This is a genomic window from Stenotrophomonas sp. CASM110 (genome assembly GCF_049384345.1).
Lineage (GTDB): Bacteria > Pseudomonadota > Gammaproteobacteria > Xanthomonadales > Xanthomonadaceae > Stenotrophomonas > Stenotrophomonas muris.
Map to the genome: position 1 here is coordinate 169438 of NZ_JBMRGI010000009.1, position 45297 is coordinate 214734.

Sequence of the window (45297 nt, forward strand, 5' to 3'; positions counted from 1 at the left end):
GCCGACGGCATGCCCCTGCTGCGCCGCATCTGCTGCCTGCGCGGGGATCTGCTCATCCTCGTGCTGGTCCAACAGCCCTTGCGCGTACTGCAGGATCGCGCCCTGCCGGCACAGATCGGTCATGTCTATGCCAAAACGGTGAATCCATCGTGGCTGTGCCATGTCGTAAGCCAGGCACTGCGCGGGGGATCCTCCGGCGTTACGCCACCGGCGCAGGACGCAAACCGGTAACCGGCCCGGAGGCGGTCGCCATCGCCTCGAAATGCACGGCATCCACGCTACTGCCCAGCGCCTCCACGCGCACCGTGCTGCCCTGGCCGGTCCGGCGATGGTGGGCGCTGGCCAGGCCAACCGCGGCATCGAACGCTGCGGCCCCGGAGTTGAATGCTTCGGCGACGCCTGCGGCCGGATCCAACAGGGACCACTGCGCGGCACTGCACTTGACGGTAATGACCATGGGACGCTCCTTCTGGGATAGGCGCAGGGGGCACCAGAGCCTCTGCTGATGCCGTCACCCTAGCCATGCCATCAGGGTGGTCCCATCAGAAAAGTACGAAAAGTCCGCGCCAATGCGTCAGAACCCCACCCTCATCACATCCCTGAGTCCGTTTAGCTCGTTCATTCCGTGATCCTTGTCACGGAGTCAGCTGGGCTTCACACTACCATCATCAACAGGGGCCCCTTCCACATGCGCACCTTCTTCTCGCACCAGCGTTCGACGTTGCTGAAGTTCTATTTCGTGGCCAGCTATCTGATTCTGATCGAAGAGTTGGTCCGCGCCGCCGTGCATTGAGCGCTTGCTGACGGGCTATTTGCGACAGAAAATGTTGCTTTACGCACGGAGCTCGCGCATGAAGGTGCTTCTTCTGATTCCAGCGCTGCTGGTTCTGGTCGCATGCGCGAGCCCGGACAATGCAGCCCCGCGTGCCGACGGCAAGCCTTCGACCACCATGCCCAAGGTAGGCGGCGATCGCGACGCGCACGGCTGCATCGGCTCGGCCGGCTACCAGTGGTGCGAGCACAGCCAGCGCTGCGAGCGGCCTTGGGAGCTGGCACAGGCACACGGCCTGGCCAACAGCGCCGAGGCCATCGACGCGTACTGCGCCACGCCCGCCAGCCCGGCGCGCAAGTGAGCACGACCCGTCATGGCTGAGCTGAGTCCCCTGCCCGACCTCGCCCGTGGCCGGTATCGCCACTTCAAGGGCGGCGAGTACGAAGTGATCGACATCGTCCGCAGCAGCGAGACGCTGGAACCATTGGTGCTGTACCGCGCACTCTACGGCGAAGGTGGCCTGTGGGTACGCCCCTACCCGATGTTCGTCGAGCAGGTCCCAGGCAAACACGGCCCGCAGGCGCGTTTCGCACGCATCGACGATTGATCCGGCTCCCACCGGGCGGTGGCCGATGGTCGCGCCGGTGACGCGATCCGGCTGCGCTACAATCATACCGTCCAGTCGGTTTCTTCCCATCATGTCCTCGCCCCCTCCCCGCTCGCGGCGCAAAGCGCCCGACAGCGTGCGCCAGTCATTGCTGCACGCCACCATTGCCGTGATTGGCCAGCACGGGCTGGCGGCACTGACCGTGCAGGATGTCGCGCGCGTGGCCGGGGTCAGCAAGGGCGCGTTGTTCCACCATTTCAGCAGCAAGCAGGCACTGGTCGATGAAGCCATCGGCGCACTCATCGGCGAATTCGAGGCGCGTGTGCGCGCGCTCCTGCAGGACGGCACGCCCGGCCACGGCTGCTTCAGCCGCGCCTATGTGCGGGCCAACTTCGAGCACCTGCTGCAGCAGGAACAGGACAACGACATCGGCCTGACCCTGGGCAACCTGATGGAGCCGGCCCTGCTGGCGCACTGGCGCGACTGGAAGCGCGCGATGCTGGCCGAGTTCCCCGGCGAAGCCGGCGATCCGCGCCTGTACGCGGCACGCTGCGCGGCCGATGGCTATTGGGCCACCGCCTATGGTCGGCCGCTGGACGAAGCAGAGCGCCTCAATGCGCTGGCGATGGCCGAGCAGGCCCTCAAGCTGTGCGACCCGCAGTGACCCGGAGCCCGCGATGAACCCCTATATCTACCTGGCCGCCGCCATCGTGCTGGAAGTGATTGCCACGTCGCTGCTGAAGGCCTCGGACGGCATGAGCCGGCTGTGGCCGACACTGGGCGCGCTGGTCGGCTACGGGCTGTGCTTCTACCTGCTGTCGGTCACCATGAAGTCGGTGCCGACCGGCATCGCCTATGCGATCTGGTCCGGCGTCGGCATCGTGCTGATCTCGCTGATCGGCCTGGTGGTGTTCAAGCAGCGGCTGGATGCAGCTGCGCTGGCCGGCATCGCGCTGATCTGCGCCGGCGTGCTGGTGATCAACCTGTTCTCGCGCAGCAGCGCGCACTGAACACGCTGCTGCGCGACAGGTGCTAGCTGACCTTCTTCGCCACGCTCATGCCGATCAGGAACAGCACCACGGCAATGATGATGCCGGCCCAGAACAGGAACTTGGCGATGCCCACAGCGGCACCGGCGATGCCGCCGAAGCCCAGCACGCCGGCGATGATGCCGATGATGGCGAAAATGATGGCCCACTTGATCATGTCAGTCCTTACCCCGCAGGGAACGCAAACGGTGTGATCAGGCTAGGCCGCAGCCGATGCGGCAATCGTGAAAAGGCCGCGTGTGCGGCGTGAATCAGCGCGGCCGGAAGCGCAGCAGCGCCACCGCGAAGGCCAGGAACACGCTTCCCACCAGCCGCTCGAACCAGCGCCGTGCGAACGGCTTTGCAAGCCAACGGCGCAGACCGTGGCCACCGGCGGCGTACATCACGTACCAGAACAGTTCGCAGGCCGCGAAGGTCGCCACCAGCACGCTGTACTGCACGGCCTGGCTACGCGACGGATCAACGAACTGCGGCAGGAACGCCGCGGCGAACAACAACAGCTTGGGGTTGCTCAGGCCAACCCACAGGCCGCCACGGAATACCGTCGCTGCGCCATGTACCGGCGCCAGTGTGACCTCGGCAGCATCGGCCACCGCGTGTGCCGGGCGGCAACTGTCACGCCACGCCTTGATGCCAAGCCAGGCCAGGTAGGCCACACCGAGATAGCGCAGCACTTCGAACAGCATCGGCGAGGAGTGCAGCAACGCGCTCAGGCCCGCAGCGGATGCGGCCAGCACCAGCAGCATCGCCAGCAGGCAGCCGGCCATGGCCGGCACGCTGCCACGGAACCCCAGCCCGACGCTGCGCCCGAGGATGTGCAGCATGTTCGGCCCGGGCGTCCCGCACAGCACGAAGACCGTGGCCAGGAACCACCACCAGGTATGCAGGGCCATTGCCGGTTTCCACTTCAGAAGACGGCACCAGCATAGGGCACCCATGCAGGACGCGGCACATACAGCGGGCGGTGGATGCGACGGTTACAGATGCCGGCGCCCGTGCACGGCAGCGCCACTGCCATCTGTGCTGCAATGGCCGTCTCTGGCTTGGAGCAGTGCATGAAGACCCTTGGCCTGATCGGCGGCATGAGCTGGGAAAGCTCGGCGCAGTACTACCGGCTCATCAACGAGGCTGTGCGGCATCGCCTCGGTGGCGCGCATTCGGCGCAACTGCTGCTGTGGTCGGTGGATTTCGCCGGCATCAAGCAGCTGCAGCACGACGGCCAATGGGATCTGCTGGGCAACCACATGCTCGATGCTGCACGGCGGCTGCAGGCCGGTGGCGCCGAGCTGCTGGTGATCTGCACCAACACCATGCACACGCTGGCCGGCCGGATCGAAGCCGGATGCCCGCTGCCCCTGCTGCATATCGCCGACCCGACCGCCGCGGCGATCCTGCAGGCCGGCATCCGCAAGGTGGGACTGCTCGGCACCGCCTTCACCATGGAGCAGGCGTTCTACCGCGACCGGCTGCAGGACCGCTTCGGGCTGGAGGTACTGGTTCCGGAGGCCGATGATCGCCGCAGCGTGCACGACATCATCTACCAGGAGCTGATCTGCGGCGTGGTCAGCGAGCATTCGCGGCAGGCGTACGCCGGCGTGATCGCGCGCCTGGTTGCACGCGGCGCCGAAGCGATCATCCTCGGCTGTACCGAAATCATGTTGCTGGTCCGCGCCGAGGACAGCCCGGTGCCGCTGTTCGACACCACCACCCTGCACGCCCTGGCGGCGGTGGATGCGGCACTGGCCTGACCCTGCGCGCTGTCAGTCTTCGCCCTGCACTTCCAGTGCGGTGATCAACCAGTCGACCACGGCCTGCGAATCACACAGGAAGAAGATGGCATCGCCCGAACGCGCCTCGGTCAGCAGCCGATAGACGGTAATCGCCACTGCCGACTGGTTGGCGATGAACACCTCCGGGCTGCGCGGTCCCTCGCTGTGGCCGGCCACGGCATGCAGCGCCTTGCGCGCAGCCACGGTGGCGGGCGGGTCCGCGCTGCGGGCCAGTTCCGGCCCGCGCAGGCCCCACGCAATGAACACATGCTTGCCCTTGAACGTGGTGTCCAGGACACGCACCTGCCCGGCCTCTGCGCCAGCCGAGCGATGAATGACGGTACTGCTGATCAACGCAACCCCCTGTGGTCGTCGTGGTCCGCGCATCCTCCTCCACACGCCGGCTGCACGCCAGTGACGGCAGCCACAGGCTGGGCCGGCAAGCGTGGGAGAGATGTAAGAAGGTGTAAGCCGATGCGATCGGATGTGCCGCGATGATAAGGGATGTAAGGCTCTGCATGGGCCGGTGCACACTACTAAATCCCCACTGAGCCAACGCCGGAACGATCCGTTCCGATGGCCCCGGGCTGGTCCATTCTTGCGGCCCGTTCCCCTGCCGAGGCCCCCCATGACCCATCGCCTGCTGCTGCCGATTGCCCTCCCCACCCTGGCCCTGCTGCTGGCCGCCACCACGGTGGCCGCCCAGGATTACGGCGGCGATCCCATTGCGCCGCTGCGCTGCGAATCGCAGTTCAACAAGACCCAGCAGTGCCCGATCGAAGGCCGCATGCGCCTGGCCAGGCAGCTGTCGGTCACCCGCTGCGTAGAGGACCAGAACTGGGGCCAGAGCCGCCGCATGCTCTGGGTCACCGACGGCTGTCGCGCCGAGTTCGTGGCCGACGGACAGGGACGCGGCCGCTGGCCGGGGCGCGGCCGGGACCGTGACCGCGATGACGATGGCGAGCGCCTGGTCTGCGAGTCCTACGAGCAGAAGGACAAGGAATGCCGCATCCGTGTGCGCCACGAGGTACGCCTGGTCAAGCAGAAGTCGGTGACACCGTGCGTCGAGGATCGCAACTGGGGCTGGGACCGCCGCGGCGTGTGGGTCAGCGACGGCTGCCGTGCCGAGTTCCGTGTGTATTGACTGCCGACCACACGCTGGCTGTGGCGGATGCGCAGACGCGGCCGACGCGATCGATAGACTGGGCGCACCCAGCCCAGGAGCCTTCGATGGTGCCGCCCGATCCCTCCTCGACGATGTTGCACATCCGCGAGGCAATGCCCGCCGACGTTTCCGCGTTGATCGCGCTCGACAGCGTTGCGGTCCACGATCCGCAACGCGCACGGCAGATCAGCGACTGGCAGGCCCGTGGTGGCATGCACGTGGCCGAATGGGCCGGCCAGCTGGCCGGTTACCTGGTCATCCACCATCACTTCTTCGGCGAAGCCTTCGTCGAGATGCTGATGGTGGCGCGCGAACAACGCAGCCAGGGCGTCGGCGCCGCCCTGCTGCGCCATGCCATCGCGCTGCACGGCCACGGCAGGCTGTTCACTTCGACCAATGCTTCCAATACCGGCATGCAACGCCTGCTCGCCGCTTCGGGTTTCATCGACAGCGGCATCGTGCACGGATTGGACGAAGGCGATCCGGAGCTGCTCTACCGCTTTGCCGGCAGCTGATCGAGATACGTGGTCACCTTTGCATCCAGCAGGTCCATCAACAGCGGATCCATGCAGCGATAGTCGTCGGGGATATCCAGGCAATGCAGGCGCTTGTATTCCAGCAGGCGCGCATAGGCGGCCTGCAGGCGATGCTGGTGCTTGGCCTCCATCACGAAGATGACATCGGCCCAGCGGATATCCGCCGGGCCGATGGGGCGTCGTGCATGCGGACTGGTGCCGGCCGACAGCGCAGCGAAGCCGGGTCGCCGTCGCCACATGGCTTCGGCGGTCGGGCTGCGCAGCTGGTTGCGGCTGCAGACGAACAGCAGGTTGATCATTCCTGTTCTTGCAGTTGGCGGGCGCTGAGGACCGGATAGGTGAAGCCCAGCTGGCGTGCGCGCGCGAGCTTGGCGTCGCGCGTATACAGCAGCTTCCAGTTCTTCTCGGGCTTGTAGCTGTAGGCGGTCGTGGCGCGGTCGCCACCACGGTTGCGAGCCTGGCTGCGACGCCAGGCACGGCTTCTTGCAGAATCCATGATGTGTTCTCGTGAGTACCGGGTTCAGCAGCCGCGGTAGTACGAGTGGCGCGCAGCATACACCGCACGCACAAAAAAGCCCACGCATCGCTGCGCGGGCTTCTTGATTCATCACAGTGGTCGGGACGGCCGGATTCGAACCGACGACCCTCTGCCCCCCAGGCAGATGCGCTACCAGGCTGCGCTACGCCCCGACTGATGCTGCGATGTGCCCGCCACTGCGGCGGGCCGTGAAGTATAGCGGATTACGATGGAAATGGGATCAGCGGCGCAGCAACTGCAGCACTTCTTCCAGCTCCATGCGCACCTGCTTGATGATCTGGTTGCTCAGCGCCGATTCCTCGCGGGCATCGGGGCCGTCCAGACGCAGGCGTGCACCACCGATCGTGTAGCCCTGTTCGTACAGCAGGCTGCGGATCTGCCGCACCATCAGCACGTCGTGGCGCTGGTAGTAGCGGCGGTTGCCTCGGCGCTTGGCCGGCTCAAGGCTGGGAAACTCGGTTTCCCAGTAGCGCAGGACATGCGGCTTGACGTCGCACAGCTCGCTGACTTCACCGATGGTGAAGTAGCGCTTGGCCGGGATCGGCGGTAGTTCGCGGTTACTGCCCGGATCCAGCATAAGCTTCCACCCTCTCCTTGAGCTTCTGGCCCGGACGGAAGGTGACCACCGTACGGGCGGAAATCGGAATTTCCTCGCCGGTCTTGGGGTTGCGACCCGGGCGCTGGTTCTTGCGCCGCAGATCGAAATTGCCGAAGCCCGACAGCTTCACCTGACGTCCCTGTTCCAATGCTTCACGCAGCACATCGAAAAACGCGTCGACGAATTCCTTGGCTTCCCGCTTGTTCAGACCGACTTCGTCGAACAGCTTTTCCGCCATCTCCGCCTTGGTCAATGCCATTGCCTGCTACCCCCGAGTGCTGCCCGCTCAGCCGCGGATCCGGGCGTGGTGTTCACGCTCGATGGCAGTGACCGCCTCGGCCACCACCGCATCCACGTCGCGGTCCGTCAGAGTGCGCGACTTGTCCTGCAAAATCAAGCCCATAGCGAGACTCTTGAATCCCGGCTCGACGCCCTGGCCGACGTAACGGTCGAACAGGTTCAGGTCGCGCAGCAGCGGGCCGGCGGCCTGGCGGACGGTGGCCGCCAGATCGGCCCAGGCCACCTGTTCAGGCACCAGGAACGCCAGGTCGCGACGCACCGCCGGGAAGCGCGACAGCTCGCCGGCGCGCGGCAGTCGGCGGGCGGTCAGCGGCTCCAGGTCCAGCTCGAAGGCGTAGACGTCGGCTTCGATATCCATCGCCCGGGTCAGTCGCGGGTGGATCTGGCCGATCCAGCCGATCGCCACGCCATCGCGGAACACCTCGGCCGAACGCGCCGGGTGGCCGTAGGCGCGGACGGACGGGCGGAACTCCAGTTGCGCGCCACTGGCGGCCGCCAGCGATTCCAGGTCGCCCTTCAGGTCATGGAAGTCGACCTTGCGGGTCGGCAGGCCCCACTGCACCGCCTGCGCCTCACCGCAGACCGCAGCGGCCACGCGCGGGGTTTCCAGCGGTGCCGGCTGGCCGTCTCCGGCCTGCTGGGCGAACACGCGGCCGAGCTCGAACAGACGCACGCGGCCCAACTGGCGGGCGGCGTTGCGGCCCAACGTGGCGACCAGGCCCGGCAGCAGCGACGGGCGCATCACCGCCAGTTCGGCCGACAGCGGGTTGGCCAGCGGCACCAGGCCGTCGCGCAGCTGCCACTGGGTCAGCAGCGCGTCGTCGACGAAGGCGAAATTGACGGTTTCCTGCTGGTCACGGGCGATCAGCTGGCGGCGCACGCTCAGCGCGTCCAGCTGGGTCTCGCTCGGCATCGCCACGCGCGAGGCACCGCCCGGCAGCGTGGTCGGGATCTGCTCGTAACCGTGGATGCGGGCCAGCTCTTCGATCAGGTCTTCTTCGATGGCGATGTCGAAGCGGCGGCTCGGCGCGACCACCTGCCAGCCGTCGGCGGCGGCGACCACGTCCATGCCCAGCGCGCGCAGGATGCGCTCGACTTCCGCATCGTCGATGGTGATGCCGAGCACGCGGGTGATGCGGGCGCGGCGCAGCACGATGGTCGCTGGCTGCGGCAGATCGGCTTCACGCACGGCCTCGGTGACCGGTGCCGGGGTACCGCCGGCCAGGTCCAGCACCAGGCGGGTGGCGTACTCGATCGCGGTGCGCGGCAGCGCCGGATCGACGCCGCGCTCGAAGCGATGGCCGGCATCGGTGTGCAGGCCCAGCTTGCGGCCACGGCCCATGATGGCGGCCGGCGCGAAGTGCGCGGCTTCCAGGAACACGGCGGTGGTCGCGTCGGTGACGCGGGTGTCGAAGCCGCCCATCAGGCCGGCCAGGCCGACCGCGCGGTCAGCGTCGGTGACCACCAGGAAGCTGTCGTCCAGCGCAGCATCGCGGCCGTCCAGCAGCTTCAGCGTCTCGCCCGCGCGCGAACGGCGCACGGCGATGCTGCCCTGCAGGGTGCCCAGGTCGTAGGCGTGCATCGGCTGGCCCAGCTCCAGCATCACATACTGGGTGATGTCGACCAGCAGCGAGACCGGACGCACGCCACTGCGGCGCAGGCGCTCGGCCATCCACAACGGGGTCTTGGCGGCAGCATTGACGCCTTCGATGACACGGCCCAGGTAACGCGGCGCTTCGGCGCCGGCGTCGAGCTGGATGCCCAGCTCACGGCTGCCGACTGCCGGAATGGCGTCGGCAGCGAAGTCCAGCACTTCACTGCGGGTGGCGGCGGCGACGTCGTAGGCGATGCCGCGCAGGCCGAAGCAGTCGGCGCGGTTCGGGGTCAGCTTGATCTCGATGCTGGCATCCGGCAGGCCCAGGTACTCGACCAGGGTCTGGCCGACCGGTGCGTCGTCGGGCAGTTCCAGCAGGCCGGAAGCATCGTTGTCCAGGCCCAGTTCCTTGGCCGAGCACAGCATGCCGTTGGACTCGACGCCACGCAGCTTGGCCGGCTTGATCTTCAGCTCGCCGATCTGCGCACCGACCATCGCCAGCGGCGCGACCAGGCCCGGGCGCGCGTTCGGGGCGCCGCACACGATCTGCAGCAGTTCGCCCTGCCCGGCATCAACCCTGCACACCTGCAGGCGATCCGCTTCCGGATGGCGCACCGCATCGACGATGCGTGCCACGACCACGTGGTCGAGGCCTTCGCCCAGCGCGGTCACGTCTTCCACTTCCAGGCCGATGGCGGTCAGCACTGCACTCAGTTCATCGCGCGAAGCGCCGGTCGGGACGTGGCTGCGCAGCCAGTTTTCGGAGAATTTCATGGTGTCATCCTGGTGGGCCCGGCGCATGCGCCTGGGCCTGCGAATTTGGGAGCAGCCGAGCATGGCTCGGCCCTACACGGTTGCGGCTTACGCGAACTGTTTCAGGAACCGCACGTCGTTCTCGAAGAACGCACGCAGGTCGTTGACGCCGTAGCGCAGCATTGCAAAGCGCTCCACGCCCATGCCGAAGGCGAAGCCGGTGTAGCGCTCCGGATCGATGCCGACGTTGCGCAGCACGTTCGGATGGACCATGCCGCAGCCCAGCACTTCCAGCCAGCGGGTGCTGCCATCGGGCTGCTGCCAGGCGATGTCCACTTCCGCGCCCGGCTCAACGAACGGGAAATAGCTGGGGCGGAAGCGCATTTCGAAATCGCGCTCGAAGAAGGCGCGCACGAACTCGGCCAGCGTGCCCTTCAGGTCGGCGAAGGTCGAATGCTCGTCCACCAGCAGGCCTTCCACCTGATGGAACATCGGCGAATGGGTCTGGTCGCTGTCGCTGCGGTACACCTTGCCGGCGGCGATCATGCGCAGCGGCGGTGCGTGGTCACCCATGTAGCGCACCTGCACGCCGGAGGTGTGCGTGCGCAGCAGGCGGCCGTCGCCGAAGTAGAAGGTGTCGTGCATGGCGCGCGCCGGATGGTGCGGCGGGAAGTTCAGCGCCTCGAAGTTGTGCCAGTCGTCCTCGATCTCCGGCCCTTCCGACAGCTCGTAGCCCAGCCGGCCGAAGATGCCGGTGATGCGCTCCAGGGTGCGGGTGATCGGATGCAGGCCGGCGCGGTCGCCGTTGCGACCCGGCAGGGTGATGTCGATGGCTTCGGCGGCCAGGCGTGCATCCAGTGCCGCGTCCTCCAGCAGCGCCTTGCGCTCGCCGAGCGCGCGGGTCAGCGCGTCGCGGGCCTGGTTGATCGCTTCACCGGCGGCCTTGCGCTCGTCGGCCGGCAGGGCGCCGAGCTGCTTGAGCTGCGAGGTGATGCTGCCACTCTTGCCAAGCAGGGCCACGCGCAGCTGTTCCAGCACGTCGGGGCTCTGTGCGGCGGCCACATCGGCCAGCGCCTGGGTGGTGAGGGATTGGATGTCGCTCATGGGGGGCCGGAACTCCAGTCGATCTGCCATCGCGATGCGCGAAGGGCCGACCCCTGTCGCCACCGCCGTCCCCGCGCTGCCGCCATGGCCTCGCCGGGACCCAAAAAAGAATGGGGAAGGACTTGCGCCCTTCCCCATGCATTGCCTTGACCTGACACCGTTCCGGATGAACGGTTACGGCATCGGGAAGGACTTATGCCGCCAGCGCGCCCTTGGCCTTTTCGGCCAGCGCAGCAAAACCGGCTGCGTCGTGCACGGCGATGTCAGCCAGGACCTTGCGGTCCAGGGTGATGCCGGCCTTCAGCAGACCGTTCATGAAGCGGCTGTAGCTCAGGCCGTTGATGCGGGCAGCCGCATTGATACGGGTGATCCAAAGCGAACGGAAGTTGCGCTTCTTCTGCTTACGGCCGATGTAGGCGTACTGCTGTGCCTTGATGACCGCCTGCTTGGCGACGCGGAAGACCTTGCGGCGGGCGTTGTAATAGCCCTTGGCGAGATCCAGAATCTTCTTGTGGCGGCGACGCGCCTGTACGCCACGCTTAACTCGTGCCATTTTTCAGTTCCTCAGAGGTAAGGGAGCATGCGGTCCAGACGGCCTGCGTCTTCTGCACGGACATGGCCCGTCTGACGCAGATTACGCTTACGCTTGGTCGCTTTCTTCGTGAGGATGTGGCTACGGTTGGCGTGGCCGCACTTGTACTTGCCCGAGGCGGTCTTGCGGAAACGCTTGGCCGCTGCCCGGTTGGTCTTGATCTTGGGCATTGCAATGTCCTTGATGGGATTTGACCCTGGTTTCTGACTGATCTGGCGGCGGCCTGGGCCGCTCTTTCCGTCCTGCCATGATCGGCGTACGACCCGTCCTGGGTGGGTCGAGCCGGGCATGATACAGGCAAAACCGCCCTGCCACCAGCCCCAGCACCCCTTGCGCCGGCATTTCACCGGCGTCCTGCAAAAGCAAAGGGACGCCAGTGGCGTCCCCTTACCCTGAACCATTCAGCCAGGCGCCCCGGAAGGCGGCCCGTCAGGCCTCAGGTCTTCTTCTTCGGCGCGATCATCATGACCATCTGACGCCCTTCCAGGCGCGGACGGGATTCAATGACGATGTCCTCGCCCAGATCGGTCTCGATCCGGTTGGCCATTTCGCGACCCAGTTCCTGGTGGCTCATTTCACGGCCACGGAAACGGATGTTGACCTTGATCTTGTCGCCTTCTTCAAGGAACCCGCGCATCTTGCGCAGCTTGATCTGGTAGTCGCCCTCGTCCGTGACCGGACGGAACTTCACTTCCTTGATCTCGACCTGCTTGGTCTTCTTCTTGGCCTCGCTGGCCTTCTTCTGCGCTTCGAACTTGAACTTGCCGAAGTCCATGATCTTGCAGACCGGCGGATCGGCCTGCGGCTGGATTTCGACCAGGTCCAGGCCTTCATCTTCGGCCATGGACAGCGCTTCGTCGCGCGACAACACGCCGATCATTTCTCCGTCACTGCCGATCACGCGGACGCGCGGCACACGGATTTCCTGATTCTTGCGGTTCTGTTTGTTGTCAGGGGTGCTGATATTACGTTCTCCCAAGGGTATCGAACCGGTCCGGGTGCCTGTGCCCCCGGACCGGACCTTTGCTTACGCGCCCTCGGCCTGGAGCCGCTCGATGAAGGCCTGCAGGCTCATGCTGCCCAGGTCTTCGCCAGAACGCGTACGCACCGCCACAGCCCCATTTTCCTTCTCGCGGTCACCAATGACCAGCAGGTAGGGCACGCGCTGCAACGTATGCTCGCGGATTTTATAGCCGATCTTCTCGTTACGCAAATCCGAGCTGACGCGGAAGCCTTGCTCCGCAAGGGTTTTGGTCACGCCCGAGACGTAGTCGGCCTGGGCGTCGGTGATGTTGGCCACCACCACCTGGGTCGGCGCCAGCCAGGCCGGGAACTGGCCGGCGTGGTGCTCGATCAGGATGCCCAGGAAGCGCTCCATCGAGCCGACGATGGCGCGGTGCAGCATGACCGGATGCTTCTTCTGGCTGTTCTCATCCACGTACTCGGCGCCCAGGCGGCCCGGCATCATGAAGTCGACCTGCATGGTGCCCAGCTGCCAGGTACGGCCGATGGCATCCTTCAGGTGGTACTCGATCTTCGGGCCGTAGAAGGCGCCCTCGCCCGGCAGCTCCTGCCATTCCACGCCACAGGCGGACAGCGCCGAACGCAGTGCGCCCTCGGCCTTGTCCCAGGTGGCGTCGTCGCCCAGGCGCGATTCCGGACGCAGCGCGATCTTGATCTGGATCTCGTCGAAGCCGAAGTGCTGGTAGACCGCCAGCGCCTGCTGGTGGAACGCGGTCACTTCCGATTCGATCTGGCTCTCGGTGCAGAACACATGGCCGTCGTCCTGGGTGAAACCACGCACGCGCAGGATGCCGTGCAGCGCGCCGGACGGCTCGTTGCGGTGGCAGGAACCGAACTCACCGTAGCGGATCGGCAGGTCGCGGTAGCTGTGCAGGCCTTGGTTGAACACCTGGATATGGCCCGGGCAGTTCATCGGCTTGACCGCGTAGGTGCGCTTCTCCGACTCGGTGAAGAACATGTTGTCCTGGTAGTTGTCCCAGTGGCCGGACTTCTTCCACAGGCTCACGTCCAGGATCTGCGGGCAGCGCACTTCGCCGTAGCCGCTGCTGCGGTAGACCTTGCGCATGTACTGCTCGACCACCTGCCACAACGCCCAGCCCTTCGGGTGCCAGAACACCAGGCCCGGCGCCTCTTCCTGCAGGTGGAACAGGTCCTGCTGCTTGCCGATGCGGCGGTGGTCGCGCATCTCGGCTTCCTCGATGCGCTTGATGTACGCCTCGAGCTGCTTCTTGTCGGCCCAGGCGGTGCCGTAGATGCGCTGCAGCTGTTCGTTCTGCGCATCGCCGCGCCAGTAGGCGCCGGAGATGCGGGTCAGCTTGAAGGCCTTCAGGAAGCGCGTGTTCGGCACGTGCGGGCCGCGGCACATGTCCACGTATTCCTGGTGGTAGTACATGCCCATCGCCTGGATGTCGTCGGACATGTCCTCGATCAGGCGCAGCTTGTAGTCCTCGCCACGGGCCTTGAAGATCTCGATCACTTCGGCGCGCGGCGTCATCTTCTTGATGACGTCGTAATCCTGGGCGATCAGCTCACCCATGCGCTTCTCGATCGCGGCCATGTCGTCCGGGGTGAACGGGCGCTCGGAATAGATGTCGTAGTAGAAGCCCTCGGCGATCACCGGGCCGATCACCATCTTCACGTCCGGGTACAGCTGCTTGACGGCGTGGCCGACCAGATGGGCGCAGGAGTGGCGGATGATCTCCACGCCCTCCTCGTCCTTGGCGGTGATGATGCGCAGGCTGGCATCGTGGTCGATGACGTCACTGGCATCGACCAGCACGCCATCGACCGAACCGGCGATGGTGGCCTTGGCCAGGCCGGCACCGATCGACTGGGCGACGTCCATGACGCTGACGGGGTTTTCGAACTCGCGGCGGCTGCCGTCGGGAAGGGTAATGTTGATCATCGCATTGGCTTCGTGCGGGGCCCGCTGGGCGGGCTGGAAAGCGTTCCCGGGCCATTGCCCGGGCAATAAAAAAGCGCCGCGAGGGCGCCTGGAATACAGGGCCTTCGGGGGCAGGTCAACAGTGGGCGGTGGTAGTGCTCATGTCGCACGCTCGGCCGGCGCTGGGCGCGGGCCACCTTGTTCCAGTCAGGGTTCTGCGACGATCTTAAACCAGCACACCGGAAAGCCCAAGGCCTACCGTACGGTCCGCTGAATGGCCCTCGCTGGCGGCGTGAAAACGCAATGATTACCATGTCCGCGCAGCCCGCCCCGTGCCAGCCTGCCCGCTTCCCCCCAGGACCTCGTGATGCGCCACCCGCTCCGACCGGCTCCCGCCGGCCCCGCCCGTGCCCCGCGTTCGCTGGCCCGCTGCCATGGCGGCCGCCCGCAATGATCACCGTCGGCCTTTCCACGCTGGGCTTCTGCAGCCTGGGCATGCTGGCAGCGATGTTCTCGGCACTGGCCTTCTATGCCGCCTCGCCGCACTGCCGCTGGCCCCGCCTGCGCCGCGCCGGCCGCCTCGGCCGCCAGATCGGCCTGGTCGCCGCGGCTGCCGCATTGTGGCTGTGGATGGCCGAACTCGGCTTTGCCGCTGGCCTGGTGGCGATGCTGTGCACCTGGATGCTGGCCGCGATGCTGCTGCCGGCACTGGCCGCCTGGCATCGCCCGGGCACGGAGTCGCCCTGATGTGGCCGCGCGCCTTCGCCGGCATCGTGGCCGGCTTCTTGCTGGCCGCCGCCGCGACCGGGCTGGTGACGTGGTTGCCGCCGGGCCCCTGGCAGAACGCGCTGGTGCCCAGCCTGATCACGTTCATCCCGCTGTGGATGCTGGCTGCCCTGTGGGCGTTCAGCTTCCGCAGCGCGCTGCGCGCCTGGGTGACACTGGCCGGCAGCGCTGCGGCCGGCTTCGCCGTGCTGACGCTGCTGCGCCTGACCGGCGCGGTGCAATGAGACTCCCCCCATGAAGTTCAGCTCGCAGACCCTGCGTACGTTCACCACCCTGCACACCTGGGTCGGCCTGGTTGCCGGCTTCGGCCTGTTCGTGGCCTTCTACGCGGGTGCGCTGACCCTGTTCCACCACGACCTGCCGCTGTGGCAGACGCCCGGTGCAGCCACCGCGTTGCCGGCGGGCCTGGACGACGCACAGTACCTGCTGGAAGACGTGCTGGCGGCACACCCGGAGGCCCGCCGCCACGTCGGCATGACGTTCCCCGGCGCCGAACATCCGCAACCCCTGGCCTACTGGCAGGCCGACGACGGCAGCTGGCGCTATGCCTGGCCGGGCCAGATCGCCGGCAGCCCGACGCCGCCACAGACCGGGCTGGCCGAACTGGTCAACGAACTGCACTACAGCCTCGGCCTGCCGGTGGCCGGCATCTACGTGATGGGCATCGTCAGCCTGCTGTATGGCATGGCGCTGCTGAGCGGCCTGGTGATCCACCTGCCGAAGCTGTTCGGCGACCTGTTCGCGCTGCGTCCGGGCCGCAACCTGAAACAACTGTGGCAGGACGCGCACAACGTGATCGGCGTGCTCAGCCTGCCCTTTCACCTGATGTTCGCGGTCACTGGCGCCCTGCTCTGCCTGGTGTTCGTGCAGATGGCCCTGCTCAATCCACTGATCTACGACGGCAAGGCCCTGCAGGCGGTACCGACTGCAATGGACACCGCGCCGGTGCGCGACGCCAGTGGCATCCCGGCACCGCCGGGCAGCCTGCGCCTGCTGCATGCGCGCGCGCTTGAAGTAGCCCGCGCACAGGGCGTGGCCAACTTCGAGCCGGCCTACCTGAAGCTGGCCAACGCCGGCGATGCCAGCGCCACGATCGAGATCACGGGCGAATCCACCGGCACACTCGGGCCGCTCGGTTCGGTGGCCCTGGACGTGGCCACTGGCAACGTCCTGGCCTCCCAGCTGCCGGGCCAGCGCGATGCCAACCACGCCACGCTCAGCGCCGCCTATGCCCTGCACTTCGGCGAGTTCGGCAACGGCGTGGTGGTCTGGCTGTACTTCCTGCTCGGCCTCGGCGGTGCGTTCCTGTTCTACTCCGGCAACCTGTTGTGGATCGAGTCGCGGCGCAAGCGTCGCCAGCCGCAACAGCCACGCGCCGGGGTGAACATGGCGCGGGCCACGGTCGGCGTGTGCATCGGCCTGTGCGTGGCGATCTCGGTCGCTTTCATCACCGCGCTGGTGCTGGAGCGGTTGGCACCGTCGGCGGTCGACCATGGCATCCGCTGGGCCTGCTTCGGCAGCTGGGCAGCCTGTGCGCTGTGGGCTGCACTGCGCCGCCCCGCGCAGGCGGCGCGCGAGCTGCTGTGGGCCGCAGCGCTCAGCACTGCACTGGTGCCGGTCCTGCACGGCGCACTCAATGGTGACTGGCTGTGGCGCGCCGCCGCGCGTGGCCATTGGCCGCTGTTCTGGGTCGATGCCATCGCGCTGGCCATGGCCTTCGGCTTCGCTCGCCTGGCCGTCGCCAGCCAGCGCCGCGCCCGCAACGGCGACCCCAACAGCGTCTGGGCCAACTGAGTCTTCGCCGGGCATGGCCCGGCGCTACCGCTGCGGGTGTTCTTCGCCCGGGTAACGACTCACTTCGATCAGGTTGCCATCCGGGTCGCGGAAGTACACCGATTCGATCGGTCCCAGCGCACCGGTACGTGTGGCCGGCCCCTCCTCCACCACGATGGCCTGCGCCTGCAGGTGCGCCAGCACATCGACCATTGCCGTATGCGTGACCAGGCACAGATCGGCACTGCCCGGCGTGGGTCGCAGCGCATGCGGCTGCAGTGGCGCGCTGGCCGGATGCAGGTTGATCTTCTGCTGGCCGAACTGCAGCGCGGTACGGCCAGCGCCGAAGCGCACGACCTGCATGCCGAGCACGCGCTGGTAGAAGTCACAGCTGCGTTCGATGTCGGCGACGGTGAGGACCAGGTGGTCCAGGCGTTCGAGATGGATCATGCCCAAAGCGTAGCGCCGCCGGCGTCGTCGCAATGTGCGGTGTCGGGTCGATGGCGTTGCCGCCTGGCGCCGGGCATGGCCCGGCGCCACCAGTGACTCAATCGCCGATGCGCGCCTTCTGCCACGGGCCGAGCATCGCGTTGAGCAGGCTGGCCTGCTCGTCGTCGCCGGTCAGCTCCCACATGAACACCCCGGCCAGGCCCTGCTCACGGGCGAACCGGGCACGCAGGCCGATCGAGCGCGGGTCTTCATAGCTGATGAAGATCTTCTGCACGGCGTTGTACAGCCACGGGCTCTGCGCCTGCGGCTGCCAGTGCTTCACCCAACCCGGCTGGTCGAGATAGCGCGCCTTGATCACCCGCCAGTCGCCGGCGTCGGCCGGTGCGCTGTAGGGCTGATACAGGCCATCCGGCGCATCGCCGGTGACCTTGAAGCCGCGCCCATAGAACGGCACGCCCAGCACCAGCTTGTCGGCCGGCACACCGTGCTCGCGGTAGTACTGCACCGCGCCGGCCACGTTGTTCCAGCGCCGCAGCTCCGGCGCCAGCGGATCGGCCGGCACTTCATGCAGGGGCGCATTGAAGGTCGACACCGATGAGAAGCCGGTGCCCATGTCATAGCTCATCAGGTTGATGAAATCGAACACCTTGGCCAGCGCCGGCAGGTCGTAGCTCGCCGCCGGATCATAGGGGCCATCGGTCTGCAGGCGACCGGCGGCCAGCGCGGCGCTCAGCAGCATTGGCTGCCCCACCTTGCGCCCGTGCGCGTCGAGTGCCACGCGGAACGCCTGCGCGAGCCTGGTCAGGTTGGCGCGATCCTGCGGGCGATGCGCCAGCTCCTTCGGCCCGCCACTGACCGGGAACTCCCAGTCGATATCCACGCCATCGAAGCTGCCGGCATGGTGATCGAAGAACAGTGCCATGCATGAGCCCACCAGGCGCTTGCGGCTGGCCTCGGTCAACGCTGCATCGGAGAACCCACCCGCACCCCAGCCACCGATCGAAATCAGCGTGCGCAGGTGCGGATGCGCCTTCTTGAGCTCGGCCAGCGCGGCGAAGTTCTTCGGCGCTTCCGCGCCGACCGCGCAGCGGCCGTCCTCGATGGTGGAGAACGCATAGAACAGATGGGTCAGGCGCTCGGCGGGAATGCTCGACACCGGATAGCGCTCGGCCGAGCCGCCGGGGTAGTAGGCACCGAAGATCGGCGGCGGCGCCGGCGCGGCGCGCGCAGCGATGGGCACGGCACCGGCAATCAGCACGGCAAGGACGGCCACGGTCTGGCGGAACATGGGATCTCCCGGTTCGAAGGCGCCGCCACGTTAGCAAACCGATGTGGCTGCGGGACGGTTGTCGCGGCATGTCGTCCCGTGGACAGGCGTGATCCGCGCAACCGTGACAGAACGATGGCCACGTGGCGGCGCTCACGCACTGCAGCAGGACATGCAGCGACCTGGATGAGCGGCACTGCATGACATCAAGGCAAAGAAAAAGCGGGCCGAAGCCCGCTTTTTCATTTGCGGAAGCGTGAGGACCAACGGTCCTCACCCACCGCACAATCAGCAGTACCGATTATTCGGCGCTGACGGCGTCGCCTTCTTCCACGGCCTTCATCGACAGGCGGATACGGCCCTGCTTGTCGACTTCCAGCACCTTGACCTTGACCACATCGCCTTCCTTCAGCACGTCGCCGACCTTCTCGACGCGATCGCTGGAGATCTGCGACACGTGGACCAGACCGTCCTTGCCCGGCAGGATCGTGACGAACGCACCGAAGTCCATGATCTTGGCGACCTTGCCTTCGTAGATGCGGCCCGGCTCGACGTCCGAGGTGATCTGCTCGATGCGGGCCTTGGCGGCCTGGGCAGCGATGGCATTGACCGAAGCGATGACGATGGTGCCGTCATCCTGGATGTCGATCTGGGTGCCGGTTTCCTTGGTGATGGCCTGGATGGTCGAGCCACCCTTGCCGATCACTTCGCGGATCTTGTCCGGGTGGATCTTGATGGTCAGCAGGCGCGGCGCGTAGTCCGACAGCTCTTCACGCGGAGCGGTCAGGCCGTGGGCCATTTCGCCCAGGATGTGCAGACGACCAGCCTTGGCCTGCTGCAGAGCCTGCTTCATGATCTCTTCGGTGATGCCTTCGATCTTGATGTCCATCTGCAGGGCGGAAATGCCCTCAGCGGTACCGGCCACCTTGAAGTCCATGTCGCCCAGGTGATCTTCGTCACCCAGGATGTCGGACAGGACGACGAAGCGCTCGCCTTCCTTGACCAGGCCCATGGCGATACCGGCCACCGGCGCCTTCACCGGCACGCCGGCGTCCATCAGGGCCAGCGACGAGCCGCAGACCGATGCCATCGACGAGGAACCGTTCGACTCGGTGATTTCCGAGACGACGCGGATGGTGTACGGGAAGGATTCCAGCGACGGCATGACAGCCAGCACGCCGCGCTTGGCCAGGCGACCGTGGCCGATTTCGCGGCGCTTCGGGCCCATCATGCGGCCGCACTCACCCACCGAGAACGGAGGGAAGTTGTAGTGGAACAGGAAGTTTTCCTTGTACTCACCGGCAACGGCGTCAATAACCTGGCCGTCACGGGCGGTGCCCAGGGTGATGGTCACGATGGCCTGGGTTTCGCCACGGGTGAACAGCGAGGAACCGTGGGTACGCGGCAGCACGCCGGTCTTCACGGTGATCGGGCGGACGGTGTCCAGCGCACGGCCGTCGATACGGACCTTGGTGTCCAGCACCGAGTCACGCATGGTGCGGTATTCCAGCTCGCCGAATTCCTTCGACAGCTCGGCCGGGTTCCAGCCTTCAGCGGCCACGCGACCAGCCAGGGCTTCGAACACGTCCTTCTTGATCGCCGAGATGGCGTCGCGGCGCTGCAGCTTGTCACGCACCTGGAAGGCTTCGCCCAGGCGCGGGCCGATGGCTTCCTTCAGGGCGGAGATCAGCGCTTCGTTCTTGGCCGGGGCTTCCCAGGTCGACGGCTTGGTGCCGGCTTCGACGGTCAGCTCGTTGATCGCGTTGATGACCTTCTGCATTTCGCGGTGACCGAAGGTCACGGCGCCCAGCATCACTTCTTCGGACAGCAGCGCGGCTTCGGATTCAACCATCAGCACGGCGTTGGAGGTACCGGCGACGACCAGCTCCAGCTGCGAGTCAGCCAGTTCGCTGACGGTCGGGTTCAGGATGTACTCGCCGTTCTTGTAACCGACCTTGGCCGCGCCGATCGGACCCATGAACGGGGTGCCAGCCAGGGCCAGGGCAGCCGAAGCACCGATCAGGGCCGGGATGTCACCGTCCACGTCCGGGTTCAGCGACATCACCGTGGCGATGATCTGCACTTCGTTCTTGTAGTCTTCCGGGAACAGCGGGCGGATCGGACGGTCGATCAGACGCGAGATCAGGGTTTCCTTCTCGGTCGCACGGCCTTCGCGCTTGAAGAAACCACCCGGGATACGGCCGCCGGCGTAGAACTTTTCCTGATAATCGACGGTCAGCGGGAAGAAGTCCTGGCCTTCGCGCGCGCTCTTGGCGGCGACGGCGGTGACCAGCAGTACGGTGTCGTCCATCTTGACGATGACGGCGCCGCTGGCCTGACGGGCGACTTCGCCGGTCTCAAGCGTGACGGTGTGCTTGCCGTACTGGAAGGTTTTGGTGATTTTTGCCACGGAGGGTGTCCTTGGGGATGCTGTCTGCGAATTTGGACCGTCGGCGACCCTTGCCGCCAGCGGGTGGCCGGATCGTTCCGGCCTGAATCGGGGATTGCGGTACTACAAAACAAAACCGCGGCGCATCGCTGCGCCGCGGGGGATTCGTTGCTTAGCGACGCAGGCCAAGCTTCTCGATCAGGGCCTTGTAGCGCTCGACGTCCTTCTTCTTCAGGTAGTCGAGCAGGCTGCGACGGCGGTTGACCATCTGCAGCAGGCCGCGGCGGCTGTGGTGGTCCTTCTTGTGGGTCTTGAAGTGGCCGGTCAGCAGTTCGATGCGGGCGGTCAGCAGTGCAACCTGGACTTCCGGGGAGCCGGTGTCAGCCGCGCTGCGCTTGTTGTCTTCAATGACCTTCTGGGTGTCGATCGACATTTCTTTTTTCTCTGTGATGCGTGGCCGGCAGGAACGCGCTTCGCGCACCGCCAGGCTCGCCGTGGACTACGAGGATGAAACCTGCGCGAGGCAGGTTGCCGGAAAACGGCCGCGAAATTGTAACGGCCGGGGGCGTCCGGGACAAGGACCGGGGCTGAACCGGCAGGCCCCGGTCAGAGGTTGAAACGGCGCTGCGGGGCCAGCAGGCCACTCTCGTCGACCTGGCCCAGGCCCTGGACAGCATCGTCCGGACCGAACACGGCCACCAGGCCGCGCGGCCAGGACAGGTCGCGCTGGCGCTGGCCCACGCAGAACCGGTGGGCCTGGTCGGCGTCCAGGTCGACCCTCGGGTATTCAGCCAGGCCGGCCGCCAGCGGCAGCAGCAACGCGTCCATGCCAGCCTCGTCACCGGCCTCGACCATCGCCCGCAGCTGGTCCAGGGTGACCATGGCAGGCTCGCGGAACGGCTCGACCCAGAGCCGGCGCAGCGCGCTGATGTGGGCGCCACAGCCCAGGCGTTCGCCGAGGTCGCGGGCCAGGCTGCGGATATAGGTGCCGGAACCACAGGTCACGCGCAGCCGCAGCCGTTCCGGCTGCTGCTCCAGCACCTCGATGGCGTGTACCTGCACCTCGCGTTCGGGCGCTTCGATGACGTCACCGCGGCGGGCCTTCACATACAGCGGTTCACCGCCCTGCTTCAGCGCCGAATAGATCGGGGCACGCTGGCGGATGGTGCCGGTCAGCGGCGCCAGCGCAGCCTGCAGGGCCTGGGCACTGATTGCCGGCACCGGGCGCTGCAGCAGTACCTGGCCTTCGGCATCGTCGGTATCGGTGGTCTGGCCGAGCACGATCTCGGCGTCGTAGGCCTTGGCCGAACCCAGCAGCAGGCCGGCGATCTTGGTCGCCTCGCCGAAACACAGCGGCAGCAGGCCGGTGGCCAGCGGGTCGAGGCTGCCGGTATGCCCCCCCTTCTCGGCGCGGAACAGGCGGCGCGCCACCTGCAGGGCGGCGTTGGAGCTCATGCCGGTCGACTTGTCGAGCAGCAGGATGCCATCCAGGCGACGGAACTGAATTCGGGTCATGACAGGAAAGTGTTGGGACGGGCCATGCTCGGCTGCCGCAGCGCGGCCTGCATCAGACATCGCGCAGCCGGAATGCAGCAACGCCGGGCATGCCCGGCGTCGCGCGGTTATTCTTCGTCGCTCTCGCGACGCTTCTCGGCGGCCAGCGTATCGGGCAGGTCGCGCAGGATGTTGTCGATGTGCTCACCACGGTCGACCGAGTCGTCGTAGTGGAAATGCAGCTCCGGCACGTGGCGCAGCTTCATCGCGCGGGCCAGGTCCATGCGAAGGCGGTAGCCCAGTTCCTTCAGGCCGGCCACGGCTTCAGCCGAACGTTCCGGCATCAGCGCGGTGACGAACACCTTGGCATGGGCCATGTCGCGGGTGATTTCCACGTCGGACACGCTCACCGAGGGCAACCCGTGCTCGCGCACGGCGTTGTGCACCAGGGTGCCGAGTTCACGGCGCAGCTGGGCGGAGACACGGTCGGTTCGATGGAAAGTCTTGGGCACGAGGAGCTCTTGGTTCAGTTGTCGCCCGACCAACGGTCGGGCACTACCTTTGATTCGATTGTCGCCCGACCAACGGTCGGGCGCTACAGGTACATGGTGGGGCCCGACCGTTGGCCGGGCCACCTTGCAGCATTACAGGGTGCGCGGCACTTCGATACGTTCGAAGCACTCGATCTGGTCACCCGGCTTGACGTCGTTGTAGGCCTTCACCGCGATACCGCATTCGGTACCGTTGCGGACTTCCTCGACGTTCTCCTTGAAGCGACGCAGCGATTCCAGCTCGCCCTCGAAGATCACCACGCTGTCGCGCAGCACGCGGATCGGCTTGTTGCGCTTGACCACACCCTCGATGACCATGCAGCCGGCGACGGCACCCAGCTTCGAGCTGCGGAAGACGTCGCGGACCTCGGCGATACCGATGATCTCTTCGCGGATCTCCACGCCCAGCAGACCGGAGGCCACCTGCTTCACCTGGTCGATCACGTCATAGATGATCGAGAAGTAACGCAGGTCGACACCATTGGATTCGATGATGCGACGGGCCGAAGCGTCCGCACGCACGTTGAAGCCGATGACGGTGGCCTTCGAAGCGGCGGCCGAGTTGGCGTCCGACTCGGTGATGCCACCCACGCCGGAGTGGATCACGTTGATGCGGATGTCTTCGTTGGACAGCGCGACCAGTGCCTGGCTCAGCGCCTGCACCGAACCCTGCACGTCGGCCTTGATGACCAGGTTGAGGACCTGCTGGCCCTCGCCCTTGCCCAGGGTCGCCATGATGTCTTCCATGCGGCTGCCAGCGGTGGCCACCAGGCGCGATTCACGGCGCTTGGTCTCGCGCTGCTGGGCAACGTCCTTGGCCAGGCGCTCGTCCTCGACGACCACGAAGTCGTCACCAGCTTCCGGCACGCCGGACAGGCCCAGGACCTGCACCGGGATGGACGGGCCGGCGAACTCCGGCTGCTTGCCGGTTTCGTCGAACAGCGCACGCACGCGGCCGTACTGGATGCCGCACACCAGGTAGTCGCCCTTCTTCAGGCGGCCCTGCTGCACCAGCACCGTCGCGACCGGGCCGCGGCCCTTGTCCAGCGACGATTCGATCACCACGCCCGAGGCGCGGCCTTCATCGACCGCCTTCAGTTCCAGCAGTTCGGCCTGGATCGAGATGGCGTCCAGCAGGTCGTCGATGCCCAGGCCGGTCTTGGCCGAGATCTCCACCATCTGGGTGTCACCACCGAAGTCTTCGGCCACGACCTGCTCGGACAGCAGTTCGTTCTTGACCCGCATCGGATCCGCGTCGGACTTGTCGATCTTGTTGATCGCCACGATCAGCGGCACACCCGCCGAACGGGCGTGCTGGATCGCTTCCTTGGTCTGCGGCATGACGCCGTCATCGGCGGCCACGACCAGCACCACGATGTCGGTCAGCTTGGCGCCGCGCGCACGCATCGAGGTGAAGGCGGCGTGGCCCGGGGTGTCCAGGAAGCTGATCACGCCCTTCGGCGTATCGACGTGGTAAGCGCCGATGTGCTGGGTGATGCCACCCGCTTCGCCGGTGGCGACCTTGGTGCGGCGGATGTAATCCAGCAGCGAGGTCTTGCCGTGGTCGACGTGGCCCATGATGGTGACCACCGGCGGACGCTGGGTGGCTTCGCCCTGGTTTTCACCGGTCGAGGCCAGCAGTGCGTCTTCGGCGTCGTTGTCGTTGGCGCGGATCGCCTTGTGGCCGAGTTCTTCGGTCACCAGCGCGGCGGTGTCGTGGTCGATGGACTGGGTGATGGTCGCCATCACGCCCATCTTGAACAGCGCCTTGACCACCTCGCCGCCCTTCAGCGCCAGCTTCTGCGCCAGGTCGGCCACGGTGATGGTGTCGCCGATCGCCACTTCACGCACCACCGGTGCAGTCGGACGCTCGAAGGCGTGCGGGCCGGCATTGTTGCCACCGCGCGACATGTCGCGACGGCCACCGGCCTGGTTGCGCCCGCCCGGACGACCCCGGGTGTTGCTGTTGTTGCTGTTGCCACGACGCGCACGGTCGGCGGCCGACAGGTGCATCTGGCCAGCGAAACGGTCACCCGGGCCACGCTCGTTGCGCGGCGCGCTGCGGTTGTTGCGGTCGTCGTTGCGCGGCGGCGGCGGTGCACCACGCGGCGCAGCCGGGGCTGCGGCCGGGGTGCGCGGCGGGCGCGGCGCGGTTTCGTCGATCGGAGCACGCTTGGGCTTGCTGGCAGCCAGCGTCTCGGCCGCCTTGGCGGCAGCCGCAGCTTCCTCGGCAGCCTTCTTCTCGGCCTCGGCGCGTTCCTTGGCGGCGGCCTCTTCCTCACGGGCACGGACGATGGCTTCGTCGCGCAGACGATCCTTCTCGGCCAGGGCCTGCTGTTCGGCAAGGTTGCGGGCACGCGACTCTTCCAGCTTGCGCAGGATGTCGGCGCGCTCTTCGTCCGGGGTCATGGCGCGAGCACCATCCTTGACGTAGGTACGCTTCTGGCGCACCTCGACATTCACGGTCGTCTTGCTGCGACCGGAATTGACCGTCACTTCCTGCTGCTTCCGGCGGTTGAGCGTGATCTTCTTCGCAGACTGATCGGTCTCTTCCGGGGCCTGCTCGGGCTTGCCGTGCGAACGACGAAGGAAGCCCAGGAGCTTCACCTTCTCGGAGCTGGTCACGACCTGGTCGGGACCGCTGAACTTCATGCCGGCACCGGCCAGCTGTTCCAGCAGTTTTTCGACCGGCGTGTTGACCAGTTCGGCAAGCTTGCGGATGGTGGTTTGCTGCGACATTCGGATCCTATGATCTTGTGGGCGCCCCCCCGCATGTGGAGGTGGCGCGGATTCTACGCCCTGAGCGGCTCAGGGCCCTGTTCATTGCCGGCTCATTCGCCGCGTTCCAGTCGGGCGATCTCCTCGGCACGGGCGGCCAGGATCAGCGCAGCGGCGCGCGCCTGATCCAGTCCTTCGATGCCGAAGTCCATGACCTCGTCGGCGGCCAGGTCGGACAGATCCTCGCTGGTACGCACGCCGTGGCCGGCCAGCGCGTACGCGGTGGCTTCGTCCATGCCCTTCAGGGACAGCAGGTCCTGCGCCGGCTGGCCGTCTTCAAGGCCTTCCTCGACTGCCAGGGCCTCATTGAGCAGCGCATCGCGGGCACGAGCGCGCAGCTCTTCGACGATGTCCTCGTCGAAACCTTCCACGGCCAGCAGTTCGCCGACCGGGACATATGCGATTTCCTCGACGGTGCCGAAGCCTTCGCTGACCAGGATGCCGGCGATTTCCTCGTCCACTTCCAGCTTGTCCATGAACAGCTGGCGGGCCGCAGCCTGCTCGGCTTCCGACTTGGCGGTGACCTGGTCCTGGGTCATCACGTTGAGCTGCCAGCCGGTCAGGCGGCTGGCCAGGCGCACGTTCTGGCCGCCCTTGCCGATCGCCTGGGCCAGGCGGTCTTCGGCAACGGCCAGGTCCATCGAGTGCTTGTCTTCATCGACGATGATCGACTGCACTTCGGCCGGCGCCATCGCGTTGATGACGAAGTTGGCCGGGTTGTCGTTCCACAGCACGATGTCCACGCGCTCGCCATTGAGCTCGTTGGACACGGCCTGCACGCGCGAACCGCGCATGCCGATGCAGGCGCCGATCGGATCGGTGCGCTGGTCGTGGGCCAGCACGGCGATCTTGGCGCGGTCGCCCGGGTCACGTGCACAGGCCTTGATTTCCACCAGGCCCTGGCCGACTTCCGGCACTTCCAGCTTGAACAGCTCGATCATGAATTCCGGGGCGGCACGGCTGATGAACAGCTGCGGGCCACGCGGCTCCGAGCGCACTTCGGCCAGGTAGCCGCGCACGCGGTCACCGGCGCGCAGCACGTCGCGCGGGATGCCCTTGTCCTTCGGGATGAAGCCTTCGGCGTTGCCGCCGAGGTCGACATAGATGTTGCCGCGCTCGGCGCGCTTGACCACGCCGGTGATCAGCTCACCCACGCGATCCTTCCACGCATCCACGACCTGCTGGCGCTCGGCTTCGCGCACGCGCTGGACGATGACCTGCTTGGCGGCCTGGGCAGCGATGCGGCCGAAATCCGGGTTCTCGATCTGCTCTTCGATGTAGTCACCGACCTCGACGCCTTCGGCTTCATCGACGGCGTCCATCAGGCGGATCTGGCGGTCCGGCGATTCCATGACCACGTCATCGGCCACCACTTCCCAGCGGCGGAAGGTTTCGTAGCTGCCGTCCTTGTGGTCGATGACCACGCGGGTCAGTACTTCCTCGTCGGGATAGCGCTTCTTCGCTGCCGAGGCCAGGGCGGCCTCGATGGCATCGAAGATCACTTCACGCGGCACGCCCTTCTCGTTGGCGACTGCGTCGACTACCAGCAACAGTTCCTTGCTCATTGGCTCACTCCGCGCGCGGCTTCTTTGCCGCCGGCTCGTTGGAAGAAGAATTCGTGTTCGGCTTCGGACGCTTCGGTGCCGGACCGGTCGGCTTGCTCGGGGCCAGCCCCAGCGCCACCCAGTCGGGCATGATCCGTGCCTTGTCGATGTTGTCGGCCGACACGACCACTTCGGCCTTGTCGACGATGAAAGTGATGGTCCCCGCCGCCTCGTCGGTCGCCTCGATACGACCCTGCAGGCGACGACGGTTGTCCTGCGGCAGCTTCAGCGTGACCTTGGCCGATTCGCCGAGGTGACGGCCGAACTGCTCCAGGCTGAACAGCGGACGGTCGACGCCCGGCGAGGACACTTCCAGCGTGTAATTGCCGCTGATCGGGTCCTCGACGTCCAGCTGCGCCGACACTTCGCGGCTGACCCGCTCGCAGTCGTCGACATTGATGATGCGCTCGGGCTGTTCAGCCAGCGGCACGTCGATGTAAAGGCGCAGGGTCGCACCGCCGGGGGCCGGCAGATACTCAACGCCCAGCAGCTCCAGGCCCAGCGACACAACGGTCGGGGCGAGCAGATTCGCGATGTCGGTTGCCTTGTCGCTCACAGCCTGCCTTGATCTCTATGGTTGGGTGCCGGCCTTGGCCGGCGTGGAAACGTGACGCCCCGGAAACGACAAAGGGCCCGTTGGGCCCCTTTTCCGGAAAGACTCCGGTGACTGGATTCCGGTTGCAACCTGCATTGCCTGCCGGTTGCGGCCCTCCTTCCGGGTCCGGACTCCCGCTGGGAGGCCGCCTTCAGGGGTACTGCTAGGCCGCTGATGATAGCGACTGCACCGCGCTGGTGCAAGGTGCGGACCCGGGTCAGATCCCTTTTCCCGTGGATAAGGGATCTGACCCCGATCACGCAGAAACAACGCAGACCCCAAAGAAAAACGCCCTCGAAGCAGGACTTCGAAGGCGATCTCTTTACTTGGTAGCGGGGGCAGGATTTGAACCTGCGACCTTCGGGTTATGAGCCCGACGAGCTGCCAGACTGCTCCACCCCGCATCAGAAGCGGAATCATGAGGCATTGCTGCGAAAAATGCAAGCTTTCCCTCATTCATCGAACCGGTTGGCGCCGATCCGACGTTGGTAGCGGGGGCAGGATTTGAACCTGCGACCTTCGGGTTATGAGCCCGACGAGCTGCCAGACTGCTCCACCCCGCACCGGAAGTGTTTGAACTGCTGCCCTGCTCTTTCGAGGAGGACTACCGCAACGATGTTCTGGCTGAACCGCTGCAGTGACAACTCAGGCTGCGCATATTACACGAATCGCGCAGCTTTGTGTCAACTTTCATGCAAGATGCGCAAATGCCTGCTGGCACCAGACCATGATCGGGCTCCAGGCCAGGCCCAGCGCGAGCAGCGCCAGGGCATTCACGCCCAGCACCACGCCCAGCACGCGGTCGTTGCTGCGCGGCATGGCCTCGCCCACCGGCTCATCGAAGTACATGACCTTGATGACGCGCAGGTAGTAGAAGCAGCCGACCACGGCGCACAGCACGCCGAGGATGGCCAGCCACAGCAGGCCGCCGTTGACGGCCGCGCCCAGCACCGCCAGCTTGGTCCAGAAGCCCAGGAACGGCGGGATGCCGGCCAGCGACGCCATGATGCACAGCACCAGGCCGGCCATCCACGGGTTGCGGGCGTTCAGGCCCTTGAAGTCCTCGATGTTCTCGGCTTCAAAGCCGGCACGCGACAGCGCGATGATCGCGCCGAAGGCGGCGGTGGACATGATCGCGTAGGCCAGTGCGTAGAACAGCGCGGCGGCGTAGCCCTGCGAACCGCCACCGGCGATGCCCATCAGCAGGAAGCCGATGTGCGAGACGGTGGAGAACGCCAGCATGCGCTTGAGGTTGCTCTGCGCGATGGCCATCAGGTTGCCGATGACCAGCGATACCGCGGCCAGGCCGGCAATCAGCAGCTGCAGTTCGGTCGACAGCGGGCCCACGCCCATTTCCAGCAGGCGGTAGGCCATGCCGAACGCGGCCAGCTTCGGCGCCGAGCTGATGAACAGTGCGATCGGTGCCGGGGCACCCTGGTACACGTCCGGCAGCCACATGTGGAACGGCGCGGCACCCAGCTTGAAGGCGACGCCGGCGATCATGAACACCGCACCGGTGATCAGCAGCACGCGCTCTTCCGAGTGCGGGATGGCCTCGCGGATCACATCCAGGTGCAGGCTGCCGGTGGCGCCGTAGATCAGCGACATGCCGTAGAGCAGCAGGCCCGAGGCCAGCGAACCCAGCACGATGTACTTCATCGCCGCTTCCGAGGCCAGGCCGCTTTCGCGGTTGCTGGCGACCAGGGCGTAGGAGCACAGCGCCAGCAGTTCCAGGCCCAGGTAGACCATCAGCAGGCTGCCGGCCGAGACCAGGATCATCATGCCGGCGGTGCCGAACAGGATCAGCACCGGGATCTCGCCCTGGAACAGGTCGCGATCACGCAGGTAGCGCCAGCCGTAGACCAGGGTCAGGCCGCTGAGCAGCACGATCCCGGTCTTCATCACGTCCGCGGCGGTATCGCGCACGAACATGCCATGGAAGACCTCCCCCTGCCCGCCCACGCCGGTGGCCAGCATGAACAGCACCACGGCCAGCGCAGCGAGCGAGAACAGGTGGGTGACGATCTTGTTCCGGTTGCTGACGAACAGGTCGAGGATCATCAGGGCGAAGGCGCTGCCGATCAGCACCAGCTCGGGAGCGAGCGGTGGCAGGTCAGCGGCGGTCAATGGCAGCAGCGGCGAGGTGGTCATCATCAAATCCTGGAATTACAGCAGCTTGCTGGATGCGATCTGCATCGCCAGCTTCGCGATCGAGGGCTCCATCAGGTCGGTCAGCGGCTTGGGGTAGATGCCCAGGGCCAGCACGCCGATGGCGAACACGCCCAGCACCAGCCATTCGCGGCCGTTGATGTCCTTCAGTTCGGCAACATGGCTGTTGGCCACTTCACCGAAGAAGATGCGCTTGTACAGCCACAGGGTGTAGGCGGCGCCGATGATCAAGGTGGTGGCCGCGCCCAGGGCGATCCACGGATTACGCTGGAAGGCCGAGAGGATGACCATGAACTCGCCAACGAAACCGCTGGTACCCGGCAGGCCCGCGTTGGCCATGAAGAACAGCATCGCGAAGGTGGCGAACCACGGCATCACGTTGACCACGCCGCCGTAATCGGCGATGCGGCGGCTGTGCATGCGGTCGTACAGCACGCCGACGCAGGAGAACATCGCGCCGGACACGAAGCCGTGCGAGATCATCTGCACCATGGCGCCCTGCAGGCCCAGGCGGGCGGCATCGGCGTTGCCGGCTTCGCGCACCAGCCACAGGGCGATGAAGGTGCCCAGGGTGACAAAGCCCATGTGCGCGATCGACGAATAGGCGATCAGCTTCTTCATGTCGTCCTGCACCAGGGCGACCAGGCCGACGTAGATCACCGCGATCAGCGACAGCGCGATCACCAGCCAGGCCCATTCCTGCGACGCGTCCGGGACGATCGGCAGGTTGAAGCGCAGGAAGCCGTAGCCACCGATCTTCAGGGCGATCGCGGCCAGGATCACCGAACCGGCGGTCGGCGCTTCCACGTGGGCGTCCGGCAGCCAGGTGTGGACCGGGAACATCGGCACCTTGACCGCGAAGGCGATCAGGAAGGCGAAGAAGATCCAGGTCTGCTCCTTGGCCGACAGCGGCAGCGCGTACAGGTCGGCCAGCTGGAAGCTGCCGCCCTTCATGTACAGGTAGATCAGCGCCACCAGCATCAGCACCGAGCCGAGGAAGGTGTACAGGAAGAACTTCAGCGCGGCGTAGATGCGGCGCGGACCGCCCCAGACACCGATGATCAGGAACATCGGGATCAGCATCGCTTCGAAGAACACGTAGAACAGCATCGCGTCCGTCGCGGCGAAGATGCCGACGGTGACACCTTCAAGGATCAGGAAGGCCGCCACGTACTGGTTCACGCGCTTGTCGATGGCGCTCCAGGCGCCGATCAGGGCAAGCACGCTGACCAGGGTGGTCAGCAGGATCAGCGCCACGGCAATGCCGTCCACGCCCAGGTTGTAGCCGATCTTGTACGCCGGGATCCAGGCATGGGTCTCGACGAACTGCAGACCATCGACGCCTGCGTTGTAGCCGCTCAGCAGCGAGAGGCTCGCCACGAAGGTCAGCACCGCTACGCCCAGCGACGCCCAGCGGGCGGTCTGCGCATCACGGATCGCAAGGATCAGGGCACCACCGATGATCGGCAGCCAGATGAGGACACTGAGTAGAGGCCAGTTCGACACGTCTTCTTATTCCGTACAGGTCATCAACGCAGGTAATGCATCAGCACGCCCAGCAGGGCAATCAGGCCGATGATCATCGCGAAGGCGTAGTGATAGAGGAAACCGGATTGGGTACGACGCAGCACGCCGGCTGCGACGTCCACAACACGTGCCGAGAGATTGACCACGCCGTCGACGATGTTGCTGTCGATCCAGCGCGAGACCTTGCCCAGCTTGACGCTGCCACCGGCAAAGCCATCGATCCACAGCTTGTCGAAGCCGTACTTGTTTTCAAGCACCGACACCAGCGGAGCAAAGGTCTTGCGGGCCTTGCCCGACAGGTCCGGCTTCCACAGGTAGAACAGTGCGGCCAGCAGGAAGCCCGCAACGGTCAGCATGAACGCCGGAGCCATCATGCCATGCAGCGCGAAGGCGACCGGGCCATGGAACTCTTCACCCAGGAAGCCGATGGTGTTCTTGGCCGGATCGTAGAAGTCGACGATGCCGGTGAAGAACGTGTGCGCCTGGCCCTTGATGGCATCGTGCGCGTGGTTGCCGGCCCAGTCGGTGCCGTACAGCATCGGGCCGATGCTGAAGAAACCGATGGCGATCGACGGGATGGCCAGCAGGATCAGCGGTAGGGTCACCACCCACGGGGTTTCGTGCGGCTCGTGCGGACCGTGGCCATGGCCGTGGTCGTCGTGGCCATCACCATGGTGTGCATCGCCGTGGTGGGCGTCGGCGGCGTGGTGATCGTCATGGCCGTGGCCGTGATCGTCATGCGCGTCGCGGAAACGCTCCTTGCCGTGGAAGGTCAGGAACAGCAGGCGGAAGCTGTAGAAGCTGGTGACGATCACGCCACCCAGCACCGCCCAGTAGCCATAGGTGGCCACCCAGTTGTTGGACAGGTGCGCGTGCAGCTCGGCCGCCTCGATGATGGTGTCCTTCGAGTAGAAGCCGGAGAAGAACGGCGTGCCGACCAGCGCCAGGGTACCGATCCACATGGTGATGAAGGTGATCGGCATGTACTTGCGCAGGCCGCCCATCTTGCGCATGTCCTGCTCGTGGTGCATCGCGATGATGACCGAGCCGGCGCCCAGGAACAGCAGGGCCTTGAAGAAGGCGTGGGTCATCAGGTGGAACACGGCAGCCGAATAGGCCGACACGCCCAGTGCAACCGTCATGTAGCCCAGCTGCGACAGGGTCGAGTACGCGACCACGCGCTTGATGTCGTTCTGCACGATGCCGATCAGGCCAGTGAAGAACGCGGTGGTGGCACCGATGAACAGCACGAAGTTCAGCGCGGTCTGCGACAGCTCGAACAGCGGCGACATGCGGGTGACCATGAAGATACCGGCGGTCACCATCGTCGCGGCGTGGATCAGTGCCGAGATCGGGGTCGGGCCTTCCATCGAGTCCGGCAGCCACACGTGCAGCGGGACCTGGGCCGACTTGCCCATGGCACCGATGAACAGGCAGATGCAGATGACGGTGGCGATCGACCAGATCACCGGCTCGTTCAGCAGCTGCATGCCCAGCAGCGTGCCGTCCCAGATCTGCAGCTGGGCGCGCGGGTCGGCCAGCATGCCGGCCTGCGAGAACACCTGCGAGTAATCCAGGGTGCCGAACACCCACAGCACGCCGGCGATGCCCAGCAGGAAGCCGAAGTCACCGACGCGGTTGACCAGGAACGCCTTCATGTTGGCGAAGATCGCGGTCGGGCGCTTGAACCAGAAGCCGATCAGCAGGTACGACACCAGGCCCACCGCTTCCCAGCCGAAGAACAGCTGCAGGAAGTTGTTGCTCATCACCAGGGTGAGCATCGAGAAGGTGAACAGCGAGATGTAGCTGAAGAACCGCTGGTAGCCCGGATCGTCCTGCATGTAGCCGATCGTGTAGATGTGGACCAGCAGCGACACGAAGGTCACCACCACCATCATCATCGCGGTCAGCTTGTCGACCATGAAGCCGACGTGGGCCGAGTACTGGCCGACTTCGAAGAACGTGTAGATGTTCTGGTTGAACGGCTGCGCCCCGCCCCACAGCAGCTGGTAGAGCGTATACATCGACAGGCCGCAGGCCACCGCGACGCCGAGGATGGTGATGGTCTGCGCGCCGAAGCGCTTGACCTGGCGACCGAACAGGCCGGCGATGATGCTGCCGAACAGCGGTGCGAGCACCACTGCGATCAACAGACTCTTGGAGAGAGTGATTTCCATCTGTGGATCAGCCCTTCAACGAATCGACTTCGCCGACATTGATCGTGCGGCGTGTACGGAACAGGGTCACCAGGATCGCCAGGCCGATGGCGGCTTCCGCGGCGGCGACGGTCAGGATGAAGAACACGAACAGCTGGCCGGACGGATCGCCCAGCTGACGCGAGAAGCCGACGAAATTGATGTTCACCGACAGCAGCATCAGCTCGATCGACATCAGCAGGACGATGACGTTCTTCCGGTTGAGGAAGATACCGGCCAGGCTGATGGCGAACAGCACCGCGCCCAGCGCGAGGATATGGCCAAGGGTGATCACGGCTGGGTCTCCTCGCCGGCGACCGGCTTGCTGTTGCTGTGCACGACCGGTGCTTCGGCACCCATCTTGACCATGCGCAGGCGCTGGCCGGCCTTGACCATGGTCTGCTGGCCCGGGTTCTGGCTCTTCACGCCGGTACGGCGACGCAGGGTCAGCATCACGGCGGCTACCACGGCCACGGTCAGGATGACGGCGGCGAACTCGAACGGCAGCAGGTACTCGGTGAACAGCGTGCGTGCCAGCCAGGTGATGTTGGAGCTGTCGGCGGCGACCGCAGCGGCGTTGTCGGCCGGGAGCGGCGTGAACGAACGCGCCTTGACCCCGATCAGGATCAGCATCTGCGCCAGCATCGCGACCGCGACAATCAGGCCGACCGGCAGGTAGCGCACCCAGCCCTCACGCAGCTTGGTGGGGTCGATGTCCAGCATCATCACCACGAACAGGAACAGCACCATCACCGCACCCACGTAGACCAGCACCAGCGCCACACCGAGGAACTCGGCGCCCACCAGCAGCCACACGCAGGCGATGGAGAAGAAGGTCAGCACCAGGCAGAGCACGGCGTGAACCGGGTTGCGCACGCTGATCACCGCACCGGCCGAAACCGTTGCCGCGATGGCGAACACCCAGAAAGCGATATTTACCCAATCCATCTCTCGACCTCAGCGGTAAGCGGCATCGGCGGCGCGACGCTCGGCGATCTCGTTTTCGAGACGGTCGCCCAGGGCCAGCAGCTGCGGCTTGGTAACGATGTTTTCGCCACGATTCTCGAAGTGGTACTCGAGGATGTGGGTTTCGACGATCGAGTCCACCGGGCAGCTTTCCTCACAGAAGCCACAGAAGATGCACTTGAACAGGTCGATGTCATAACGCGTGGTGCGGCGGGTGCCGTCCTCGCGCTTGGCCGAGTCGATGGTGATGGCCAGCGCCGGGCACACCGCTTCGCACAGCTTGCAGGCGATGCAGCGCTCTTCGCCGTTGGGATAACGGCGCAGCGCATGCAGGCCACGGAAGCGCGGCGACTGCGGGAACTTCTCCATCGGGTACATCATCGTGTACTTCGGCTTGAAGCTGTACTTCAGCGTCAGCCAGAGGCCCGCCAGCAGTTCGAGCAGCAGCAGGCTCTTGAAGTAATGGGTAATCCTGTTCATCACTTTAGACGCCCTTTTGAATCACGCCGAAGAACACCATGACGGCGGTAACCGCGATCCACAGAATGGCCAGCGGGATGAAGACCTTCCAGCCCAGGCGCATGATCTGGTCGTAGCGGAAGCGCGGGAAGCTGGCACGGAACCAGATGTAGGCACTGGCGAAGAAGAACACCTTGACGAACAGCCACGGCGCGCCCCCCTTCCAGATCCAGTCGACCAGCGGCGAGACATCGCCGAAGTTGACCCAGCCCTGGACCGGGCTCAGCCAGCCGCCGAGGAAGAAGATCGAGATCAGGAAGCTGATCAGGATCATGTTCGCGTATTCGGCCAGGAAGAACAGGGCGAAGGCACCGCCGGAGTATTCGACCATGTGGCCGGCGACGATTTCCGATTCGCCTTCCACCACGTCGAACGGCGCGCGGTTGGTTTCAGCCACGCCCGAGACCCAGTAGATGACGAACAGCGGGAACAGCGGCAGCAGGAACCAGTCGAAGAAGCCGGAACTGCCGGCCTGCGCCATCACGATGTTGCTCAGGTTCAGGCTGCCCGAGGCGATCATCACGCCGACCAGGGCGAAGCCCATGGCGATTTCGTAGCTGATCATCTGCGCCGAGGCGCGCATCGCACCCAGGAACGCATACTTCGAGTTGGACGCCCAACCGGCCAGGATGATGCCGTAGATGCCCAGCGAGGTCATCGCCAGCAGGTACAGCAGGCCGGCATTGGCATTGGACAGCACGATCTGCGAATCGAAGGGCACCACCGACCAGGCCGCGAAGGCCGGGGCCAGGGTGATCAGCGGGGCCAGCAGGTAGATCGCCTTGTTGGCGCTGCTCGGCTGGACCACTTCCTTGAACAGCAGCTTGAAGACGTCGGCGAAGGCCTGGAAGATGCCCATGCCCACGTACATCGGGCCGTGGCGGACGTGCATCCAGCCGATCAGCTTGCGTTCCCAGACCACGTAGAAGGCCACCGAGATGATCACCGGAACGGCGATCACCAGGATCTTCAGGATGATCCAGATCAGCGCGCCGATGTCACCGAGGCCCAGCAGCCACTGGTGCAGCGGGTCGACCGCGTTCAACAGCAATTCGTTCATGCAGCCACCACCGATACGCGAGCGGCACCCAGCGGCGCGGTCGCGCCGTGGCCCGATTCAATCCAGACCGAACCCGCAGCGACGCGGGCGTCGACCACCACCGGCAGGGTGGCCTTGCCGGCATCGGTGCCGACCTTGGCCATCTGCCCTTCCTGCAGCTGCAGGCGAGCGGCATCTTCAGCGTTCAGCACGATGCGCGGGGCGTTGTTGAGCGGATGCGACTGCAGCGCCGGGGCGCGACGGACCACCGCATCGGTGCGGTAGATCGCGGCGGTCGAAGCCACTTCCAGGCCTTCGCCGGCAACCACCGGCTGCGCCGAAGCGGCAACGGTGACCGGTACCGAGGCCAGGCTGGCGCGCAGGCCGGCCAGGTCGGTGAAGTCGAAACCGGCCACGGCCAGCTCGCCGCCCAGGGCGCGCAGCACGCGCCAGCCTTCACGGGCCTCGCCCGGCAGCTTGCCGCCGGCACGGGCCGACTGCTCGCGACCATCAAGGTTGGTCAGGGTGGCGTCGATTTCCGGCAGCGCACCGATCGGCAGGATCACGTCGGCGATGTCGCGGGTCGAGGCACAGGCGAACTGGCTGAAAGCCACCACCTGGGCACCGGCCAGCGCCTTGCGCGCGGCAGGTGCATCGGCGAAGTCCAGGCCCGGCTCCAGGCCGTACACCACATAGGCCTGGCGCGGCTGCGCCAGCATCGCGGCGACGTCCCTGCCGGCCGGCAGCACACCGGCGCGGGTCAGGCCAACGGCGTTGGCGCCCTGCGGGATGCGGCACAACTTGGCACCGGTGGCGGCGGCGAACTCACGCGCAGCAGCGCGGATCGCGGCAGCCTGCGGGTGGTTTTCGGCGATGCCACCGACGATCAGCACGGTGTTGTTGCCGCCCTGCACTGCCGAATGCAGCTCGGCGTTGGCCAGCGCGTCGACGAACTTCGACGGTGCGACGATCTGCTTGCCGGCGATGCTGAAGGCGAAGTCGAAGTCCACCGGGTTGACGACATGGATCTTCGCGCCCTTGGTGGTCTGCGCCTTGCGCAGGCGGGCGTGCAGCAGCGGCAGTTCGTGGCGGATGTTGCTGCCCAGAACGACGATGCGGTCAGCGCCTTCGATTTCGGCCAGCGGCAGGCCGAACACTTCGGCGGTTGCGGCGTCGGAGAAATCGCGGTTGTTGATGCGGTGGTCGATGTTGCCCGTGCCCAGGCCCTTGGCCAGGCGGGCCAGCAACGCGCCTTCCTCGTTCGAGGTGGACGGGTGCACCAGCACGCCCAGGTTGTCGCCCTGGTTGGCCTTGAGGATCTCGGCGGCCGCGGCCAGGCCTTCAGCCCAGCTCACTTCCTTCCACTCGCCATTGACCTTGCGCAGCGGCTTGACCGCACGGTCTTCGCTGTACAGGCCCTGGTGCGAGTAGCGGTCACGGTCGGACAGCCAGCACTCGTTCACGGCTTCGTTGTCGCGCGGCACGGTGCGCAGCACTTCACCGCGACGCACGTGCAGGAACAGGTTCGAACCCATCGCGTCGTGGTAGCCCAGCGATTCGCGCGCGGTCAGTTCCCACGGACGGGCGCGGAACTGGAACACCTTGTTGGTCAGCGCGCCGACCGGGCAGACGTCGACGACGTTGCCGGACAGCTCGGTGGTCAGCGGCTTGCCGTCGAAGGTGCCGATCTGCAGGTTCTCACCGCGGTACATGCCACCCAGTTCGTAGGTACCGGCAACGTCGGCGGTAAAGCGGACGCAGCGGGTGCACTGGATGCAGCGGGTCATCTCGGTGGCGACCAGCGGGCCCATGTCCTCGTCCGGCACCACGCGCTTGCGCTCGTTGAAGCGGCTGACCGAACGGCCATAGCCCAACGACACGTCCTGCAGCTCGCACTCGCCGCCCTGATCGCAGATCGGGCAGTCCAGCGGGTGGTTGATGAGCAGGAACTCCATCACCGAGCGCTGGAACTTCAGTGCCTTCTCGCTGCGGGTGGCGACCTTCATGCCGTCCATCACCGGGGTGGCGCAGGCCGGCGCCGGCTTCGGCGACTTCTCCACGTCCACCAGGCACATGCGGCAGTTGGCGGCGATCGGCAGCTTCTCGTGGTAGCAGAAGCGCGGAATCGGAATACCGGCCTTGTCGGCCGCCTGGATGATCATCGAACCCTTGGGCACGACCAGCGACTTGCCATCGATCTCGATGGTCACGTGATCCGGTGGCACGTTCGGGTTTACGGGTTGCGCGCTCATGCGGCGGCTGCCTCCACCTTCTTGCCGTCAACCATCGAATGACCGTTGACGATGTAGTACTCGAATTCGTCCCAGAACTGGCGCAGGAAGCCCTGGATGGGCCATGCAGCCGCTTCACCGAACGCACAGATGGTGTGGCCTTCGATCTGCCCGGCCACCGCCTTCAGCTGGTGCAGGTCTTCCATCGTGGCCTTGCCGGCGACGATGCGCTCCAGCACGCGGTGCATCCAGCCGGTACCTTCACGGCACGGGGTGCACTGGCCGCAGGATTCCTTGTGGAAGAACTGGCTGATGCGGCAGGCGAACTTGACGCAGCAGACGCTGTCGTCGAGCACCACGATCGCGCCCGAACCCAGGCCGGAGCCCAGTGCACGGATGGTGTCGTAGTCCATCGGCAGGTCCTCCAGCTCGGCCGCGGTCAGCACCGGCATCGACACGCCGCCCGGGATCGCGCCCTTCAGCGTGCGGCCCGGTCGCAGGCCACCTGCCATTTCCAGCAGGTCGTGGAATTTGGTGCCGAGCGGCACTTCGAAGTTGCCGCCGTTCTGCACGCAGCCGGACACCGAGAAGCACTTCGGACCGCCGTTGGCGGTCAGGCTCAGGCCCTTGAACCACTCCGGACCGTTGCGGATGATCGCCGGCACCGAACCGTAGGTTTCGGTGTTGTTGATCGTCGACGGCTTGCCATACAGGCCGAAATTGGCCGGGAACGGCGGCTTGTAGCGCGGCTGGCCCTTCTTGCCTTCCAGCGATTCCATCAGCGCGGTTTCTTCGCCGCAGATGTAGGCGCCGGCGCCCAGCGCACCGTAGATGTCGATGTCCACGCCGCTGCCGAGGATGTTCTTGCCCAGCCAGCCGTTCGCATAGGCGTCGGCCAGGGCCTGCTCGAAGTGCTCGAACGGCTCGTGGTGGAACTCACCGCGCAGGTAGTTGTAACCCACGGTCGAACCGGTGGCGTAGCAGGCGATCGCCATGCCTTCCACCACCGAATGCGGGTTGTAGCGCAGGATGTCGCGGTCCTTGCAGGTGCCCGGCTCGGATTCGTCCGAGTTGCAGAGGATGTACTTCTGCATGTTGCCCTTGGGCATGAAGGACCACTTCAGGCCGGTCGGGAAGCCTGCGCCACCGCGGCCGCGCAGGCCCGAGGCCTTGACCATCTCGATGACCTGCTCCGGCGGGATCTTCTCTTCGAGGATCTTGCGCAGGGCGGCGTAGCCACCGGTCTTCAGGTAGCTTTCGTACGACCACGGGGTGTCGTAATGCAGGGTGGTGTAGACCACCTGGTGCGGCAGCGGCGCGGGGCCGACCGGACCCTTGGATTCGTGGTGATGTGCCATGCCCTTACTCCAGCCCGTCCAGCAGCTCGTCGACCTTTTCCAGGGTCAGACGCTCATGGTAGTGACCGTTGATGACCATCATCGGCGCGCCGCCACAACCGGCCAGGCACTCTTCCTCGCGCTTGAGGTAGACGCGGCCGTCCGGGGTCGATTCACCGTGCTTGATGCCCAGCTTCTTCTCGCAATGGCGGACGATGTCCTCGGCGCCATTGAGCCAGCAGCTGATGTTGGTGCAGATGGCCACGTTGTTGCGGCCCACCTTCTCGGTCTCGAACATCGAGTAGAAGCTGGCGACCTCGTAGGCCCACACCGGCGGCAGGTCGAGGTACTTGGCGACGGCGGCGATCAGCTCGTCGGTCAGCCAGCCCTGGTTCTGCTCCTGGGCCGCATGCAGGCCCTGCAGCACGGCAGAGCGCTTGCGGTCCGGCGGGAACTTGGACAGCCAGTGATCGATGTGAGCGCGGGTCTTGTCGCTCAGCACCACCATCGGGTCGACGTCGCGCGCCGCCTCGAAATTACCTGTCGCCTTCATCGGCCGACCTCAGCGAAATGCATAACGTGAAATTCCAGAAACTGCGGCGCCGGCTTGCGCCGGCTGCCTGCAGCGGGCGTTGGCGTGGCGGACGGCATTACCGGTCAACCTCGCCGAACACCAGGTCATAGGTACCGATCATCGCCACCACGTCGGCCAGCATGTGACCGCGCACGATCGAATCGATCGAGGACAGGTGGGCGAAGCCCGGTGCGCGCAGGTGCACGCGGAAGGGCTTGTTGGCGCCATCGGAGACCAGGTAGCAGCCGAATTCGCCCTTGGGCGCTTCCACGGCCGCATAGGTTTCACCCGCCGGTACGCAATAGCCTTCGCTGAACAGCTTGAAGTGGTGGATCAGCGCTTCCATGTCGTCCTTCATGTCCTCGCGCTTGGGCGGAGCGACCTTGAAGTTCTTGACCATGACCGGGCCGGGGTTGGCCTTCAGCCACGCCACGCACTGCTTGATGATGCGGTTGGATTCGCGCATTTCGGCGACGCGGACCAGGTAGCGGTCGTAGCAGTCGCCTTCCTTGCCCAGCGGGATGTCGAAATCGACAGCATCGTACTTGGCGTACGGGCGCTTCTTGCGCAGGTCCCAGGCCACGCCCGAGCCACGCAGCATCACGCCGGTCATGCCCCACTGGTGCGCCAGTTCCGGAGTGACCACGCCGATGCCGACGGTACGCTGCTTCCAGATGCGGTTGTCGGTCAGCAGGGTTTCGTATTCGTCGACGCGCTTGGGGAACTCGACGGTGAAGTTCTCCAGGAAGTCCAGCAGCGAGCCTTCGCGTGAAGCATTGAGCTGCTTCAGCGCCTTGCCCTTGTGCCAGCGCGATTCCTTGTACTTCGGCATGTGGTCCGGCAGGTCGCGGTAGACACCGCCCGGGCGGTAGTACGCCGCGTGCATGCGCGCGCCGGAGACCGCTTCATAGCAGTCCATCAGCTCTTCGCGCTCACGGAAGGCATACAGCATCACGGCCATCGCACCCAGGTCGAGCGCGTTGGAGCCCAGCCACATCAGGTGGTTGAGGATGCGGGTGATCTCGTCGTACATGGTGCGGATGTACTGCGCACGCTCCGGCGCCTCGATGCCCATCAGGGTCTCGATCGCGCGCACGTAGGCGTGCTCGTTGCACATCATCGACACGTAGTCGAGGCGATCCATGTAGCCGATCGACTGGTTGAACGGCTTGGACTCGGCCAGCTTCTCGGTGCCACGGTGCAGCAGACCCACGTGCGGGTCGGCACGCATGATGGTTTCGCCGTCCATTTCCAGGATCAGGCGCAGCACACCATGAGCGGCCGGATGCTGCGGGCCGAAGTTCATGGTGTAGTTGCGGATTTCCTGCCGGCTTTCGGCGGCGTTGCTGGCGAACGCTTCGCCGGCCTGGTGTACGTGGCTCACTTCACTGCCTCCTGCGCGCGCTCACCGGCTGCGGTCTGCAGACGGGCGTCGTCACGGATCACGCGCGGCACGCCGACACGCGGCTCCACCGAGGTGACCGGTTCGTAGATCACGCGCTTCTTTTCTTCGTCGTAGCGGACTTCGACATTGCCGATCAGCGGGAAGTCCTTGCGGAACGGATGGCCGACGAAACCGTAGTCGGTCAGGATCCGGCGCAGGTCCGGGTGGCCTTCGAAGATCACGCCGTACAGGTCGAACGCTTCGCGCTCGAACCAGTTCAGGCCCGGCCACACGCTGGTCAGCGAGGACACCACCGGCAGCGCTTCGTCAGGGGCGAAGCAGCGCAGGTGCATCATCAGGTTGTGCTGGTACGAGCGCAGCTGGGCGACCACGGCGAAACGCTGGGTCGGCATGTGCTGCGGGCGGGCACCGTCGGCACCGTTTTCCTCGGTGGGGAACTCGCCCCACGCGAAGCGGCCCTGGGCCTTGCCTTCGACACCACGGCTGAAGCCCTGCGAGGACACGTCGGCGGTGTCCCATTCGTCGGAGCCATAACCGAGGTAGTCGACGCCGCACAGATCCACGGCCTGCTCGAAACCAAACTCGTCACGCAGCGCCAGGGCGGTGGCGTGCCACTCGGCGGCAGGCACTTCCAGCGTCACTTCGCCGCGGGGTTCGACCACGATGACCTTCGCACCAGCGAAACGTGCGGAGAGTCGGTCGATGAAGGATGCTTGCTCTGCCATGGGGGCTTGGCGCGCTCTTGTCAGGTGAAGGGGTCAGCGGGCGATGGTCTGTGTACGCCAGATCTTCTTCTGCAGCTGCAGGATCCCGTACACCAGCGCCTCGGCGGTCGGCGGGCAGCCCGGGACGTAGACGTCCACCGGCACCACGCGATCACAGCCGCGCACGACAGAATAGGAGTAGTGGTAATAGCCACCACCGTTGGCACAGCTACCCATCGAGATGACCCACTTCGGGTCCGGCATCTGGTCGTAGACCTTGCGCAGCGCCGGGGCCATCTTGTTGACCAGGGTACCGGCCACGATCATCACGTCGGACTGACGCGGCGACGGGCGGAACACCACGCCGTAACGGTCAAGGTCCAGGCGCGCGGCGCCGGCGTGCATCATCTCGACCGCGCAGCAGGCCAGGCCGAAGGTCATCGGCCACATCGAGCCGGTGCGCGCCCAGTTCAGCAGTGCGTCGACGCTGGTGGTGACGAAGCCCTTTTCCAGCAGCGGGTTGTCGCCTTCCGGCCGCAGGATGTCATCAACCCGGCCTTCCGGCGACGGGTTGTTCATCAGGCCATCGAGAGTCTGAATCACTCCCATTCCAGCGCTCCCTTCTTCCAGACGTAAATGAAACCGAGGAACAGCATGCCGACGAACAGGCCCATGGTGATGAGCGAACGGGCGCCCAGCTCCATGAAGACCTGGGTCCACGGCACGATGAAGATGATTTCCAGGTCGAAGACGATGAACTGGATCGCGATCAGGTAGTAGCGCACGTCAAACTTCATGCGCGCGTCTTCGAAGGCCTCGAAGCCGCACTCGTACGGCGACAGCTTTTCCAGATCGGGGCGGCGGGGACCGAGGAATCGACCAACCAGCATCAGCGTAATGCCGATACCGGTGGCAACGATCAGAAACAGCAGAGAAGGCAAATATTCGGCCAGCACAGCGATTCTCTCTTGCCTCTGCCGCCGCGCCTGCAGGCGCTTTGGCATGGGGGAGTGGACGGGAACCTGCCTGGCGCCTTGCGCGCCAGACGAACCCGCTTTACTTACAAATGGTGCCCAAGAGGGGACTCGAACCCCTACGACTTGCGTCGCTACCACCTCAAGGTAGTGCGTCTACCAATTCCGCCACCTGGGCAAACGATCACATCAGACTATCTTCCCGATGCGCCGCGTATTGTAACCGGCTTCAGTGTTTCTGGGAGCCTTCCGAAGGCTTTTCTTCACCAGAAACCGAAGATTCCGCCTGAGCCGGCACATTCGCCGCCGGAACCGGGGCGGCCGGGACCGGATCGGCCTTCGGAACGGCCGGCAGTTCGCCCGCCGGAGCCGCCGGCGCGCTGGCCGCCGGGGCGGACATCAGGCCCAGGTCCTGGTCGGCCGCCGGACGGGCGCCGTGACCGGCATACCAGGCCATGAAGAGACTGATGCCGAAGAACACGACGGCCAGCCACTTGGTCGACTTGGACAGGAAATTCGAGGCGCCACGCGCACCGAACACCGTACCCGAGGCGCCGGCGCCAAAGCCCGAACCCGCCGCCGCACCCGAGCCACGCTGCATCAGGATCAGCGCGATCATGGCCACAGCGACCAGCACGTAGACGACATTGAGGATCAACATCAGCATTGGAAACCGCCCTCGGACAATACTTCTAGGATTAGTTCGCGGCCGCCGCCCGTGCGATGGCCAGGAAGTCCGCGGCCACCAGGGAGGCGCCGCCGACCAGCCCACCATCGACATCCGGCTGCGCGAACAGTTCCCCGGCATTGTCGGGCTTCACGCTACCGCCGTAAACAATGGGCAGTGAATCAGCAATTCTAGCATCGAAGCGCGCAACTTCGCCACGGATGAACGCGTGCACCTGCTGTGCCTGCTCCTTTGTAGCAGTACGGCCGGTACCGATGGCCCAGACCGGCTCGTAGGCGACCACGGCCTGGGCAAAGCCGGCCGCGCCGACCAGTTCCAGCACCGGCGCCAGCTGGCTGGCGATGACCGCTTCGGTCTGTCCGGCCTCGCGCTGCTCCAGGGTCTCGCCCACGCACAGCACCGGCACCAGGCCGGCATGCTGGGCGGCGGCGAACTTGCGCGCGACCAGCTCGCTGCTTTCATGGTGATACTGGCGGCGCTCGGAATGGCCGACCAGGCCATAGCGGGCCCCGACCTCGACCAGCATGGCCGCGCAGACCTCGCCGGTATAGGCGCCCTTCTCGTTGCTGCTCACGTCCTGCGCGCCGAAGGCCAGGCCGGTCTCGCCGAAGTCCTCGACCAGCTCGCCCAGGTACGGCAGCGGCGGCAGGATCACCACGTCCACCCCCTCCAGCGGCAGCCCGGCAGCCACCTGCCCCAGCAGTTCATTGGCGAATTGACGGCTGCCATGCAGCTTCCAGTTTCCGGCGACGATCTTGCGGCGCATGAGCGGGTGGCTCCTGTGTGAAGTCAGCCGGTCATGATACCCGTTGCGGCAAAAATCCGTTTCCTTGTAAGCGGTTACATGGGTTTTCAGCCAACGGCGCAGCCCCTCGTGGCGGGAGTTTGTTTGGGTTGGTCGCGGAAAGCCCGGTTGGATTGGTGGGCTTGGCCGGGCGGGTGGGGATGGCGGGGGACGCCGTAAACCCGTCCGTGGGGGCTTGGCCGCGGCATCCAT

Annotated in this window: 50 protein-coding genes and 4 tRNA genes (1 of these 54 only partly in view); 10 read left to right on the plus strand and 44 right to left on the minus strand. The window is 65.7% G+C overall.

Translation table 11 applies throughout. The features are described 5' to 3' along the window. Positions 1 to 162: the start of a hypothetical protein gene (locus tag VG561_RS10360; protein WP_262093546.1), read on the minus strand. It extends 222 nt beyond the left edge of the window; 162 of the gene's 384 nt are visible here — the first part of the coding sequence; the start codon lies at positions 160 to 162; its stop codon lies off the left edge, out of view. Between the two features lie 37 nt (positions 163 to 199). Further along, complete coding sequence (locus VG561_RS10365; protein WP_061478083.1) at positions 200 to 457, minus strand: hypothetical protein; 258 nt, start codon at positions 455 to 457, stop codon at positions 200 to 202. A gap of 394 nt (positions 458 to 851) precedes the next feature. Between VG561_RS10365 and VG561_RS10370 the strand changes: the two genes are divergently transcribed. The 4 genes from VG561_RS10370 (at position 852) to VG561_RS10385 (ending at position 2389) form a co-directional block, all read left to right on the plus strand. Continuing rightward, on the plus strand, positions 852 to 1133 hold the full coding sequence (locus tag VG561_RS10370) for a hypothetical protein (protein ID WP_180834955.1): 282 nt from the start codon (positions 852 to 854) through the stop codon (positions 1131 to 1133). 12 nt (positions 1134 to 1145) lie between these two features. After that, on the plus strand, positions 1146 to 1379 hold the full coding sequence (locus VG561_RS10375) for a DUF1653 domain-containing protein (RefSeq protein WP_014647839.1): 234 nt from the start codon (positions 1146 to 1148) through the stop codon (positions 1377 to 1379). A gap of 91 nt (positions 1380 to 1470) precedes the next feature. Next, a complete protein-coding gene (locus VG561_RS10380; RefSeq protein ID WP_046431777.1) occupies positions 1471 to 2043 on the plus strand; it encodes a TetR/AcrR family transcriptional regulator in 573 nt (190 codons plus the stop codon). 13 nt (positions 2044 to 2056) lie between these two features. Further along, positions 2057 to 2389: an SMR family transporter gene (locus tag VG561_RS10385; RefSeq protein WP_014647841.1), complete on the plus strand. Its 333-nt coding sequence runs from the start codon at positions 2057 to 2059 to the stop codon at positions 2387 to 2389. Between the two features lie 22 nt (positions 2390 to 2411). On the opposite strand, the gene VG561_RS10390 is transcribed toward VG561_RS10385, so the two are convergent. After that, positions 2412 to 2585: a DUF1328 domain-containing protein gene (locus tag VG561_RS10390; protein ID WP_005417836.1), complete on the minus strand. Its 174-nt coding sequence runs from the start codon at positions 2583 to 2585 to the stop codon at positions 2412 to 2414. A gap of 94 nt (positions 2586 to 2679) precedes the next feature. Then, positions 2680 to 3321 (minus strand): LysE family translocator, encoded by a 642-nt coding sequence (locus VG561_RS10395; RefSeq protein WP_262093543.1) that lies wholly within the window; start codon positions 3319 to 3321, stop codon positions 2680 to 2682. Between the two features lie 162 nt (positions 3322 to 3483). Between VG561_RS10395 and VG561_RS10400 the strand changes: the two genes are divergently transcribed. Beyond that, positions 3484 to 4176 (plus strand): aspartate/glutamate racemase family protein, encoded by a 693-nt coding sequence (locus tag VG561_RS10400; protein ID WP_032956186.1) that lies wholly within the window; start codon positions 3484 to 3486, stop codon positions 4174 to 4176. A gap of 12 nt (positions 4177 to 4188) precedes the next feature. On the opposite strand, the gene VG561_RS10405 is transcribed toward VG561_RS10400, so the two are convergent. Beyond that, positions 4189 to 4584 (minus strand): hypothetical protein, encoded by a 396-nt coding sequence (locus tag VG561_RS10405; protein WP_032956187.1) that lies wholly within the window; start codon positions 4582 to 4584, stop codon positions 4189 to 4191. A gap of 241 nt (positions 4585 to 4825) precedes the next feature. Between VG561_RS10405 and VG561_RS10410 the strand changes: the two genes are divergently transcribed. Beyond that, entirely contained in the window at positions 4826 to 5341 is a 516-nt protein-coding gene (locus VG561_RS10410) for a DUF3011 domain-containing protein (RefSeq protein ID WP_262093542.1), read from the plus strand. Positions 5342 to 5427: 86 nt separating this feature from the next. Further along, the gene (locus tag VG561_RS10415; protein ID WP_032957620.1) at positions 5428 to 5877 is read left to right on the plus strand and encodes a GNAT family N-acetyltransferase; all 450 of its coding nucleotides are present in this window, start codon (positions 5428 to 5430) and stop codon (positions 5875 to 5877) included. Here the strand turns inward: VG561_RS10415 and VG561_RS10420 are convergent. From VG561_RS10420 to thrS, 11 genes are all read right to left on the minus strand, one after another. Then, complete coding sequence (locus VG561_RS10420) at positions 5856 to 6197, minus strand: low molecular weight protein tyrosine phosphatase family protein (RefSeq protein ID WP_014647846.1); 342 nt, start codon at positions 6195 to 6197, stop codon at positions 5856 to 5858. The two genes, VG561_RS10415 and VG561_RS10420, sit on opposite strands and share 22 nt — an antisense overlap. Further along, complete coding sequence (locus VG561_RS10425) at positions 6194 to 6394, minus strand: hypothetical protein (RefSeq protein WP_049442386.1); 201 nt, start codon at positions 6392 to 6394, stop codon at positions 6194 to 6196. Before VG561_RS10425 ends, VG561_RS10420 begins: the two co-directional genes overlap by 4 nt. 117 nt (positions 6395 to 6511) lie before the next feature. After that, positions 6512 to 6588: transfer RNA gene (locus tag VG561_RS10430), tRNA-Pro, on the minus strand. 68 nt (positions 6589 to 6656) lie between these two features. After that, positions 6657 to 7013 carry a MerR family transcriptional regulator gene (locus tag VG561_RS10435; protein WP_005410431.1) on the minus strand — a complete coding sequence of 119 codons (357 nt, stop codon included), beginning with the start codon at positions 7011 to 7013 and terminating at the stop codon, positions 6657 to 6659. Next, positions 6994 to 7293 (minus strand): integration host factor subunit alpha, encoded by a 300-nt coding sequence (locus VG561_RS10440; protein WP_005410432.1) that lies wholly within the window; start codon positions 7291 to 7293, stop codon positions 6994 to 6996. The genes VG561_RS10435 and VG561_RS10440 overlap by 20 nt, the downstream gene beginning before the upstream one ends. Positions 7294 to 7320: 27 nt before the next feature. Further along, entirely contained in the window at positions 7321 to 9702 is a 2382-nt protein-coding gene (gene pheT / locus VG561_RS10445; protein ID WP_262093478.1) for a phenylalanine--tRNA ligase subunit beta, read from the minus strand. An 87-nt stretch (positions 9703 to 9789) separates the two neighbouring features. After that, a complete protein-coding gene (locus tag VG561_RS10450; RefSeq protein ID WP_005417865.1) occupies positions 9790 to 10785 on the minus strand; it encodes a phenylalanine--tRNA ligase subunit alpha in 996 nt (331 codons plus the stop codon). Positions 10786 to 10978: 193 nt separating this feature from the next. Continuing rightward, entirely contained in the window at positions 10979 to 11338 is a 360-nt protein-coding gene (gene rplT, locus VG561_RS10455) for a 50S ribosomal protein L20 (RefSeq protein ID WP_005410435.1), read from the minus strand. Between the two features lie 11 nt (positions 11339 to 11349). Beyond that, the gene (gene rpmI / locus VG561_RS10460) at positions 11350 to 11547 is read right to left on the minus strand and encodes a 50S ribosomal protein L35 (RefSeq protein ID WP_005410436.1); all 198 of its coding nucleotides are present in this window, start codon (positions 11545 to 11547) and stop codon (positions 11350 to 11352) included. Between the two features lie 266 nt (positions 11548 to 11813). Continuing rightward, on the minus strand, positions 11814 to 12356 hold the full coding sequence (gene infC / locus VG561_RS10465; protein WP_079222586.1) for a translation initiation factor IF-3: 543 nt from the start codon (positions 12354 to 12356) through the stop codon (positions 11814 to 11816). Between the two features lie 48 nt (positions 12357 to 12404). After that, positions 12405 to 14306: a threonine--tRNA ligase gene (thrS, locus tag VG561_RS10470; protein WP_032957627.1), complete on the minus strand. Its 1902-nt coding sequence runs from the start codon at positions 14304 to 14306 to the stop codon at positions 12405 to 12407. Positions 14307 to 14735: 429 nt separating this feature from the next. On the opposite strand from thrS, the gene VG561_RS10475 reads away from it, so the two are divergent. From VG561_RS10475 to VG561_RS10485, 3 genes are read left to right on the plus strand one after another with little or no spacing between them, the layout of a single operon-like run. Next, positions 14736 to 15032: a hypothetical protein gene (locus tag VG561_RS10475; protein ID WP_005410439.1), complete on the plus strand. Its 297-nt coding sequence runs from the start codon at positions 14736 to 14738 to the stop codon at positions 15030 to 15032. Further along, positions 15032 to 15295 (plus strand): hypothetical protein, encoded by a 264-nt coding sequence (locus VG561_RS10480; RefSeq protein WP_032957460.1) that lies wholly within the window; start codon positions 15032 to 15034, stop codon positions 15293 to 15295. The genes VG561_RS10475 and VG561_RS10480 overlap by 1 nt, the downstream gene beginning before the upstream one ends. A gap of 10 nt (positions 15296 to 15305) precedes the next feature. Continuing rightward, positions 15306 to 16865: a PepSY-associated TM helix domain-containing protein gene (locus VG561_RS10485; RefSeq protein ID WP_069116130.1), complete on the plus strand. Its 1560-nt coding sequence runs from the start codon at positions 15306 to 15308 to the stop codon at positions 16863 to 16865. 24 nt (positions 16866 to 16889) lie between these two features. Here VG561_RS10485 and VG561_RS10490 read toward each other — a convergent pair whose 3' ends face one another. The 28 genes from VG561_RS10490 to tpiA form a co-directional block, all read right to left on the minus strand. After that, complete coding sequence (locus tag VG561_RS10490) at positions 16890 to 17294, minus strand: VOC family protein (protein WP_032957457.1); 405 nt, start codon at positions 17292 to 17294, stop codon at positions 16890 to 16892. A 97-nt stretch (positions 17295 to 17391) separates the two neighbouring features. Further along, on the minus strand, positions 17392 to 18582 hold the full coding sequence (locus VG561_RS10495; protein ID WP_262093476.1) for a glycoside hydrolase family 18 protein: 1191 nt from the start codon (positions 18580 to 18582) through the stop codon (positions 17392 to 17394). Positions 18583 to 18862: 280 nt separating this feature from the next. Then, a complete protein-coding gene (pnp, locus tag VG561_RS10500; protein ID WP_046431803.1) occupies positions 18863 to 20971 on the minus strand; it encodes a polyribonucleotide nucleotidyltransferase in 2109 nt (702 codons plus the stop codon). Between the two features lie 151 nt (positions 20972 to 21122). Next, positions 21123 to 21383 (minus strand): 30S ribosomal protein S15, encoded by a 261-nt coding sequence (gene rpsO, locus VG561_RS10505; RefSeq protein WP_005417886.1) that lies wholly within the window; start codon positions 21381 to 21383, stop codon positions 21123 to 21125. Positions 21384 to 21556: 173 nt separating this feature from the next. Further along, positions 21557 to 22465, minus strand: coding sequence for a tRNA pseudouridine(55) synthase TruB (gene truB / locus VG561_RS10510; RefSeq protein WP_014647857.1), 909 nt, complete (start codon positions 22463 to 22465; stop codon positions 21557 to 21559). Positions 22466 to 22572: 107 nt separating this feature from the next. Further along, positions 22573 to 22956 carry a 30S ribosome-binding factor RbfA gene (rbfA, locus tag VG561_RS10515; RefSeq protein WP_005410447.1) on the minus strand — a complete coding sequence of 128 codons (384 nt, stop codon included), beginning with the start codon at positions 22954 to 22956 and terminating at the stop codon, positions 22573 to 22575. A 132-nt stretch (positions 22957 to 23088) separates the two neighbouring features. Next, positions 23089 to 25734, minus strand: coding sequence for a translation initiation factor IF-2 (gene infB / locus VG561_RS10520; RefSeq protein ID WP_014647858.1), 2646 nt, complete (start codon positions 25732 to 25734; stop codon positions 23089 to 23091). Positions 25735 to 25826: 92 nt separating this feature from the next. Next, positions 25827 to 27338 (minus strand): transcription termination factor NusA, encoded by a 1512-nt coding sequence (gene nusA / locus VG561_RS10525; RefSeq protein ID WP_014647859.1) that lies wholly within the window; start codon positions 27336 to 27338, stop codon positions 25827 to 25829. 4 nt (positions 27339 to 27342) lie between these two features. Continuing rightward, a complete protein-coding gene (gene rimP / locus VG561_RS10530; protein WP_014647860.1) occupies positions 27343 to 27933 on the minus strand; it encodes a ribosome maturation factor RimP in 591 nt (196 codons plus the stop codon). A gap of 366 nt (positions 27934 to 28299) precedes the next feature. Continuing rightward, a tRNA-Met gene (locus tag VG561_RS10535) sits at positions 28300 to 28376 on the minus strand. A gap of 82 nt (positions 28377 to 28458) precedes the next feature. After that, positions 28459 to 28535: transfer RNA gene (locus VG561_RS10540), tRNA-Met, on the minus strand. Between the two features lie 127 nt (positions 28536 to 28662). After that, on the minus strand, positions 28663 to 30123 hold the full coding sequence (gene nuoN / locus VG561_RS10545; RefSeq protein WP_423179562.1) for an NADH-quinone oxidoreductase subunit NuoN: 1461 nt from the start codon (positions 30121 to 30123) through the stop codon (positions 28663 to 28665). Between the two features lie 15 nt (positions 30124 to 30138). After that, positions 30139 to 31647 (minus strand): NADH-quinone oxidoreductase subunit M, encoded by a 1509-nt coding sequence (locus VG561_RS10550; protein ID WP_019660580.1) that lies wholly within the window; start codon positions 31645 to 31647, stop codon positions 30139 to 30141. Between the two features lie 23 nt (positions 31648 to 31670). After that, on the minus strand, positions 31671 to 33845 hold the full coding sequence (gene nuoL / locus VG561_RS10555; RefSeq protein ID WP_134809121.1) for an NADH-quinone oxidoreductase subunit L: 2175 nt from the start codon (positions 33843 to 33845) through the stop codon (positions 31671 to 31673). 7 nt (positions 33846 to 33852) lie between these two features. Then, positions 33853 to 34158, minus strand: coding sequence for an NADH-quinone oxidoreductase subunit NuoK (nuoK, locus tag VG561_RS10560; RefSeq protein WP_005417921.1), 306 nt, complete (start codon positions 34156 to 34158; stop codon positions 33853 to 33855). After that, positions 34155 to 34811, minus strand: a complete 657-nt coding sequence (locus VG561_RS10565; protein ID WP_262093475.1) for an NADH-quinone oxidoreductase subunit J — start codon at positions 34809 to 34811, stop codon at positions 34155 to 34157. The genes nuoK and VG561_RS10565 overlap by 4 nt, the downstream gene beginning before the upstream one ends. 9 nt (positions 34812 to 34820) lie before the next feature. Further along, positions 34821 to 35309, minus strand: a complete 489-nt coding sequence (gene nuoI / locus VG561_RS10570) for an NADH-quinone oxidoreductase subunit NuoI (protein ID WP_005410456.1) — start codon at positions 35307 to 35309, stop codon at positions 34821 to 34823. A 4-nt stretch (positions 35310 to 35313) separates the two neighbouring features. Continuing rightward, positions 35314 to 36408 (minus strand): NADH-quinone oxidoreductase subunit NuoH, encoded by a 1095-nt coding sequence (nuoH, locus tag VG561_RS10575; RefSeq protein WP_014037948.1) that lies wholly within the window; start codon positions 36406 to 36408, stop codon positions 35314 to 35316. Next, positions 36405 to 38639, minus strand: coding sequence for an NADH-quinone oxidoreductase subunit NuoG (gene nuoG, locus VG561_RS10580; RefSeq protein WP_262093473.1), 2235 nt, complete (start codon positions 38637 to 38639; stop codon positions 36405 to 36407). The genes nuoH and nuoG overlap by 4 nt, the downstream gene beginning before the upstream one ends. Beyond that, on the minus strand, positions 38636 to 39976 hold the full coding sequence (gene nuoF / locus VG561_RS10585) for an NADH-quinone oxidoreductase subunit NuoF (RefSeq protein ID WP_014647866.1): 1341 nt from the start codon (positions 39974 to 39976) through the stop codon (positions 38636 to 38638). Before nuoF ends, nuoG begins: the two co-directional genes overlap by 4 nt. A 4-nt stretch (positions 39977 to 39980) precedes the next feature. Further along, positions 39981 to 40508, minus strand: coding sequence for an NADH-quinone oxidoreductase subunit NuoE (gene nuoE, locus VG561_RS10590; protein ID WP_014647867.1), 528 nt, complete (start codon positions 40506 to 40508; stop codon positions 39981 to 39983). A 97-nt stretch (positions 40509 to 40605) separates the two neighbouring features. Then, on the minus strand, positions 40606 to 41913 hold the full coding sequence (locus VG561_RS10595; RefSeq protein WP_014647868.1) for an NADH-quinone oxidoreductase subunit D: 1308 nt from the start codon (positions 41911 to 41913) through the stop codon (positions 40606 to 40608). Beyond that, complete coding sequence (locus tag VG561_RS10600) at positions 41910 to 42659, minus strand: NADH-quinone oxidoreductase subunit C (protein WP_014647869.1); 750 nt, start codon at positions 42657 to 42659, stop codon at positions 41910 to 41912. The genes VG561_RS10595 and VG561_RS10600 overlap by 4 nt, the downstream gene beginning before the upstream one ends. Positions 42660 to 42692: 33 nt before the next feature. Then, positions 42693 to 43247 (minus strand): NuoB/complex I 20 kDa subunit family protein, encoded by a 555-nt coding sequence (locus VG561_RS10605; protein WP_005417936.1) that lies wholly within the window; start codon positions 43245 to 43247, stop codon positions 42693 to 42695. Next, positions 43238 to 43594, minus strand: a complete 357-nt coding sequence (locus VG561_RS10610) for an NADH-quinone oxidoreductase subunit A (RefSeq protein ID WP_008265012.1) — start codon at positions 43592 to 43594, stop codon at positions 43238 to 43240. The genes VG561_RS10605 and VG561_RS10610 overlap by 10 nt, the downstream gene beginning before the upstream one ends. A 111-nt stretch (positions 43595 to 43705) precedes the next feature. After that, a tRNA-Leu gene (locus VG561_RS10615) sits at positions 43706 to 43790 on the minus strand. A gap of 51 nt (positions 43791 to 43841) precedes the next feature. Continuing rightward, positions 43842 to 44279, minus strand: coding sequence for a preprotein translocase subunit SecG (gene secG / locus VG561_RS10620; RefSeq protein ID WP_423179563.1), 438 nt, complete (start codon positions 44277 to 44279; stop codon positions 43842 to 43844). 31 nt (positions 44280 to 44310) lie between these two features. Further along, the gene (gene tpiA, locus VG561_RS10625; RefSeq protein WP_423179564.1) at positions 44311 to 45066 is read right to left on the minus strand and encodes a triose-phosphate isomerase; all 756 of its coding nucleotides are present in this window, start codon (positions 45064 to 45066) and stop codon (positions 44311 to 44313) included. Positions 45067 to 45297 lie beyond the last annotated feature (231 nt).

Coding starts and splice junctions, on each gene's coding strand:
- infB (WP_014647858.1), bottom strand. CDS start 25,734: ATGTCGCAGCAAACCACCATCCGCAAGCTTGCCGAACTGGTCAACACG.
- VG561_RS10600 (WP_014647869.1), bottom strand. CDS start 42,659: ATGGCAGAGCAAGCATCCTTCATCGACCGACTCTCCGCACGTTTCGCT.
- VG561_RS10395 (WP_262093543.1), bottom strand. CDS start 3,321: ATGGCCCTGCATACCTGGTGGTGGTTCCTGGCCACGGTCTTCGTGCTG.
- VG561_RS10400 (WP_032956186.1), top strand. CDS start 3,484: ATGAAGACCCTTGGCCTGATCGGCGGCATGAGCTGGGAAAGCTCGGCG.
- VG561_RS10485 (WP_069116130.1), top strand. CDS start 15,306: ATGAAGTTCAGCTCGCAGACCCTGCGTACGTTCACCACCCTGCACACC.
- VG561_RS10475 (WP_005410439.1), top strand. CDS start 14,736: ATGATCACCGTCGGCCTTTCCACGCTGGGCTTCTGCAGCCTGGGCATG.
- VG561_RS10410 (WP_262093542.1), top strand. CDS start 4,826: ATGACCCATCGCCTGCTGCTGCCGATTGCCCTCCCCACCCTGGCCCTG.
- nusA (WP_014647859.1), bottom strand. CDS start 27,338: ATGAGCAAGGAACTGTTGCTGGTAGTCGACGCAGTCGCCAACGAGAAG.
- nuoH (WP_014037948.1), bottom strand. CDS start 36,408: ATGAACGAATTGCTGTTGAACGCGGTCGACCCGCTGCACCAGTGGCTG.
- nuoI (WP_005410456.1), bottom strand. CDS start 35,309: ATGAACAGGATTACCCATTACTTCAAGAGCCTGCTGCTGCTCGAACTG.
- rpmI (WP_005410436.1), bottom strand. CDS start 11,547: ATGCCCAAGATCAAGACCAACCGGGCAGCGGCCAAGCGTTTCCGCAAG.
- nuoG (WP_262093473.1), bottom strand. CDS start 38,639: ATGAGCGCGCAACCCGTAAACCCGAACGTGCCACCGGATCACGTGACC.
- truB (WP_014647857.1), bottom strand. CDS start 22,465: ATGACCCGAATTCAGTTCCGTCGCCTGGATGGCATCCTGCTGCTCGAC.
- VG561_RS10375 (WP_014647839.1), top strand. CDS start 1,146: ATGGCTGAGCTGAGTCCCCTGCCCGACCTCGCCCGTGGCCGGTATCGC.
- rpsO (WP_005417886.1), bottom strand. CDS start 21,383: ATGTCGATCGACACCCAGAAGGTCATTGAAGACAACAAGCGCAGCGCG.
- VG561_RS10435 (WP_005410431.1), bottom strand. CDS start 7,013: ATGCTGGATCCGGGCAGTAACCGCGAACTACCGCCGATCCCGGCCAAG.
- VG561_RS10450 (WP_005417865.1), bottom strand. CDS start 10,785: ATGAGCGACATCCAATCCCTCACCACCCAGGCGCTGGCCGATGTGGCC.
- VG561_RS10390 (WP_005417836.1), bottom strand. CDS start 2,585: ATGATCAAGTGGGCCATCATTTTCGCCATCATCGGCATCATCGCCGGC.
- tpiA (WP_423179564.1), bottom strand. CDS start 45,066: ATGCGCCGCAAGATCGTCGCCGGAAACTGGAAGCTGCATGGCAGCCGT.
- VG561_RS10425 (WP_049442386.1), bottom strand. CDS start 6,394: ATGGATTCTGCAAGAAGCCGTGCCTGGCGTCGCAGCCAGGCTCGCAAC.
- nuoN (WP_423179562.1), bottom strand. CDS start 30,123: ATGACCACCTCGCCGCTGCTGCCATTGACCGCCGCTGACCTGCCACCG.
- nuoE (WP_014647867.1), bottom strand. CDS start 40,508: ATGAAGGCGACAGGTAATTTCGAGGCGGCGCGCGACGTCGACCCGATG.
- pheT (WP_262093478.1), bottom strand. CDS start 9,702: ATGAAATTCTCCGAAAACTGGCTGCGCAGCCACGTCCCGACCGGCGCT.
- VG561_RS10365 (WP_061478083.1), bottom strand. CDS start 457: ATGGTCATTACCGTCAAGTGCAGTGCCGCGCAGTGGTCCCTGTTGGAT.
- nuoF (WP_014647866.1), bottom strand. CDS start 39,976: ATGGCACATCACCACGAATCCAAGGGTCCGGTCGGCCCCGCGCCGCTG.
- VG561_RS10490 (WP_032957457.1), bottom strand. CDS start 17,294: ATGATCCATCTCGAACGCCTGGACCACCTGGTCCTCACCGTCGCCGAC.
- VG561_RS10440 (WP_005410432.1), bottom strand. CDS start 7,293: ATGGCATTGACCAAGGCGGAGATGGCGGAAAAGCTGTTCGACGAAGTC.
- rplT (WP_005410435.1), bottom strand. CDS start 11,338: ATGGCACGAGTTAAGCGTGGCGTACAGGCGCGTCGCCGCCACAAGAAG.
- nuoL (WP_134809121.1), bottom strand. CDS start 33,845: ATGGAAATCACTCTCTCCAAGAGTCTGTTGATCGCAGTGGTGCTCGCA.
- VG561_RS10385 (WP_014647841.1), top strand. CDS start 2,057: ATGAACCCCTATATCTACCTGGCCGCCGCCATCGTGCTGGAAGTGATT.
- VG561_RS10605 (WP_005417936.1), bottom strand. CDS start 43,247: ATGGGAGTGATTCAGACTCTCGATGGCCTGATGAACAACCCGTCGCCG.
- VG561_RS10565 (WP_262093475.1), bottom strand. CDS start 34,811: ATGGATTGGGTAAATATCGCTTTCTGGGTGTTCGCCATCGCGGCAACG.
- VG561_RS10420 (WP_014647846.1), bottom strand. CDS start 6,197: ATGATCAACCTGCTGTTCGTCTGCAGCCGCAACCAGCTGCGCAGCCCG.
- thrS (WP_032957627.1), bottom strand. CDS start 14,306: ATGATCAACATTACCCTTCCCGACGGCAGCCGCCGCGAGTTCGAAAAC.
- VG561_RS10495 (WP_262093476.1), bottom strand. CDS start 18,582: ATGTTCCGCCAGACCGTGGCCGTCCTTGCCGTGCTGATTGCCGGTGCC.
- VG561_RS10370 (WP_180834955.1), top strand. CDS start 852: ATGAAGGTGCTTCTTCTGATTCCAGCGCTGCTGGTTCTGGTCGCATGC.
- VG561_RS10415 (WP_032957620.1), top strand. CDS start 5,428: ATGGTGCCGCCCGATCCCTCCTCGACGATGTTGCACATCCGCGAGGCA.
- secG (WP_423179563.1), bottom strand. CDS start 44,279: ATGCTGATGTTGATCCTCAATGTCGTCTACGTGCTGGTCGCTGTGGCC.
- VG561_RS10380 (WP_046431777.1), top strand. CDS start 1,471: ATGTCCTCGCCCCCTCCCCGCTCGCGGCGCAAAGCGCCCGACAGCGTG.
- VG561_RS10480 (WP_032957460.1), top strand. CDS start 15,032: ATGTGGCCGCGCGCCTTCGCCGGCATCGTGGCCGGCTTCTTGCTGGCC.
- VG561_RS10405 (WP_032956187.1), bottom strand. CDS start 4,584: ATGCGCGGACCACGACGACCACAGGGGGTTGCGTTGATCAGCAGTACC.